This is a genomic window from Oryzisolibacter sp. LB2S (genome assembly GCF_040732315.1).
Taxonomy (GTDB): domain Bacteria; phylum Pseudomonadota; class Gammaproteobacteria; order Burkholderiales; family Burkholderiaceae_C; genus Alicycliphilus; species Alicycliphilus soli.
Genome location: NZ_CP160388.1, coordinates 3,734,394 through 3,790,744, shown reverse-complemented (window position 1 = coordinate 3,790,744; position 56,351 = coordinate 3,734,394). Strand labels below are relative to the sequence as shown.

Here is a 56,351-nt window from a genome sequence, read left to right as displayed (position 1 = left end):
GATCGACGGCAGCTTTCAGGTGGGCATCATCCCGGCGCACCGCAGCTCGCAAAGCCTGGTCTATACCGAGCTGTTTGGCGAGACCATGCTGCTGTACTGCGGCGCGGGCCATGCGCTGTTTGGCGCGGACCACGGCACGCTGGACTGGGACGCGCTGCGCCGCCACCCGTTTGCCGGCCTGGGCTACCACTCGCCCAACATGGAGCTGTCGCACGAGGCGCGTCTGACGCGCGCCGCTACGGGCTTCGACCAGGAGGCCATTGCCACCTTGGTGCTGTCGGGGCGCTTTCTGGGTTTTCTGCCCGATCACTACGCCGAGGCCTTCGAGCGCCAGGGCCGTCTTCAGTGCGTGCGGCCCGACCTGTTCCACTACCGCTGCCGGTTCGTCAGCCTGGTGCGCCGCTCGCCCGCGCCCAGCCGCGCGGCGCAGCTGTTCCAGCAATGCCTGGCGCAGGCACATTCAAGCGCCTGAGCCCGCCTGCCGATATCGACGGCATGAGCACCATCACCGCCATCGCCCAATCCGGCCTGCAGGCCGCGCAGCTGCGGCTCTCGAGCAGCGCGCACAACATCGCCAACCTCCATACCCCGGGTTTCACGGGCCAGCAGGTGCGCCAGCAGGCCCAGCCCGCTCTGGGCGGCGTACAGGCCCGGCTCGCCCCGGCGGGTCAGGCCGGTGTGGCGCTCGAGTCCGAGGCGGTGGAGCAGATGGCCGCCACCTACGCCTTCAAGGCCAACGCGGTCGTGCTGCGCGTGTCCGCCGACACCACGGGCGCGTTGCTCGATGTGCATTCCTGAGCGGTCGTGCTGCGCGCCAGCAGCCTCTCCCAGGCCTTTTCGTGGAAGAAGAAGGCCACGGCCTGCACCGTGGGCTCGAGCAGGCTCAGCGTGAGCGAGGCGATCAGGTTGCCCGTGACGGCATAGGCCACCAGCGCGGCCACGCAGATATGGATCACGTAGTAGCTGCCGGTCTTGGCCAGCGTGGGCAGGTTGCGGCGGGCGGCAATGCGAATGCGGGTCATGATGGGCTCCTGTCGATGTGCGCAAATGATAATCGTTCGCATTTATGGCTGGCAATTGCCTGTCGCTATTTCGCGCATAGGGACCGGCTTCGCGCCGGGCCCACGGGGGCGGTCGCTATGATGCGTGCGCCTTTTTTCTCCATTCCAGATCGCTAAGGGAGCACGACCATGGCCCTCATGGACTTCATCAAGAAGCAGTTCATCGACATCCTCCAGTGGACCGAGGAGGGCGATGGAACGCTCGCCTGGCGCTTTCCCATGGAGGGCATGGAAATCCAGACCGGCGCCACGCTGGTGGTGCGCGAGTCGCAGATGGCGCTGTTCGTCAACGAGGGCCAGGTGGCCGACGTGTTCGGCCCCGGCACCTACAAGCTCACCACGCAGACCCTGCCGGTGCTGACCTATCTGAAGAACTGGGACAAGCTGTTCCAGTCGCCGTTCAAGAGCGACGTGTATTTCTTCAGCACGCGCCAGCAGATCGACCAGAAATGGGGCACACCCCAGCCCATCACCATCCGCGACGCGGACTTTGGCGCCGTGCGCCTGCGCGCCTTTGGCAACTACGCCTATCGCGTGGCCGACCCCAAGCTGTTCCACACCGAGATCTCGGGCACGCGCGAGAGCTACCCCGCGGCCGACCTGGACGGCCAGCTGCGCGGCCTGGTGCTGCAGAACATCAGCAACGCCATTGCCGGCAGCGGCGTGGCGTTTCTCGACCTGGCGGCCAATCAGCTGATGTTTGCCGATGCGCTGGCCAAGGCGCTGGCGCCGGCGTTCGAGAAGCTGGGCCTCAAGCTCGAGGCCATGACGGTGCAGAACCTGTCGCTGCCCGAAGAGCTGCAAAAGGTGCTGGACCAGAAGATCGGCATGGGCATGGTCGGCAATGACATGGGCCGCTTCATGCAGTACCAGACGGCCCAGGCCATCCCCAAGATGGCCGAGGGCGCCGCCCAGGGCGGCGGCGGCATTGCCGGCGACGCCATGGGCCTGGGCGCGGGCGTGGCCCTGGGCCAGGTGCTGGCGCAGAACCTGCAGGCCGGGCTGCAGGGCGGGGCGGCGCAGGCGGCTGCGGCGGCCCCCGTGGGCGTGCGCCCCGAGGAGGTCATGGCCACGCTGGAGAAGCTCGCTGATCTGAAGGCCAAGGGCATCCTCACGCAGGAGGAGTTCGACGCCAAGAAGGCCGAGCTGCTCAAGAAGCTGGTTTAGGCCCCGTGCCGTACCCGTGGGCTCACCGTCATCCCCGCGCATGCGGGGATCCATGGCATGGGCACGCTCTGCGCCGGGGTGGCTCGTGGATCCCCGCATGCGCGGGGATGACGGCTTCTGCGTTAATTATCAATTTTGATAGCTGCCGGCGCTTGTCCAGAAAGCCTTAGAGGCCAAAATCACTCCAAACATGCCCGACAGCGCCCCCCAGCGCCACTACCGCGCGCCCTGCCCCGGCTGCGGCGCGCCCGTCGAGTTTCGAAGCGCGCAGTCCACCCACGCCATCTGCCCCTACTGCCAGAGCATGGTGGTGCGCAGCGGCGAGGTGTTGTCGCGCATCGGCAATATGGCCGAGCTGTTCGACGACCACAGCCCGCTGCAGCTCAATGCCAGCGGGCGCATACAGCTGGATGGCAAGGAGCTGCCCTTCACGCTGATCGGCCGCCTGCAGTACCAGGGCGACGCCGGCCGCTGGACCGAATGGGTGGCCTGGCTCGACGACGGCAGCATGGCCACGCTGGGCGAGGACAACGGCGCCTATGTCTTCACGCGCCCCCTGGCCGTCACCGGCGACCTGCCCGAGGCGGCGCGCTTTCGCGTGGGCAGCAGCGCCACCATCAACGGCAAGCGCTACAGCGTGGCCTACGCCGGCCAGGCCAGCCTGCTCGCGGCCCAGGGCGAGCTGCCGCGCCTGCCCGCGCTGGGCCAGCCCTTTGCCATGGTGGAGCTGCGCAGCGAAGACGGCGAGGTGCTGTCCATCGACTACGGCCGCACGCCGCCCCAGGCCGAGCGCGGGCGTGCCGTGCTGCTCGATGACCTGCGGCTGCAGGGCCTCAAGGACGAATCCACCAAGGAGGAGCGCGGCCGCCAGTTCAACTGCCCGCAGTGCGGCGCGCCCGTCACCGTGCAACTTGAGAGCACCAAAAGCTGCACCTGCCCCGCGTGCAAAAGCCTCATCGACCTCTCGGGCGGCTTGGGTGGCGAGTTGCGCGCAGCCCTGCAGGACGAGCCCGTGCAGCCCCTGATCGCCCTGGGCAGCCGCGCCCAGCTGCAGGGCGTGGCCTGGCAGGTGGTGGGCTTTCAGCACCGCATGGGTGTGGCGCCGGGCGACGACGAGCATTTCGGCTGGTCCGAATACCTGCTCTACAACCAAAAGCGCGGCTTTGCCTTTCTGGTCGATGCCGAGGACGGCTGGAGCCTGGTGCGCCCCACGACGGGCGCGCCGCAACTGGCCGCAGGCGGCCAGAGCGCGAGCTACCTCGGGCAGAAATACCAGCTCAAATACAGCTACGAGGCCGAGACCGACTACGTGCTCGGCGAGTTCTACTGGCCCGTCTCGCGCGGGCAAAAGACCTTCAACCGCGACTTCGCCGGGCCCAAGGGCCTGCTGTCGATGGAGCAGGGCCCGGGCGAGATCACCTGGTCCAGCGGCGACCGGCTGGCCAGCGACGCCGTGGCCCAGGCCTTCGGCCTCCAGGGCCGCAGGCAGCAGTTCCAGCGCGACGACGTCGGCCCCTTTGTCGCCGCCAAGGGCGCGGGCTGCGGCACGGTGATCCTCGTCATCGTGCTGCTCTTCATCGTGCTCATCATCATGAGCAACTGCTCGGGCGGCTCGGGCGGCGGCTACACGCGCAGCTCCGGCGGCTCCTGGGGCGGCTACTCCAGCGGCGGCAGCCACAAATAACTTGCACTCACCGAAAGGGCAGCACCATGAAATACGAATGGCTCCAACCCACGGCCTTCCTCGGCTCCATCGTCTACGCCGTGCTCGGCGTGGTCGTGTTCTGGCTGTGCTTTGTGCTTATCGACAAGATCACGCCCGCCGACCTGTGGCGCGAGATCGTGGAAAAGCAGAACCAGGCCCTGGCGCTGGTGGTGGCCGCGATGTGTCTGGGCATCAGCATCATCGTGGCCGCGGCCATTCATTGAACCCGACGGTGCGCGGGCCTGCACCACAATAGCGGGCCTGTTTTCTGACCCCGCTCCATGCCCACGCTCGACTGGCTCAACCGCTCCGCCGCCTTCACCACCGCGTCCCAGGTGCCCTACCGCCTGCTGGAGAGTCGCTCCACCCACGGCGACGCCACCGCCGCGCAGGACAACCTGCTGATCCAGGGCGACAACCTGGCGGCCCTCAAGGCCCTGCTGCCCTTCTACCGGGGCCGGGTCAAATGCATCTTCATCGACCCGCCGTACAACACGCAAAGCGCGTTCGAGCATTACGACGACAAGCTCGAACACAGCCAGTGGCTTTCCATGATGCTGCCGCGCCTGCAGCTGCTGCGCGAGCTGCTCAGCGACGACGGTTCGATCTGGGTGACCATCGACGACAACGAGGGGCATTACCTCAAGGTGTTGATGGATGAGGTGTTTGGGCGGGGGAATTTTGTGGATTCTGTGATTTGGCAGAAGGCTGACTCGCCGCGCAATTCGGCGAGGCAGTTTTCGTCCGATCACGACTACATGCTCATCTACAGCAAGCATCCCGACTGGATTCCGATCAAACTGGCTAGAACGCCTGAGGCCAATTCGATCTACGCCAATCCTGACAATGACGAGCGTGGCCCTTGGCTTCCTGGTGATCCTTACGCGAATAAGCCGTACTCCAAAGGGCTCTACACAATGGCAGGCCCAACTGGTCGCACCTTTCAGCCACCACCCGGGCGGTTCTGGCGCGTGTCTGAAGAGCGGCTCCGTGAGCTCGACGCAGACGGTCGAGTTTGGTGGGGGCCGACCGGCGATGCTCGGCCCAGCATCAAGCGCTACTTGGCCGAAGTCGGCGACTTGGTACCTCGTACCTTTTGGTCAAAGGACGCAGTGGGCAGCAACAGGACCTCGAAAAACGAAATGCGGGCGCTGTTTCCCGACGCGGCGTCATTTACAACACCCAAACCGGAAGCGCTGTTGAAGCGCGTTCTGGATATCGCCACCCACGCCGGCGACCTCGTCCTAGACAGCTTCCTAGGCTCGGGTACCACGGCCGCAGTGGCCCACAAGATGGGCCGGCGCTGGATCGGCATAGAGATGGGCGAGCACGCCGCCACCCACTGCCTGCCGCGCCTGGAGAAGGTTATCGCGGGCGAGCAGGGCGGCATCAGCCGGGCCGTGGGCTGGCAGGGCGGCGGCGGCTTTCGCTTCTGCACCCTGGGCGCGCCCATTTTTGACGCCACCGGCGCCATCCACCCCGACGTGCGCTTCGCCACCCTGGCGGCCTTCATCTGGCAGCAGGAAACCGGCAGCGCCTTTGAACTCGCCCAGGGCCGGCCGGGCACGCCGTGGCTGGGTACATACTCTGTTTTTGATAGCTGTTTGCGCTTGCCAGAAGCGGGCGAAGAGGCAATTTCTCTTGAATCCGTCCGCGGCCCTCACCCCCACCCTCTCCCAGAGGGAGAGGGCGAACTACCGGGCAGCGCCGCGCCGGACTTGCTCCCTCTCCCGCCTGCGGGAGAGGGCGGGGGTGAGGGGGCGGTGCTGCAGCGCCGCACCGCCTACTACCTGCTGTTCAACGGCATCCTGGGCGACAAGCGCCCGGCCGGCGGCAATGTGCTCACGCGCGCCGTGCTCGAATCGCTTTTGGAGCTGCACGCCAGCACCCCCCACCCCGACGCGCCGCTGGTGGTCTACGGCGAGGCCAACCGCCTGGGCCCGGAGACGCTGGAGCGCGCGCGCGTGACGTTCAAGCACATTCCGTATGACGTGCGGGCGAGGTAGGGCAATGACTGCACAGGAACTGCTGGAAAGCCTGAACCTGCTCGATGAAAACGAGCGCATCGAGGCCAAGCGTGCGCAAGAGCCAGGCAAGTCGCTGCTGGAGACCATCTGCGCCTTTGCCAACGAGCCCCATTTGGGCGGCGGCTGGCTGTTGCTGGGGGTGGCGCCGGATGAGCAGGCCTTGTTCCCCGGTTATGCGGTCGAGGGTGTGCCGCATCCGGACAAGCTCAGCGCAGACCTCGCCAGCCAGTGCGCTACCACGTTCAACATGCCGCTGCGGGTGGACATACGCACCGAAACCCTGGCGGGTGAGCCGGTCGTCGTGGTGTTCGTGCCCGAGGCTGCGCCGCAGGACAAACCCATTTACTTCAAGGCCACCGGTTTGCCCAGGGGGGCGTTTCGCCGCATCGGCAGCACCGACCAGCGCTGTACCGAGGACGACCTGGAAATGCTGTACCAGTCGCGCCAGCGCGAGAGCTTTGACGCGGGGCTGGTCTCTGGCGCCGGGCAGGACGATTTCGACGCTGCTGCCATTGCCGACTACCGCCAGGCCCGGGCCGAGGCCAACCCCGATGCCGAGGAACTGCGCTGGACGGACGCGGAACTCTTGCAAGCCTTGAACGCTGTGCGGCGCGATGCGACCGGCGCATGGAGGCCCACGGTGGCCGGGCTGCTCCTGTTTGGCAAGTCCACAGCCTTGCGCCGCTGTTTCCCCATGACGCGGGTCGATTACATCCGGGTGCCGGGGCGGGAATGGGTGCCGCATCCCGACCGCCGCTTCGACACGGTGGAGCTGCGTGCGCCGCTGTTCACGCTGCTGCGCCGCACCCAGGCGGCAGTGCTGGACGACCTGCCCAAGGGCTTTGGTCTGGAAGATGGGCAGTTGCAGCGCAGTGACAAGCCTGTCATTCCGCTGCGCGCGCTGCGCGAGGCGCTGGTCAATGCCCTGATGCACCGCAGCTACCGCGTGCAGACGCCGGTGCAGGTGATCCGCTACGCCAACCGGCTCGAAATCCGCAACCCTGGCTTTTCGCTCAAGTCGCCCGATCACCTGGGCGAACCGGGCTCCATGCCGCGCAACCCCCACATCGCCGCCGTCCTGCACGAAACCCGTTTTGCTGAAACCAAGGGTAGCGGCATTCGTGCCATGCGCGAGGCAATGGGCCATGCAGGGCTCGTGCCTCCCTTGTTCGAGTCCGATCGGGGGCAGGATCAGTTCAGTACCTTGTTCTTCTTTCACCACTTTCTGGGTGAGGAAGACATCCGCTGGCTGGCGCAGTTCAAGGCGCTGCACCTGGGCGACGAAGAGGCCCGCGCCCTGGTTGTGGCCCGCGAGGCCAACGCCATCGACAACGCCACCTATCGCGCGTTGAACAAGGTGGACACACTCACCGCCAGCAACGCCCTGCGGCGATTGCGCGACGCGGGCCTGCTGAGCCAGCAGGGCAGGGGCTCGGCCACGTGGTACCGGCCTACGGACAGGCTGTTGGCCGAAGCGTCTGACGGTTTGTCTGACAAGCCCGACGCGCTATCCAGTAAGCCACCCCCCTTATCCAGCATGGTGGAGGGCTTATCTAGTAAGTCTGACGGCTTATCCAGTAAGTCGGACGAGGAGCGCAATGCACTACTGGATGAAATTCCGGGCCCATTGGCGGCTCGTATCGGCAGCATAGGTCGGCGCCACCCACCGGGCCCGGTGCGCGAACTGGTGGTGGAGCTTTGCAGTCTGCGGCCATGGCGGGCCGAAGAACTGGCACTGCTGCTGAGTCGCAAGCCTGAAACGATTCGGCAGGATTACCTGCGTCCGCTGCTGGCGCAAAAGCGCATCGTCATGACCCAACCGGACAAGCGGAAGTCGCCGCAACAGGCATACCGCAGCGTGCAGGACAAGCTTTCATGACCCCCATCACCCTCAAAACCTACCAGCAGCAGGCGCTGGCTGCCCTGTCCGCCTACGCCCAGGCGGCGCGCCTGCAGGGCGCGGCGCAGGCGTTTCTCCAGCAGGCGGGGCGGCCCTACCAGGCCGGGGCCTTTGACCGCGTGCCCTGCGTGTGCCTGCGCATTCCCACGGGCGGGGGCAAGACGGTGCTGGCCGCGCACGCCGTGCCGCTGTTGGCGCGCGACTGGGCGGCGGTGGATGCGCCCGTGGCGCTGTGGCTGGTGCCCAGCGACGCCATTCGCCAGCAGACGCTTAAAAGCCTGCAAACCCCCGGCCACCCCTACCGCGCGGCGCTGGTGGAGGCCTATGGCGAGGGCCTGCAGGTCTGCACCCTGGACGATGTGGCCCAGATAGCCCCGCCCGACTGGGGGCGCCGCGCCGTGGTGGTGGTGGCCACCATCCAGAGCTTTCGCGTGGAAGACACCGGCCAGCGCAACGTGTACAGCTTCTCCGAGGCCTTCGAGCGCCACTTCAAGGCCCTGGACGAGCGCGCCCTGGCGCCGCTGCACGCGCTGCCCGACGCGCTGGTCACGCCCGAGGACGCAGAGCGCGATGCCACCGGCGTGCTGGCTGGGTTCGTGGGCCAGCCGCGCTGGAGCCTGGCCAACTGGCTGGCGCTGCACGCGCCCATCGTCATCGTGGACGAGGCGCACAGCAGCAAGACGGACAAGAGCTTTGCGGCGCTCAAGCGTCTGCAGCCGAGCTTCATCCTGGAGCTGACGGCCACGCCCCTGCCCGCGCAGACCAACGTGCTCTACCACGTGAGCGCGCAGCAGCTCGCCGCCGAGGACATGATCAAGCTGCCCATCGTGCTGGCCGAGCACCGCGAGGGCTGGCCCGCCGCCGTGCTGGCCGCCGTGCAGACGCAGCGCCAGCTGGAGGCCGAGGCGCTCAAGGACGAGGCCGCCGGCGCGGGTTACGTGCGCCCCATCGTGCTGTTCCAGGCGCAAAACGCGGGCGAGGAGATGCCGCCCGAGAAGCTGCGCGACTACCTGGTGGATGAACTCAAGCTGCCCGCCAACCAGATCGTGGTGGCCACGGGCAAGGAGCGCGGGCTGGACGACATCCACCTGGCCGCGCGCGACTGCCCGGTGCGCTACGTGGTTACCGTGCAGGCGCTGCGCGAGGGCTGGGACTGCCCCTTCGCCTACGTGCTGTGCAGCCTGCAAAAACTCAGCAGCGCCACGGCGGTGGAGCAGCTCCTGGGCCGGGTGCTGCGCATGCCCTACGCGCGGCGGCGCGGGCGCGCCAGCCTGAACCACGCCTACGCCCATGTGTGCGCGGCCGAGTTCTCGCAGGCGGCGCACGCGCTGACCGACCGCCTGATCGAGCACATGGGCTTCGAGGCGCTGGACGTGGCCAGCATGATTGCCCCGCCTAGCAGCCTGCCGCTGTGGGAGGGTTTGGAGTCAAATCAGGCGCTAGCGCCCGTCCAGCAAGCGCCAATAGCTACGATTTTCAATAGCATCGTGCCGACACCCGAACTGCTGGCGCAGCCCGGCGTGCAGTTGCGCCAGCAGGCAGATGTCACGCAGCTGGTCGTGCTGGGCCATATAGGCCCGCAAACCGAAGCCTTGCTGCTGGCCCAGGTGCGCGGCGCGAAGAAGCAGGAGCAGCTGCGCCAGCAGGTGGCGCAGCACAACGCGCTGGAGGCCGCCCAGGCCGCGCCCGCCACCCACGGCCTGCCGTTTGCGCCTCTGCCGCGACTGGCCTACCGCAGCCACGCTCAGGCCCCGCTGTGGCCGCTGGAGCGCGAGGCCGTGCTGGAGGCGGTAGAGGTCGATTGGCTCTCCCCCGCAGCCGTGCAGCTGCCCAGCCAGCAGCGGGTGCAAGAGCCTGACTTGTTCGAGATCGGCATGGACGGCCAGCGCCTGACCATGCGCCTGGCCGACGGCGCGCAAATGCCCATGGACTGGCACACGAGCAGCATCGATGCCGACACCCTGGTCGGCTGGCTGGACCAGTCGCTGTTCAAGGCCCTGGCCGACCTGACCCAGGCCCAGCGCCGCGCCTGGCTGGCGGCGGTGGTCAATCACCAGCTGCACGCCTGCGGGGTGCCGCTGGTGGCGCTGGCGCAGGGGCGCTTTCGCCTGGCGCGGGCGCTGGAGCAGCATGCGGCCGAGTTGCGCCAAACGGCAGCGCAGCGCGCCTTCCGGCAAAAGGTGCTGGGCGAGGGCGACGCCGCAGGCGCCTGGCTGGTCGAGCCCGACTGGGCCCGGCCCCATGTGTTCGAGCCCGGCCGCTACCCCGCACCGGCGGCCACGCGCTATGGCGGGCGCTACCGCTTTGCCAGGCATTACTTTCCGGTGCTGGCGGATTTGAAGGACGGCGGCGAGGAATTTGCCTGCGCCCAGCTCATCGACCGCCACCCGCGCGTGCGCCACTGGGTGCGCAACCTCGACACGGCCCCCTGCGGTTTTGCCCTGCCCACCTCGCGCGGGCGCTTTTTTGCCGACTTCGTGGCCGAGCTGGTGGACGGGCGCGTGGCGCTGCTCGAATACAAGGGCGCGCATCTGCAAAGCGACCCCTACGAGCTGGAAAAGCGCCAGGTGGGCCAGCTGTGGGCGCGCGCCAGCGGCGGGCGGGCGCTGTTTGGCTGGCTGAGCAAAGACGGCCTGGCGCAGCAGCTGGACGCGGCGCTGGCATGAGTGCCCAGGCCCACGCCAGCGCCCCCCGCCCCCTGGACCTGGCCCTGCTCGCCAGCGTCTTCGTCATCGCCGCCTGCGGCCTGCTGTACGAGCTGGCGGCGGGCGCGCTGGCGTCCTACCTGCTGGGCGACTCCATCCTGCAGTTCTCCACCATCATCGGCACCTATCTGTTCGCCATGGGCGTGGGCTCCTGGCTGTCGCGCTATCTGGAGCGCCAGCTGCCCGCGCATTTTCTGCGCATAGAACTACTGGTAGCGCTGATTGGTGGGGCGCTGCCAGCTCTGCTGTTCATAGCAAACGCGTATCTACCGGGGGCGTTTCGCTGGCTGCTCTATGGCCTGGTGCTGGCGGTGGGCACGCTGGTCGGCCTGGAGATTCCGCTGGTCATGCGCATTCTGAAGCGCAACGTGGCCATGAAGGATCTGGTGAGCCAAGTGCTCACCTTCGACTATCTGGGGGCGCTCGCGGTGTCGCTGGCGTTTCCGCTCATTCTGGTGCCGCGCCTGGGGCTGATCCGCACGGGGCTGCTGTTCGGCCTGCTCAACGCCCTGGTGGCGCTGTGGGCGCTGTACCTGTTCTGGCATGAGCTGCGCCGGCGCGGTGCGTTTGTGGCGGCCTGCGCGCTGGTGCTCACGCTGCTGCTCGCGGGCCTGTGGGGGGCGGACCGCATCACCACGCTGGCCGAGGACCGCTTCTACCAGGACCGCATCGTGCTCACCGAGAGCACGCCCTACCAGCGCATCGTCGTCACCCAGGGGCGCGCGGGCCAGCGGCTGTATTTGAACGGCAACCTGCAGTTTGCCGAGAGCGACGAGTACCGCTACCACGAGGCCCTGGTCCACCCGGCCATGGCCGCGCATGGCGCGCCCAAAAGGGTGGCGGTGCTGGGCGGCGGCGACGGCATGGCGGTGCGCGAGATCCTCAAATACCCCGCGGTGGAATCGGTCACGCTGGTGGAGCTGGACCCGGCCATGACGCGGCTGTTTGCCGAGGATGCGCGGCTGCGGCGCCTGAACGCCGACGCGCTGCACGACCCCCGGGTGCGCGTGGTGAACCAGGACGCCTTCCAGTGGCTGCAGCAGGGCGAGGAGATGTTCGACGTGATCGTGGTGGACTTCCCCGACCCGACCAACTTCGCCGTCGGCAAGCTCTACACCAACAGCTTTTACGCGCTGCTCGAGCGGCGCCTGGCCGCGAGCGGCTACGCCGTCGTCCAGACCACCTCGCCGCTGATCGCGCGGCGCAGCTTCTGGACGGTGGTCGCGACCCTCGAATCCGTGGGCCTGGCCACTACGCCCTACCACGCCCATGTACCGAGTTTTGGCGAGTGGGGCTTCGTCATCGCCGGCCGCCGGCCCTGGCGTCTGCCCGATACGCTGCCCGCCGGGCTGCGCTTTCTGGACCTGCCGTCGCTGCCGCTGCTGATGCATTTCCCGGCCGACATGGCGCGTGTGCCGGCCGAGGTCAACCGCCTGTCCAACCAGGTGCTGGTGCACAGCTATGAGCGTGAGTGGGGCCATGTCTCGGGGCATTGAGGGCGTGGCTGCGGGCCTGCGCCGGCGCCATCTGCTGGCCGCCGCCGGCGCCTTGCCCCTGGCCGCCTGCCAGGGCGCTGCGCCGGACATTCCCGGCGGTTTCACCGGCATCGCCCTCGAGCGCGGCCACCAGTTGCGCGAGCGCCTGGCGCGCGGCGGCGCGGCGCTGCGGCCGGCCGTCACGCATCGCACCGGCGTGCTCATCGCGGGCGGCGGCGTGGCCGGGCTGGCGGCGGCGCGCGCGCTGCGCCTGGCAGGCCGGGACGACTTTGCGCTGCTGGAGCTGGAGGACCGGCCCGGCGGCAACAGCCGTGGCACGCGGCTTGAGGGCCTGGCCTGCCCCATGGGCGCGCATTACCTGCCCGTGCCGGGCGACGATGCGCCCGAGGTGCAGGACCTGCTTGAAGAATTGGAGCTGCGCCGGCGCGTGGCCGGGCGCTGGCAGTACGACGAGCGCCACCTGTGCCACAGCCCGCAGGAGCGGCTGTTCATCAGCGGCCAATGGCAGGAGGGGCTGCTGCCCGTGGCGGACGTGGGCCCGGCCACGCTGGCCCAGTACCGGCGCTTTGCCAAGCGCGTGGCCGAGCTCTCGCGCGCCGCGCGCTTTGCCATGCCGGCGCTCAAAACATGGGTATCAAACAGGCCTCAGGCGCCCGTCCATCAAGCGCTGGACGCTATCACTTTTGCTAGCTGGCTGGCGCAGGAGGGGTTCGATGACGCGCATCTGCGCTGGTATCTGGACTACTGCTGCCGCGACGACTACGGCGCGGGCTGCGCGCGCGTGTCGGCCTGGGCCGGCATTCACTACTTTGCCAGCCGCCATGGCTTTCATGCGCCGGGCGATGCGGTGGATGATGCGGCGGACGAGGCCGGGCGCGAGGCCGTGCTCACCTGGGCCGAGGGCAACGGCTGGCTCACGGAGCGCCTGGCCGCGCCGCTGGGCGCGCGCCTGCACGCGGGCGTGAGCGTGCTGCGCATCGCCGAGGCTCGCCACGGCGTCGAGGTCGACGCCTACCGCCATGGCGCCGACCGCGTGGAGCGCTGGCAGGCCGCGCGCTGCGTGGTCGCGCTGCCGCTCTACATCGCCGCACGCGTGGTCCAGCCCGCGCCGGACTTTCTGCTGCAGGCCGCGCGCCGGCTGCAGTGGGCGCCCTGGCTGGTGGCCAACATCCACCTCGATGGTCCGCTGCAGGACCGCGCGGGCGCCGCACCCGCCTGGGACAACGTGCTATACCAGGACGCCAACCCCGGCGGCCTGGGCTATGTGGACGCGGGCCACCAGCGCCTGAACCTGGGCGCGCAGCTCGCCGGCCCCAGGGTGCTGACCTACTACCAGGCGCTGGGTGACTTGGCCGGCGCCCGTCGGCTGCTGCAGGAGCGCCCCTGGACGCACTGGCGCGACGCCATCCTGGCCACGCTTGCCGCCGCCCACCCCGACATCCACGCGCGCGCCACGCGCATGGAGATCACGCGCTACGGCCACGCCATGGCCATGCCGCTGCCGGGGCTGCAGGGTTTCTTGAGTCAAATCGGCATCCAGCCCTTGCAGGACAAGCGTGCACAGCTATTGAATGGCGAGCGCGTCGCGATGGCGCCCACGCCGGCCACGGCGCGCCTGGCGTTTGCCCATGCGGACTGGTCGGGCTACTCGGTTTTCGAGGAGGCGTTCACGCGCGGGATGGGGGCGGGACAGCTGGCGTACCGTTAGGGGACCGTCAAAAACGATAGGTGACGCCAACGTTCGCGCCCCAGTGTCGCTGTTCCGAGCGCGGTTGCAGGGCGGTACCGGAGGGAGTTCCGTTACGCGTCAGCGTTCGGGCGTTGCCGGCGTTGATTTGTTCGTAGCGATAGGTCAGATCGCCACGCCACGACCAGCCGGGTTGATCTGTTGCTGCTCCACCCTCGAGTGCGACGGCAAGCGCAAGCATGTGGCTGCGTCCTAAGGACAGGGTTGCAGGATCAAAGCGCGGTAGGTCGATCTTGACTCGGCCACGAGGCCCGCCGCCGAGCCAGATGGATGCGGTAAGGCGCGCATCGGGGGTTAGGGCGGTCTGGAAGCGAGCCCCGATCGCGGCCTGGAAGTACCGAAAGCGCTCCGGGTAGCCCAACACATTGCCCTGGCCCGCGATGTCGCGCGCGATTGCCGTGTATGTCAATAGCGGGCCAGTAGACCAGCCTGCATGCAGTGGCAGCCAAGCCTGCAGCGAAAGGCGCTGCGCTTGCAGGCTGCTATGGCTCTGAAACGGGGTGTGGGTATTCGTCCAACCATCGTAGTCGCGCTGCCCCCGCGCGAGCGTCCATTGCGCCAACCAGTCCATGTCGGCGCAGGTACCGCTCGTTTGCAGTCCGGCCATGCGCAAGGTACCCCGCTCGCGTACCAGGACGCGGCTCGAGGCATCCCTCTCGGTCCAGTGGCTGCGCTCGACACCCGCCACGGCCCCAAGGTTTGGCGTCGTGCAGGTGGCCGAATGGGCAAGGTCCGGCTGGAGGGCGGCGCAGGCGAGGCCGGCGAGGCTGGCAGTCGCCAGCCAGTGCCTTGCGCATCCCGCATGGGCGCGGGATGACGCCAGCAGCTTGCTCAAAGCACTTCGCTCCAGGACATGGGGGTCGCCTTCTCATAGGCGCCGTCGCCATCGGCATCGAGTTCAATCTTCACGGAAGTGGTGTCGATGGCCGTGACGCGCACCTTTGCACCGGCGGCTCCCGAGATGACAGCGGAGCCACTGGCAGGGTTGGGTTGGGCGTGTGTGCGCCGGAATGGGGTGGTGGTTGCGATGGTCACCGACTTGGAGTCCAGAGCCGAGCTCAGCAGCATGCCCTGGACGGAAGTGACGTACCCCGAAGCATCTGCATCCAGCGATGCCTCATAGTCCCTCAGCGTCTCCGTGGTGGTGCTGCCGCCGTAGGTGCTGGTGAGCGTAAAGCTGGGGGTGGCGAGTGCCACCGAGTGCGCGTTGTAGCTCTTGATGGAGATTGTCAAGTCAAGGCTGCCATCGCCGGTATGGGTGGCCTGCGCCGATTGTGCCGACAGGGCGCTGAACTCCAGGGCTGCCTTCATGGAGAAGGGGTAGGACTCCGGATTGCCCTGGACGCTCTGCACCGTCAGCTTCAGGCGTCCGTTCAGCTTTGCGTCTTCATAGGTGCAATTGTTGGCGGTCACCGTTACGGAGTCGCCGGCATCGGCCTCGTCGTTGCCGTTGCGATCATCCAGCGACAGCGTGAGCGTGCCGCCGCCAGGGCAATTTTCCGTGTCGGTTTGCACGACGCCCACGGCTTGGGCGGACGTCTGTGCAAACCAGGCGGGAACGTGACTCATTTGCTCACGCGCGAAGCGCATCAACAGCTGCGGGTCACTGACTTGCGCCCCGGTGACAAGACTGGCCGAGTCGAGCAGGAATGCATTCGATGACAGGGTCTTCTGTGCCACTGCTACATAGTTTTCTGTAGTCAGTGTCGCCGGCGCCGCACTGGGCGAAATGTTGATATCGGCACTATCGCCACCACCACCGCCACCACAAGCGGTCAGGACGACAGCAGAAGCCAACAAAGCGAGCGACGAACGCATACCCAAAACTCCCTCTCAGTTAACAATATACAAAATCATACATTGTGTAACTTATTGTTTTCTTACAAGGGCTTGATGTTGGCTTGTCCACTGGTATCGGCATGTTTGACATGTGCGACGCTGGCATGGACGCAGTTGCGCCCGGCGCGCTTGGCCGCGTAGAGCCGCATGTCGGCCTCGTGCAGCAGCCGCTGGGCGCTGACATCGCTGGCCGGCAGGGCGGTGGCCACGCCGACGCTCACCGTCAGGGATCTCTGCCCCGCGAGGGCGTTGGGCAGGCCGAGGCGTTCCACGCTGACCCGGATGCGCTCGGCCAGGGCCTGTGCCTGGGCGGCACCGGTGTCGGGAAGCAGGCAGACGAATTCCTCGCCTCCGTGGCGCGCGGCCAGGTCGGTGCAGCGCTGCAGCGTTTTCCTGAGCACCTGGGCAATGGCGCGCAGGTAGTCGTCACCCGTGGCGTGGCCGTAGTGGTCGTTCACGCTCTTGAAATGGTCCACGTCCACGAGCAACAGGCTCAGCGGCGTGCCCGAGCGCTGCTGGCGCACCAGCTCCTGTTGCAGCGTCTGGTCGAAGGCACGGCGGTTGGCCAGGCCCGTCAGCGCGTCGGACAGGCTCAGCTGCTGCAGCTCTTCGTTGGCCGCCTGCAGGGCCTGCTTCTGCCGCAGGATCTGGCGGTTGCTCGCTGCCAGCTGCAGCGCCATGCGCCGGTAGCGCACAAAGGCCAGTCCCAGTACCACGACCAGCAGCGCGGCGGCCGCACCGGCGGTGTTCAGCGCGGCGCGCTGGCTGCGCTCGGCCACGTAGCGCTCGACGAACTGGCGCTCGCCACGGGTATGGGCGGTGACGGAGGCCGAGATGTCCATGACGGCGAGGTAGCGGTCCATCAGCGCCACCAGGCGCTCATGCTGCGGCGAGGGGCTGAAGTAGAAGCGGTACTGGCGCGGATCGTCGCGCAGGGTGTGCACGACCTGCAGGTCAAAGTACTCGTGCGTGTAGCGCTTTTCCTCAAAGATGTCCTCGCTGTACACGGCCAGGTCCACCGCGCCCCGGCGCACGGCCTGGAACAGGCCGTCGCTGCTGGTCTGGTCGAACAGCGTGAGCCGCGACGGATCGACGACCGCCTGCACCCGCGGCACCAGGGCCACGCCCTTGACCATGCCCACGTAATAGGGCGCCAGGTCGTCCAGTCCGTGCACCGGAAAATGCCGCCCCTTGCGCGCGATGACGGCGTAGTAGCTGTCGTAGTAGGGCTGGGTGAACAGGCCGAGCCGGGCGCGCTCGCTCTGGTGGCTCAGCGGCAGGAACACATCGGCCTCGCCCTGCTGCACCTGACGCAGCTTGTCGGCCAGGCTCGTGTCGCGCGCGGACAGGATCTCGTAGCGCAGGCCCAGCTCCCGGGCGATGAAGCACCAGACATCGACGCCAATGCCGCTGAACGTCTGCTGTTCGGGCTCATAGCGCGCCATGGGCGGCGCATCCACGGCCAGCACGCGCAGCGGCGCCAGGGTGCGCACCTCGGCGCGCTCCTGGGCGCTCAGGCGCACGGGCTCGCGCAGCCGGATGTTGCGCGCGCCGTCGCAGGCCTGGGCAGGGGGCAGCGCGGCGCAGCACAGTGCCAGCCACAGTGCATGCCACGCCCTGCCCAGTCCATACCGTTGACGAGCCATCCGACCTCGCACGAATAGTCAAAAAACCTCTCATTTTCGCCGTGATTCGGTGCGAGCGGACGGGGAGGGGCGACCGGCACCACGGGACGCATGTGCTCCACGGGCGTCGCGCCGGGTTAAATTGCGTTCCTCACCCCAACCACCAGGATCCGCCTTGCTGCCCGCCCGGTTTCAAACCTCGCTGATTCACAGGCTGTTCCTGAGCATTTGGGGGCTGTTTCTGGTGTTGCTGCTGCTGCTGTCGCTGCTGGGCTATATGGCGCTGCGGCTGGCGACGGACAGCGTCACGCCCATGGTGCTCGAGCGCATGGTGCAGCTCAAGGCCCAGGTCAACGAGAGCCTGTTCCTGCAGGCCGAGACCAGCGTCCGGCGCCTGCGTGAGCAGCTGCTGCTGCGGCTCGAGCAGGTGGACCCCCTGCGCAGCGAGCAGCGCTTTCAGGCGCTGTTCGGCCGCAGTGAGGATGGGCTGTGGCGCGTGCGCCCCGAGCTCGTCGATACCGAGCTCGCTCCCACCCTGTACCTGCATGAGGACGCGCAGGGCCTGTCGGCGTCGGCGCGCCAGCGGGCCGTGGCCAGCTATGAGCTGCTGCGCGACCAGGGCCCGGCCATGGTGCCGCCGTTCTTCTCGGCCTACATGGACTTCGTCGAGGACGGCCTCATGGTCTATGCGCGCGGCATCGACTGGGGCGGCAATGCCGACGCCCAGGCCAGCAATGCCGACTACCCCACCATGCAGGGCGCCGATCCGCGGCGCAACCCCGAGCGCAAGGTGTTCTGGACGCCCGTGTACCTGGACGAGCAGGCGCACACCTGGATGGTGTCGGTCATCGCGCCGCTGGACTGGAAGGGGCACTGGGTGGGCACGCTGGGCCACGACGTGGCCATGGCCAGCCTGATCGACTCCGTGAAGGGCCGCAAGGCCGACCTGGGGCAGCAGCTCATTCTCGACGGCAAGGGCCACCTGATCGCGCATCCCGACTGGGGGGAGCGCATCACCGCGGCCCATGGTCAGCTGTCCATTGCCGAGCTGCGCGATCAGGTGCTCGACGAACTGCAGGAGCTGATGCAGAACTCGCCCGAGAGCAGCGGTGCGGGGCGCATTGCGGGCGGCCGGCAATGGGCCGCCTGGTCGCGCATCCGCGGCCCCGACTGGTACCAGGTGATCCTGCTGCCGCAGGAGCGCGTGGACCGCGAGCTGCGCCAGGGCCTGGCGGCCGTGGTCGGCGTGGGCTTTGTGGTGCTGGCACCGGCGCTGTGGTGGCTGCGCCGGCGCGTGCGCGTGCTGGTGGCCAAGCCCTTGCAGCGGCTGACGCAGGCCGTCGACGAGCTCGGGCGCGGGCAGGATCCGGCCCCCATCGGCCTGTCCGGCGAGCATGAGCTCGCACGCCTGGCCGCGGCCTTCGACACCATGGCCGCGGACCTGGCGCAGCAACGCAGCATGCAGGCCGCCCATGCTCGCGCGCTGGAGACGGAGGTCGACGGGCGCCGCCGCATCATGCAGCGCCTGCAGCAGGAGCGCGCGCGCCTGCTGGCATTGCTGGGCGCCATGCACCAGGGCATTCTGTTTGTCGACACCGAGCGGCAGGTCAGCTACTGCAACGCCACGTACCGCACGCTGTGGCGCCTGCCCGCGCCGCTGCAGATCGTGGGCCGTCCGCTCGACGATCTGCTGCAGGCCTCGCTGGGCCGGCTGGTGCTGGCCGAACGCCTGACCCAGTACCTGCAGCTGCAGGCCGGCCTGCCGGAGGCGGCGCCGCTGGAGCTGGTGCTCAAGGACGGGCGCACGCTGTTGCTTGCCATCCACCCCGTGCATGACAGCCAGGGCGGCCCCATGGGCTGGCTGTGGGTGTGCGAGGACGTGACCCAGCAGCGCGAGACGGCGCAGCAGCTCATCACCCTGGCCGAGCGCGACGCGCTCACGGGGCTGTTCAACCGGCGCCGCTTCGAGCAGGAGCTCGAGCGTTTCTTCCATGCATCGGCGCGTCCGTCCGGCGCGTCGGGCGAGCCGCACCAGGCCGCCGTGCTGTTCTTCGACCTCGACGACTTCAAGTACATCAACGACCGCTTCGGTCACGGAGCGGGCGACGCCGTGCTGCTGCGCGTGGCCGGCGCCGTCAAGGGCCTGGTGCGCGAGTCCGACGTGTTCAGCCGCCTGGGCGGCGACGAGTTCGCCATCTTCATGCCGCAGGCGACGCTGGACGGCGCCCAGCTGCTGGCCGAGCGCGTGGTGCAGACCGTGGCGCGCACGGCGCTGCACATCGAGGGGCAGAACCTGCGCCTGACCAGCAGCCTGGGCATCGCGCATTTCCCCACGCATGCCGACAGCGCGCAGGAGCTCGTGGCCCATGCCGACATCGCCATGTACCAGGCCAAGCACCTGGGCAAGAACCGCTTCAGCGTCTACCACCCGGACCGCGACATGGCCGAAACCATGGTCGCGCGCCTGGCCTGGAACGAGCGCATCGAGCGCGCCCTGGCCGGCGGCCTGCTGCGCCTGCACTGCCAGGGCGTGTACCACGCGCAGACGGGTGATCTCGCGCATCTGGAGGCGCTGGTGCGCATGGTCGACGAGCACGACCCCGCGCAGCTCATAGGCCCGGCGCAGTTCATCGCGCATGCCGAGAAGAGCGGCAAGATCCTCGACATCGACCGCTGGGTGCTGCGCGAGAGCATTCGCCTGCTGGCGGCGCACCCGGGCCTGTCGGCCATGGCGGTGAACATCTCCGGCCGCTCCATCGACGACCCCGAACTGCCGGGCTTCATCACGACCCAGCTGGCCGAGCAGGGCGTGGCGCCGCGGCGCCTGCTGCTGGAGCTGACCGAGACGGCGGCGGTGTCCGACATGGGCGACGCCCAGCGCTTCATCGACGCGCTGCAGCAGGCCGGCTGCACGCTGTGCCTGGACGACTTCGGCACCGGCTTCGCCTCGTTTGCCTACCTCAAGCATCTGCAGGCGCAGGTGCTCAAGATCGACGGCCTGTTCGTGCGCAACCTGCCGCGCGAACCCGACAACCAGGTCTTTGTCCGCTCCATCATTGAGGTGGCGCATGGCATGGGCAAGCAGGTTGTGGCCGAATGCGTCGAGGATGCGCAGACGCTCGCCCTGCTGCAGGGCCTTGGCGTGGACATGGTGCAGGGCTATCACCTGGACAGGCCCCAGGCGCAGCACCCCGCGCTGCACGGCCATGCTGTCGGACTATCTGGTTGATAAACATTATTGATTTGCGTAAATCAATAGTCAAAAACTACCATCAGGCATCCCTTCCCCCACTCACACAGGAGATCGCCATGACCGACCGCAACAGGCAATGCCCCGTCACCCACCTGACGACCGACTTCGGCGCCCCCGTGCCGACCAACCGTGACAGCCTGACCGCAGGCCCACGCGGCCCGCTGCTGGCGCAGGATGTGTGGCTCAACGAGAAGCTCGCCAACTTCGTGCGCGAGGTGATTCCCGAGCGGCGCATGCATGCCAAGGGCTCGGGCGCGTTCGGCACCTTCACGGTCACCAAGGACATCACACGCTACACGCGCGCCAAGATCTTTGAAAAGGTCGGCAAGAAGACCGAGATGTTCGCGCGCTTCACCACCGTGGCCGGCGAGCGCGGCGCGGCCGACGCCGAGCGCGACATCCGCGGCTTTGCCCTCAAGTTCTATACCGAGGAGGGCAACTGGGACATGGTGGGCAACAACACGCCGGTGTTTTTCATCCGCGACCCGCGCCAGTTCCCTGACCTGAACAAGGCCGTCAAGCGCGACCCGCGCACCAATATGCGCTCGGCCACGCACAACTGGGACTACTGGACGCTCTTGCCCGAGGCCCTGCACCAGATCACCATCGTCATGAGCGATCGCGGCATTCCGGCGAGCTACCGCCACATGCACGGCTTTGGCTCGCACACCTACAGCTTCTGGAATGCGGCGGGCGAGCGCTTCTGGGTCAAGTTCCACTTCAAGACGCAGCAGGGCATCAAGAACCTCACGGACGCCGAGGCCGAGGCCTTGATCGGCCGTGACCGCGAGAGCCACCAGCGCGACCTGTACGAGGCCATCGAGCGCGGCGACTTCCCCAAGTGGACCATGTATGTGCAGGTCATGCCCGAGCTCGACGCCGAGCGCGTGCCCTACCACCCGTTCGACCTGACCAAGATCTGGCCCCATGCCGACTACCCGCTCGTCGAGGTGGGCGAGTTCGAGCTCAACAAAAACCCCGAGAACTTCTTCGCCGACGTGGAGCAGTCCGCCTTTGCCCCCAGCAACCTGGTGCCCGGCATAGGCGTGAGCCCCGACCGCATGCTGCAGGCGCGCCTGACCAACTACGCCGACGCGCAGCGCTACCGCCTGGGCACCAACCACCACCAGATCCCGGTGAACGCAGCGCGCTGCCCCGTGCACAGCAACCACCGCGACGGCATGGGCCGGGTGGACGGCAACTACGGCGGCGCCCTGCACTACGAGCCCAACAGCTTTGGCCAGTGGCAGGCCCAGCCCCAGTTTGCCGAGCCGCCGCTGCGCCTTTCGGGCGATGCCCAGCACTTCCGCTTCCACGAGGACGACGCCAACTACTGGGAGCAGCCGCGCAAGCTCTTTCAGCTGATGACGGATGCGCAAAAACAGGCGCTGTTCGGCAACACCGCGCGCGCCATGGGCGACGCGCCCGAGTTCGTCAAGTTCCGCCACATCCGCAACTGCCACGCGGCCGACCCGGCCTACGCCGCCGGCGTGGCCCAGGCGCTGGGCCTGGATCTGCAAAAGGCCCTGGCCTCGCAGAAGGATGACCCCATGTTTGGCAACCCGCTGGTGGCGCTGCCCGTGTGACCATGGGGCGGGCAGGGGCGCGCGGGCCGCGGTGTATAACGGCCGCTTCCCGAGCACGACCCGTGCCGCACCGCCCCCACCGCAACATGTCCGCGCCCCAACCGCCCCAGTTCTTTCACGACCAGCACCAGGAGCTGGAGTCGCAGCTCCACGCCCATCTGCTGGATGTGGTCGGCGGCGACTTCGGCCAGGCGCTCACGCGCCTGCAGGGGTGGCGCACGGGCCTGGCGCGGCATATCGAGATCGAGAACACGCGGCTGCTGCCCCATGTGCCCGAGGGCGCGCGCTGGGCGGCGCGCGTGTACCTGCTCGAGCATGAGCGCATCACCCTGCTGTCCGAGGAATACGCGCTGCGCGTGCAGGCCGTCATTGCCCGGCCGCCGCGCGACGAGCAGGCACGCCGCCGCGCGGTGCTGATGCTGCTGGACGCGGCCCACGCGCTGCGCCATGTCATAGAGCACCACCACGAGCGTGAGGAAATGGCCCTGGCCCACGAGCTGCCGCTCGCGCTGCAAGAGGCCGCCTGGGCGCAGGCGTAAGGCGCTTGCGGCCCACGCCTCGATCAGTGGCGCAGGCGCGTGCCCTCGATGGCCCCGGTGGCGGCGTTCACGTAGAGCTTGACGCGCTGGCCCTGGGCGTTGCTGGCCTTGACCTCGTAGCGGCCATCGTCCCATTCGATCTCGCGGATGTCGCGGTAGCCCGCGGCCGCCACGCGGTCGTAGATGTCTCGCACCGTCAGCTGTGGTGCGGCCGGAGCGGAGACGGCCGCGGGCGCCTGCGGGGCGGCCGGTGCCTGGGCCTGGGCCACACCCCAGGTCAGGGCGATGGCGGTGGCGAGCAGGGCGAGAGGGCGGTGGATGCGGTGTTGCATGAGAAGACTCCTGTGGTTGACAGCCCGGCACGGCGCCGCGCTTGTGGGGCATTGTCAAAAAGCCACCATGAACCCATGCTGAAGGCCGCGTTCATCCCGCGTTCATCGCCACGCGCCTATAACGCCCACATATGAACATCGTCCTGCGCCTGTCGATTCCCCTGGCCCTGGCCCTTGGCGCCTGGGGTGTGGGTGGAGCCCTGCATGCGGGCGAGCATGAGGGCCGCGACCATGAGCTCGCGCGCCAGGCCCTGGAGCAGGGCCAGGTGCTGCCGCTGCGCCAGGTGCTCGACAAGGTGGAGCGCGAATACCAGGGCCAGGTGCTCAAGATCGAGTTCGAGCGCGAGGACGGCCGCTACATCTACGAAATCCGCCTGTTGCAAAGGGACGGCCGCATGGCCAAGCTGGAGGTGGACGCCGTCGATGGCCGCGTGCTCAAGATCAAGCGCAAGGGGGACTGATGCGGATTCTGGTGGTCGAGGACGAACCCACGCTGCGTGCGCAACTGGTGCAGGCCATCGCCGCGGCCGGCCACACGCTGGAGCAGGCGGGTGACGGCCAGCAGGCGCATTACCTCGGTGATGTGGAGGAGTTCGACGCCGTCGTGCTCGACCTGGGCCTGCCGCAGATCGACGGCCTGTCCGTGCTGCGCCGCTGGCGCGCGGCCGGGCGCAACATGCCCGTGCTCATCCTCACGGCGCGCGGCAGCTGGCAGGAGAAGGTCGCGGGCATGGACGCCGGCGCCGACGACTACCTGGCCAAGCCCTTTCACATGGAGGAGCTGCTCGCGCGCCTGCGCGCCCTGCTGCGCCGCCGTGGCGAGCATGCGAGCGCCGAATGGCATTGCGGCGCCATCACACTGGACACGCGCCAGGCGCGCGTCGCGGTCGGCGGCCAGCCGCTCGAGCTGACCAGCCACGAGTTCAAGCTGCTCGCGCTGCTCATGCAGAGAAAGGGCGAGGTGCTGTCGCGCACCGCGCTGTCCGAACACCTGTACCCGCAGGACAGCGAGCGCGACTCCAACACCATCGAGGTCTTCATCGGCCGCCTGCGCAAGAAGCTGCCGGAGGGCTGCATAGAGACCGTGCGCGGCCTGGGCTACCGCCTGGTTGAGATATAAAACAGGCTCCAGCGCTTGCGGGGCAAGTGCAAGCAGCTATTAATAATGAAGCAAACCGCCCAAGCCACCTTCCATGCCGACGGCTCGCTGCGCCTGCGCCTGCTCGCCGGCACGCTGGCCTGGGTGCTGCTGGCGCTGGCCGTCGCGTTCTGGGGGCTGCGCACGCTGTTCCAGGAGCACATCACGCAGCAGTTCGCGCGCCAGCTCGTGGCACAGCTCGACCAGCTGAGCGCGGCCGTGGACTGGGACGAGGCTAGCGCGCGCCTGCGGGTCGCCTCCCCGTCGGCCGACGCGCGGCTGGACCAGCCGCTGTCCGGCCTGTACTGGCAGATCGACCGCCTGGGCGCGGCGCCCCAGGCCGCGCTGGCGCGCTCGCGCTCGCTGTGGGACCGAACGCTTGAGCTGCCGCCCGCGCCGCAGCAGTACCCCGCCCAGGGCTGGGCCCTGCTGCACCTGACCGACGACCAGGGCCATGCGCTGCTGGCCGTCGCGCGCCCGCTGCAGCTGCCCGAGGAGGGCGCACCGCCGCTGCGCCTGGTCGTCGCCGGCGACGAGGCACTGATCGCCGAGCCGCTGCAGCGCTTCACCCACATGCTGCTGGCCGCCCTCGGCCTGCTCGCCCTGGGGCTGGTGCTGGCCGTGGCGCTGCAGCTGCGGCTGGCGCTGCGGCCGCTCGAGCGGCTGCGCCGGCAGCTGGCCGCCGTGCGCGACGGCAGCGCCCCGCAGCTGCCCGGCCCCTACCCGCGCGAGCTTCAGCCGCTGGTGCAGGAGTTCAACCATGTGCTGGCCGAGAACGCCGACATGGTGCGGCGCGCCCGCACCCAGGCCGGCAACCTCGCGCATGCCGTGCATACGCCGCTGTCCATACTCGCCAATGCCGCGGCGCAGGAGCAGGGGCCGCTGGGCGCGCTCGTGCGCGAGCAGGTCGCCAGCGCCCGCCGCCAGGTCGACTACCACCTGGCGCGCGCCCGCGCCGCCGCCGCCGTGCGCGCCACGGGCCTGGCCACGCCGGTGCTGGCGCCCGCGCGCGCGCTGCTGCGCACCATGGAGCACCTGCACGCCGCGCGCGCGCTGTCGTTCGAGCTCGCGCCGCAGGCGCAGGACCTGGCGTTTCGCGGCGAGGAGCAGGACCTGTACGAGCTGCTCGGCAACCTCGTCGACAACGCCGGCAAATGGGCGCGCACGCGCGTCGTGGTGGACGTGCAGCCCCATGCCGACCAGCTGTGCATCACGGTGGACGACGACGGCCCCGGCATACCCGAGGAAGAGCGCGAGCGCATGTTCGAGCGCGGCGTACAGCTCGACGAGCGCCGCCCCGGCGCCGGCCTGGGCCTGGACATCGTGCGCGCGCTGGTGGACAGCTACGGCGGCAGCGTGCAGGCCCGGCCATCACCGCTGGGCGGGGCGCAGCTGCGGCTGTGCCTGCCGCGGGCAGGGGATGTGTCGCCCTGAATCAGGAGCCTTACGCTGTGGCGGCTACAGAAGCCTGAGCCATTCCACCAGCGCGTCGATCTCCTGCGCATTCAACTCCAGGGCCTTGATGTGCGCCGACTTGGTTGGCACATACGGATCCTCTTGAGGGTCGCCCGTCACCACACCCATGCCGGCGTTATAGAGCCGCATCAGGCCGGGCAGGTCGGCGAACATGCCGTTGTGCATCCATGGTCCGGCATGGCTCACCCCACGCAGGCTGGGGGTGCGGAACTTGCCCAGATCGGCCTTGTCGCGCGTGGCCTCGAAGCGGCCCAGGTCCTGGTTGCGCCGGTTGTAGAAGGACAGTCCCAGGTCGTGAAACTCGTTGTCCGTCAGCAGCGGGCCGCTGTGGCAGTTCATGCAGCGCGCCTTGGTGCGAAACAGGTGCAGGCCCAGCAGCTGCTGGTCGCTGAGTCGCTGTGGATGGCCGGCGATCACCTCATCGGCCATGGTCTGTGGCGGGCGGACGGTGCGCACAAAGGTGGCAATGGCGTGCACCATCTCGTCCTCGCTCATCCGTTCATGCCCCCAGGCATCGCGGGCCAGCCTGCGGTAGCGCGGTTGAGCGTTCGCATGGCGCACCGCGGCGGCCAGGGTGTTGTTCATCTCGAAGGGGTTGGTGATCGAGCCCTTGGCCTGCTCCTCCAGCGAGGCCGCGCGCCCATCCCAGAACAGCTGTGAGGCAAACGGGGCGGCAAACAATGTCTGGGCGCGGCGCCGGCCCATGAGCCGGTCTTCGCCCACCGCCTGGGCGCGCCCGTCGGTGAAGGACTTGCCCGACTGGTGGCAGCTGGCGCAGGACACCCCGCCCTTGCGCGACAGGCCGACATCAAAGAACAGTGCCGTGCCCAGTTCCAGCCTGGCCCGCTCCTTCGCCGTTGCCGGGGGCTTCGCCTGTGGCACGGCAGACATTTCCGTCCATTGCTTGCCGGCATCGATGAGCGGCCTCGGCCATTGCGGTGGCTGGCCCTGGTAGCGCTGGCGCAGGCAGGCGGCATCCCAGCCGTCGGCCGTCCCGCATGCAAAGGCGCTGTTGTTGACGGGCTGCAGCAGGCGTCCAACGGCGCTGTCCGGCGCCCGGCTCTGGGCCAGCCTGGTCGTGGCGTTGGATTCAATGGAAGCGGTTTGCGCCATGGCGCCAGACAGGCCCAGCAGCATGGCGCAGGCCGCAACGGCACAGCGCACATGGTGGCCCAGTCTGTTGGCTGGACGGGTTTTCATCGCAGAGATTCTCGAGATGGCTGGGGGCGCTCGCCTGGCGAGGGCCCCGATGGCTGCAGAGTCAGAACTGGTAACCGGCGGTCAACCAGATTTCGCGGCCCGTCTGCCAGCGGGCGTTGTTGGCCGCGCCGGCCGTTGTCACAACCAGCGGAACACGTCTGTTGAGCACGTTGAGCATATCAAGGCTCAGGGTCACGCCCGGGGCCCAGTGCGGCTGGTAGGTCAACGCCATGTCCCAGGTCAGGTAGGAGGGCAGGCGCTGGCTGTTGTACTGCTCGACGCCCTTGATGGTGCCGGTGTAGCCGATGCCCGTTCGCGCGCCGTTCCAGTTCAGGCGATTGCCCCAGGTCACGCCAGCCTGCGCCCAACGGCCGTTGAGCGTGGCGCTGAGTCTGCGTGGCACGTAGAAGCCGCTGGCGGGCTTGTCCTTGCGCAGCATCTGTACGCCGTTGACGCTGATGATGTCGTCGGGCGCTTCTTCCTCGGACTCCCAACCCAGCGTGGTGTCGTGATTGCGCTTGACGCTTTGCCAGCTGAAGTCCACGCGCCCCGTCCATTGGGCCGCCGCGGCCTTCCAGGGCTTGAGCGTGCGCAGGCTGACGGTGGCCGTCTCGGCCTGGGCGGTCGCGCCATTGGCGTAGAAGTAACCGCTGCTGGCGCTGCCGCGCTGCGTCAGGCCGTTGCGGCTGGCGCGGCGAACATAGGACAAGCCTGCCTCCACATCGAAGCCGAGTTGCTGGCTGGCCGTGAATGCCCATTCGTCCGAGTGCGGGGTCTTGAGGCCGTCATACTGGTTGCGCTCAATGGTGCCGGGTGTGTTGACAAGCACGCCCTTCTGGATTTCATGGGTCACCAATGCACTCTTGCCCTGCTTGAGGGCGTACCCCAGCAGGTCCTGGCCAAAGTAGCGTGCCCAGCCAAGCCCGAGCAGCGTGCGGCCGTCGCCCAGTACGTCCCAGTCCAGCCGTGCACGCGGCGCGAGGTTGGTGTTGTTCAGGAAGTCGTCGCGCTCCAGGCGCGCCGAGGTCGTGAGCGCCCAGTTCCCCCATTGCATGGTGTCCGACAGAAAGAGGCCCAGGCTGTTGTAGTCCACCCCCACGGTACCGGCACGGTACAGGGTGCGCGTTGTCACCTTCTGCGAGCCATTCAATTGCAGGGTCTGGCTTGCGGCGCGGACATCCTGGGCACGCACAAAGCTGGCATCCGTGCTCAGGAGCTGTGCGCCGGCATAGATCCTGTGCTGCACATTGCCGGTCTGTACCGGATCCCAGTCCATGCGCAGCCTGGCCGTGTACTGGCGCTGCTCCAGTGATTCCGTACCAAAGCCGCCATAGGTGTAGGTCGACAGGCTTTTGTCGGCGAACAGCTGGGTCACGAACTCGTTGCCGCTCGATTCGCGGGAGGCATCGAGCTGATCGACACCCAGCGTTGCGGTCAGCTTGCCGCCGTCCAACTGCTGGTCCAGATCGAAGCCCAGGCCCATGGCCTTCTGGCGGTTGGTCCAGGAGGTATCGGCAAAGGTATTGGAGACGAGGTCTTCCTGGCGGTCCGAATACTTGAGCAGCAGGTTCGTGGATGTGCCCCCGCCCCAGCGGGTGTGCAGCTTGGCCATCAGGTTGTCCACCTGATCCGTGGAGTCACGCAGCTCCATCGAGGTGCTCTTGCCATTGGGTATGGCGGCCGATGGGTCCAGCACCTTGCTCTGGCGCTGAATCTCGGATTCACGGCGCGACAGCGACACCAGCACAGCGCTGTCCTCGCTCAGACGCAGGTCGCCGCTCATGCTGGTGAAATGCTTTTTCCAGACCGAGGAATAGCCGGGCAGGCCGTTGCGCCATTTCTCCAGATCCACATCGGGCTCTTGCTGCTGTGTGAGATTGGAGCTGTTGAAGCTGCGCTTGATGGAGAACCTGTTGCTGCCCGTGGGTGTCTTGATGCGCGCATCGACGACCCCGCCCTGGAACTGGCCGAACTCCACGGGTACGCGGCTGTCATACACGCGCACCTGGTCGAGCAGGTCGGTGTCGATGTTGTAGGCCTGGGCGAAGCCCGGCACACGCCCCACTTGCAGGCCCAGCTGGTTTTCCTGCGGGTTGATGGAGTTGGTGCCGCTGATGCCGTCGATCAGGTACTGGTTCTGGTAGGGGCTCTCGCCATGGATGGAAAACGACTCCGGCGCCAGCGAGCCACGGTTGCCGCTGTTGCTCATGCTCGGGTCCAGCCGCACCGCGGGGTTGGAGCTGATCAGCGAAGTCAGGTCGCGGTTGCCCTCGGGCGTGGCATCCATCTCCTCGCGGTCATAGACGCGGGCCTCGACGCGTTCTGCCGTGACCTGAACGGAGGGCAGCTCGCTGGTAGCGATGGCTTCAAGGTTTCCGGCCGCATGGGCCGATGACTGGGCGGCCAACAGGCCGGCCGCGGTGCAGGCCAGCATGGAGGTTCTGATGGGAAAGCCGTGTGCGGTGGAGGATGGACGTGTGTGAGCGGGGGAGGACGACATGATGAAAGCGCGGATGTGCATGCGCGCTTGAGTGTGCTAATGCGAATCAGTCGTATTTTAGTGTGACGCCTTCGTTTGGATGCGCAAGATTGAGGGGCGACATGGCGATGGGGCACTGCCAGGGACTCTGGGAGCCGTCCCCCTGTCACTGCTGCGTCACACGCGCCGGGCAAGCTCGACGCTTTGTTTCAGCCTTCTTTGACATTCATGCACAAGTCTTTTCTGCGGCAGCTTGGACTGCCCGTTGTGACCGTTCTTGCCGTGACCGCCGCCGCCTGGTCGCTGCCCGCGTCGGCGCAGACCGAACATCCGGCAGAGCTTGCCGGCCATGCCGTCATGCCCGCGCTCAGCCTGATCCAGGCGCCCGCCGATGCGCCGGCCGACGCGCGCCGCGCCGGCAAGTTCACCACCGGCCAGCGTGTGGAGACCGTGGGCAGCGTGCCGGGCCTGTCGGGCGGGCGCCCCACGGGCATTGGTCTGCCGCTCGACGGCCAGCCGCTGCAGGGCCATTCGGGCATCAAGCGCATGGCCGACGGCAGCTTCTGGATCCTGACGGACAACGGCGCCGGCGCCAAGGCCAATTCGCCCGACTTTCTGCTGCACCTGAGCCAGTACCAGGTGGACTTCAAGGACGGCAAGTTCCATCGCCAGCAGACCGTGTTCCTGCACGACCCGGACAAGAAGGTGCCGTTTCGCATCGTCCACGAGGGCACGGACAAGCGCTACCTGACGGGCGCCGACTTCGACCCCGAGAGCTTTCAGTTTGCCGGTGGCTCGCTGTGGATTGGTGACGAGTTCGGCCCCTTCCTGATCCAGGCCGACCTGAACGGCAAGGTGCTGGCCGTGTTCGAGACCCAGGTGGATGGCAAGAGCGTGCGCTCGCCCGACCACCCGGCCCTGACCACGCCCGGCGCGCCCGACGCGAAGATGGCCGCCTTCCAGGCCAAGCGCTCCAAGGGCTACGAGGGCATGGCCGCGAGCCGTGACGGCAAGTACCTGTACCCGCTGCTCGAGGGCGCGCTGTGGGACGACAAGGCCCAGGCCTACGAGAGCCTGAACGGCAAGCCCTATCTGCGCGTGCTCGAATTCGACGTGCAGGCGCAGAAGTGGACCGGCCGGCACTGGAAGTACCCGCTGGAGGCGGGCCACCACGCGATTGGCGACTTCAACATGATCGACGCAAGCACCGGTCTCATCATCGAGCGCGACAACGGCGAGGGCACGGCCGACCGCGCCTGCCCCGCGGGCGAAAAGCGCGCCGACTGCTTCCACGACCTGGCCAAGTTCAAGCGCGTCTACAAGGTGGAGCTGTCGGACGCCAACGCGGGCGGTGCGGTGCGCAAGATTGCCTACATCGACCTGATGAAGATCCAGGATCCGCGCAAACTCGCACGCAAGCCGCTTACAGATGGCGTGCTCACCTTCCCGTTCTTCACCATCGAGAACGTGGACGTGGTCGACGGCGAGCACATCGTCGTCGGCAACGACAACAACCTGCCGTTCAGCAGCAGCCGCGACCCGCAGCGCGCCGACGACAACGAACTGGTGCTGCTGCGCGTGCCGGGTCTGCTGGGCGCAAAGTAGACCCGCCGCAGGTGTGGGCGCTCAGCGCGTGAGCGGCAGCGCCACCCCCATGGCGGCAAACGCGCCGCCGCAGGCGCGGTTGAAGCGCCGGCCCAGGCGCTTGAGCCAGGGGCGGACGCGGTGCGCCAGGCGCGCGAGCAGGTATTCCACCAGACATTCGATGGCGCAGAACGTGCCCGCCATGATGGCGAACTGCAGCCACAGGTTGCGCGCCGGGTCCAGAAACTGCGGCAGAAACGCGCCGTAGAACAGCAGCGCCTTGGGGTTGGAGACGGCGGCCAGCAGGCCTTGGCGGAACATCATGGCGCGGTGCGTGGCGTGGGCTGTCTCTGCAGTCGCTTCGAGCTGCAGCGGCGGCGCGCGCCACAGCTGCACGCCCAGCCACACCAGATAGGCCCCGCCCACCCACTTGAGCACGAAGAGCGCATGGGCCGACGCCTGCAGCAGCGCGCCAATGCCCACCATGGACAGCGCGATCACGCAGACAAAACCCAGCGCCCCGCCGGCGATGGTGTAGACGGCCCGCCCGTGGCCGTGCAGCGCGCCATGGGTGAGCGCCAGCAGGCTGTTGGGCCCGGGTGTGAGCGACAGGCCCAGCGCGGCCACGAGATACAGCAGCCAGGTGTGCAATGCCATGGGTGATGTCCTTGGGATGGGTGGTGCGCCATCGTAAGACAGGTGGCCGGTGCGCTGACTTCTGGGCCGCGCCGGCTTCACGGCGGTGGCAATGCCCGCGCCTCACAGCCTCTCAGGCCACCAGGCTGCCCCCATTGACCGGCAGCACCTGGCCGTTGACCCACTCGGCCTCGGTCGAGGCCAGATAGGTCACGGCCGCGCCCACGTCCTGGGGCGAACCGGCGCGGCCCACGGAGGTGCCTTTCCTGGCGATCTTCTCCGAGCCCTCCCAGTTGTTCATGGTGCCCAGTGACAGCGCATTGGCCGTCACGCCGTGTGGGCCGACCTCGCCCGAAAGGTTGCGAATGAAGCCGATGGCCGCCGCCTTGGCCGCGCCATAGGCGCACAGGCCCATGCCCGTGGCCGTGCGCGCGGCGTCGGAATTGATGGCCACGATGCGGCCCCAGCCCTTGTCCTGCATGGCCGGCAGCAAGGCCTGGCAGGCGTGCATCAGCCCGTGCAGATTGAGCTGCAGCCAGGCGTTCCACTCCGACTCGGGTGACTGCAGAAACGGCGTATAGCCCCAGCCCTGGGCCGGGATGCCGGCGTTGTGCACAAAGATGTCGGGGCTGCCGACCTCCGCCCGGATGCGCTCGGCCATGGCAAAGATGGCCGCACGATCGGTCAGGTCCGCCGCCTGGGCCGAGGCCTTGAGGCCCCTCTCCTGCAACTGGCGCGCCGCGCTCTCGGCGCGGTCGGCGAAAAAGTCGTTCACCACCACATGCGCGCCCTGCGTCGCCAGCGCCTGCGCAACGCCAAAGCCCATGCCGCGCCCTGCGCCGCTGACCAGCGCCACCTTGCCATCCAGCCTGAACATTGCTGCCATCTCCTTTGTCTTGTTGAGGGTTCAAAGATCCGCAGTGTTGGCCGTTCTGGTGCGCGCCACATACCCCAAACGGACGGGTGTGATGGGTGGGACCGGAGCGCTTTGTGGCGCCCCGGCTGGCACAATCCCAGGCCTTTGCATCACCCACATCCAGCAGCCATGTTCACAGGCATCGTCCAGGCCACGGCGCGCATCGCCGCCATCGAGGATCGCGCAGGCCTGCGCACCTTCACGCTCGAGTTTCCGCAGGGCTTTTGCCAGGACCTGGCCATTGGCGCCAGCGTTGCCACCGACGGCGTGTGCCTGACGGTGACCGAGATCGTCTCGCCCACCCAGGCGCGCTTCGACGTCATGCTGCAAAGCCTCAACATCACCACGCTGGGCCGCTACCCGGTGGGCCAGCGCGTGAACGTGGAGCGCGCGGCCAAGGAGGGCGCGGAGATCGGCGGCCACCCGCTGTCGGGCCATGTGGACTTCACGGGCCGGCTGGCCGAGCGGCGCGAGCTCGAGAACAACCTGGTCTGGCGCGTGGCCGTGCCCGAGGCCTTTCGGCGCTATGTCTTTGCCAAGGGCTACATCGCCATCCATGGCGCGAGCCTCACAGTGGCCGAGGTCAATCGCGCCGAGGGCTGGTTCGAGGTCTGGCTCATCCCCGAGACGCGCCGCGCCACGGTGTTCGAGGAGGTGGCCGTGGGCGATCTGCTCAACATCGAGATCGAGCGCAGCACCCAGGTGGTGGTGGATACGGTGCGCGAGGCCGTGCACGAGAGCCTAGGGCGCCTCACGCCCGTGCTCGAGGGCCTGCTCAAGGAAAAGGGCCTGTCGCTCGACGACTACCTGCCGCGCCCCGAGCTGCCGCGATGACGCCGCGGCCCTTGCTGGCGGCCGATCTGCCCGGCCTGCTGGCCGTGCAGCGCGCCTGCTATGGCGACGGCTTGATTGAGAGCGCCGAGGTCTATGCGCGCCGGCTGGCCAGCCCCGCCAACTGCTCGCTGGTGCTGGTAGAGGACGGCCGCGTGCTGGCCTATCTGGCGGCCTACCACTCGGTTCTTGGCAAGGTCACGCCGCTGCACGGCGACTTCGAGGCCACGCCCGCGCCCGACACGCTCTACCTGCACGACATGGCCGTACACCCCGCGCACGCGGGCCGGGGGCTGGCGCGGGCGCTGCTGGCGGCCCTGCGGGCCGACGCCACGGGCCTGCGCCACCAGGCGCTGGTGTCGGTGCAGGACTCGCAGGCCTACTGGCAGCGCCAGGGCTACGCCGTGCACCCGCTGCACGACGGTGCGCAGCGCGCGCGCCTGGCCAGCTATGGCGCGCAGGCCGTCTACATGAGTTGTGCACTATAAAAATAGAAGCTGTTAGCGCTTGCTGGACGGGCGTTAGAGGCTGATTTGTTGTTTGTTTTCAAAGACTGACACCAGGCTTTCAACCCCGGTGGTGATAATGCGCGCCATGCCAAACCGCTGGAAACCCAACGTCACCGTGGCCGCCGTCATCGAGCGCGAGGGGCGTTTTCTGTTCATCGAGGAAAACACCGCCGACGGGCTGCGGCTGAACAATCCCGCAGGCCACCTGGACCCGGGCGAGTCGCCCATAGACGCCTGCGTGCGCGAGGTGCTGGAGGAGACGGCGTATGACTTTGCGCCCCAGGCCCTGGTGGGCGTGTACCTGAACCGCTTCCGGCGCACGCGCACGGGCGACGACATCACCTATCTGCGCTTTACCTTCACCGGCACCGTGGGCGCGCACCACGCCTGGCGCCAGCTCGACGACGGCATCGTGCGCGCCGTGTGGCTCACGCCCGAGGAACTGCGCAACAGCAGCACGCGCCACCGCAGCCCGCTGGTGCTGCAGTCCATAGAGGACTACCTGGCCGGGCGGCGCGCGCCGCTGGAGCTGATCCACACCGACGCCAGCGTGCTGCAGGCGCCGCTGTAAGGGGCTGTATACCGCCCGGCCGGCGGGGGCTTGAGGGTGACCAAGCCAGCGCCCGCCCAGGCCAAAAATACAATCGACGCATGCAAGCGTCCTCCAAACACCGCGTCGTCGTGGGCCTGTCCGGCGGCGTGGACTCCGCCGTCACCGCCCATCTTCTCAAGCAACAGGGCCACGAGGTGGTCGGCATCTTCATGAAGAACTGGGAGGATGACGACGACAGCGAATACTGCTCGAGCCGCCAGGACTTTCTGGACGCGGCCAGCGTGGCCGACGTGCTCGGCATAGAGATCGAGCATGTGAACTTCGCCGTCGAGTACAAGGACCGCGTGTTCGCCGAGTTCCTGCGCGAATACCAGGCCGGGCGCACGCCCAACCCGGATGTGCTGTGTAACGCCGAGATCAAGTTCAAGGCCTTTCTCGACCATGCCATGCGCCTGGGCGCAGAAAAAATCGCCACCGGCCACTACGCGCGCGTGCGCCAGAACGCGGCCACGGGCCTGTTCGAACTGCTCAAGGGGCTGGACCCGTCCAAGGACCAGAGCTACTTTTTGCACCGCCTGAACCAGGCGCAGCTGTCCCGCACGCTGTTCCCCGTGGGTGAGCTGCACAAGACCGAGGTGCGCCGCATCGCGGCCGAGATTGGCCTGCCCAACGCGAAGAAGAAGGATTCGACCGGCATCTGCTTCATTGGCGAGCGGCCGTTCCGAGAGTTTCTGAACCGCTACATCAGCCACGCACCCGGCCCCATCCTGGACGATCGCGGGCGCAGGCTCGGGCGCCATGTGGGCCTGTCCTTCTACACCCTGGGCCAGCGCCAGGGGCTGGGCATCGGCGGCGTGAAGGAAAAGGGTGCGGCCCGGGGCGCGGGCGACCATGCGCCCTGGTTCGTGGCGCGCAAGGACCTGGAGCGCAACGCCCTCATCGTGGTGCAGGGCCATGACCACCCCTGGCTGCAGTCGCACCGCCTCACGGCGCAGGACGCGAGCTGGGTCGCCGGCCACCCGCCCGCGGCCGGCGCCTGCGCCGCCAAGACGCGCTACCGCCAGCAGGATGCGGCCTGCACCGTGCTGGACGCCGGGGCCGAGGCCTTCGGCCTGCAGTTCCCCGAGGCGCAATGGGCCGTGACGCCGGGGCAGAGCGCCGTGCTCTATGACGGCGAGGTGTGTCTGGGCGGTGGCGTGATTGCGACGGTGGACGGCTGACCCCGGGTCCGAACCCCCTGGGAGTTTCCCTAATAGGGCGGTCGCCACCCGCCCATCTTGCTATGACGTGAAATTGATTCAACGTCACACTTCGGATTTTTCACGCTCCCGCGTGGGCGTGTTTCCTACAGTCGGCCCCCGCACCGCGGAGGACCATTGTCGGCACCGCCGCCGCGTGTGACTTCATTTTCTTTCATACCAAGACAAACACAAGGGAGCACAGACATATGGTCTGGCAACAAATCTACGACCCGCTGGGCAACATGGTCCTGTCCACGGCGCTGGCCGCCATTCCGGTGGTGGTCATGCTGGCCGCGCTGGGTTTCTTTCACATCAAGGCGCATATCGCCGCCGGCATGGGCCTGATCGCGGCGCTGATCGTGGCCGTCTTCGTCTACGGCATGCCGGCCGACATGGCCGGGCGCGCGGCGCTGCTGGGCGGCTTCACGGGCCTGCTGCCGATCGGCTGGATCGTGCTCAACATCATCTTCCTGCACCAGCTGACCGAGCAGAACGGCAGCTTTGCCGTGCTGCAGGACTCGCTCTCGGGCATCACCGAGGACCGGCGCATCCAGCTCTTGCTCATCGCCTTCTGCTTCGGCGCCTTCTTCGAGGGCGCGGCGGGCTTTGGCACGCCCGTGGCGGTGACGGCGGCCATCCTCATCGGCCTGGGCTTCTCGCCGCTCGCGGCCTCGGGCCTGTCGCTGATCGCCAATACCGCGCCCGTGGCCTTTGGCGCCCTGGGCACGCCGGTGATCACGCTGGCCAAGGTGCATGGCTACGACCTCATGGAGGTCACGGCCATGATCGGGCGCCAGCTGCCGTTCTTCTCGCTGCTCGTGCCGTTCTGGCTCATCTGGGCGTTCGCCGGGCGCAAGGGCATGATGGAGATCTGGCCCGCCATCCTGGTGACGGGCGTGTCGTTTGCCATTCCGCAGTTCCTCGTGTCCAACTACATCGGGCCCGAGCTGGTGGACATCATTGCCGCCATCGTCTCCATGATCTGCCTGGTGGCGTTTCTGCGCGTGTGGAAGCCCAGGACGGTGTGGACCTCGGCCTCGCTGCGCCACCACGACGTGAGCGCGCACGAGGCCAAGCCGGCCAAGCCCGTCACGCGCCACAGCACCCAGGCCCTGGTGGCGGCCTGGACGCCCTGGGTCATCCTGTCGGTGTTCGTCTTCATCTGGGGTCTGCCCTCGGTCAAGGGCTGGCTCAACGGCATCTTTGCGCCCACCTTCCCGATGGAAGGCCTGCACCAGATGATCGAGAAGGTGCCGCCCGTCGTGCCCACGCCGCACAAGGAGGCCGCCGTCTACACGCTCAACCTGCTGTCGGCCACGGGCACCGGCATCCTGCTCGCGGCCATCGTGAGCGCCTTCGTCATGAAGTACAACCCCGTGGCCATCGTGCGCACTTTCTTCAAGACGCTGTGGCTGGTGAAGTACTCGCTTCTCACCATCGTGCTCATGCTCGCGCTGGGCACGCTCACGCGCTACTCGGGCACCGACACCACGCTGGGCCTGGCCTTCGCCAACACCGGCGTGCTCTACCCCTTCTTCGGCACGCTCATGGGCTGGCTGGGCGTGGCGCTCACGGGCTCGGATACGGCCTCCAACGTGCTGTTCGGCGGCATGCAGAAGGTGGCGGCCGAGCAGCTGCACCTCTCGCCCAACCTCATGGGCGCGGCCAACAGCTCGGGCGGCGTGATGGGCAAGATGATCGACGCCCAGTCCATCGTCGTGGCCTCCACCGCCACGCGCTGGTTCAATCACGAGGGCGACATCCTGCGCTACGTGTTCTTCCACTCCATCGCCCTGGCCTGCCTGGTGGGCCTGTACGTGACCATGCAGGCCTATGTCTGGCCGTTCACGCTCACGGTGGTGCATTGACCTGAGTGTTTTTGGCCTTCAGCGCTTGTCCATCAAGCGCTAGCAGCTATCACACAAATAGCAAACGGGCGCCCTGGGGCGCCCGTTGTCGTTGAAGCTTTGCGGAATCAGAACGGAATGTCGTCGTCCATGTCGTCAAAGCCCGATGCGGCGCGCGGCGGCTGGGCCACCGGGGCCGGAGCCGGGCGGGCAACAGGGGCGGGCGCGGGGCGCTGGGCGGGCGCTGCGCGGCGCGGGGCCTCGTAGCCGCCGCCATCGCCATAGCCGCCATCGTCATAGCCACCACCGGCGCCACCCTGGCCACCGCCCATGCCCTGGCGGCTGCCCAGCATCTGCATGGTGTCGGCGCGGATTTCGGTGGTGTAGCGTTCCTGGCCACTCTGGTCGGTCCACTTGCGCGTGCGCAGGCTGCCCTCCACGTACACCTGCGAGCCCTTGCGCAGGTACTGGCCCACGATCTCGGCCAGGCGGCCGTTGAAGACCACGCTGTGCCATTCGGTGGCTTCCTTGTTTTCGCCGGTGTTCTTGTCGCGCCAGCGGTCGGTGGTGGCGATGCGCACGTTGGCCACCTGGTCTCCGCTGGGGAAGGTGCGCATTTCGGGGTCGCGGCCGAGGTTGCCGACGAGAATGACTTTGTTGACGGATGCCATGCAATTTCCTTGTGCGTCAGCCCGGACGGCAGGGGAGGGTTTCCGGGCCAGATAGGTCGATTTACGCGGCCCCTGCGAGGCCGCAGGTGCGCAGCATAGCGATCTTGCGCGGCGCTGGCGCGCCGGGGGCAAAAAAATCAGTGCCCGCCGCGCGCGACGGGCTTGAGCGGCCAGGTCAGCACCAGCCACAGCAGGGCCAGCACGGCCGTGGCCGCAAACAGCCCGCCCGCGCCGGCCCATTTGGCCAGCGCCCCGCCCAGGGCGCCGCCGGCGAACAGGCCCAGCGACTGCAGCGTGTTGTAGGCGCCCAGGGCCGCGCCGCGCAGGCTGGCCGGCGCCATGCGCGAGACCAGGCTGGGCTGCGTGGCCTCGAGCATGTTGAAGCCGCAGAAGAACACGAACAGCAGCGCGCCCAGCAGCAGCACGCCGGGCGCCGCGCCGGCGGCCACCAGGCCGCCCAGGGCCGCCTGCACCAGCGCGATCAGGGCGATGGAGAGCAGCAGCGCCGCGCGCAGCCGGCCGCGCCGCTCCATGGCGAACAGGCCGCCCATGGCAATGACGGACAGCACCAGGGCCGGCAGGTAGACATGCCAGTGCAGATCCTTGGCCAGGCCCGCCTGCACCAGCATGGCGGGCACGGCCACCCACATGGCCATCTGAATGGTGTGCAGCGCGAACACGCCCAGGTTCAGGCGCAGCAGGTCGGCGTTGCGCCAGACATCGGCGGTGCGGCCGCGCGGCGCGTCGGCGTGGTGGCGCGTCTCGGGCGGCACCACCCACAGGATCAGCGCCACGCCCGCGAGCGCCAGCGCACAGGTCAGCAGGAACAGCCCCGACAGGCCGATGTACCCCGTCAGCCACGGCGCGAGCACCAGGGCGATGGCGAACATCAGGCCGATGCTGATGCCCACCAGCGCCATGGCCTTGGTGCGCACGCTGTCGCGCGTCTGGTCCGCCAGCAGCGCCGTGACGGCCGCCGACACCGCGCCCGCGCCCTGCAGCGCGCGCCCGACCAGCAGGCCCATGACCGAATCCGCCAGCGCCGCCACCAGGCTGCCCAGCGCAAACACCAGCAGGCCCAGGGCGATGACGCGCTTGCGACCGAAGCGGTCCGAGGCCATGCCCAGCGGCAGCTGGAAGAACGCCTGGGTCAGGCCATACATGCCCATGGCCAGGCCGACGAGCGCCGGGTCGTCGCCGCCGGCGTACTTGCGCGCCTCCAGCATGAACACCGGCAGCACCAGGAACAGCCCCAGCATGCGCATGGCAAAAATGGCCGCCAGGCCGAGGCTGGAGCGGCGCTCGTCCGCCGTCATGCGCGAGGCCGGAGCCGCGGCGGCGGGGGGGGATGTGGGCGTGGTGGTGTCCGACACGGGGGCAATCGGTTCTGGGGCAAAGATCGCATTGTGGCGCAGCGGCGGTTTCCCTGGCCCAGGCAGGCCCTCCGGCGGTAGCGGCGTCCCGGTGATTTCCATATGCGCTGTCCTATCATGGTGGGTTTTCTTCACCCTCCCCCGCGATGGCCGATACCGCCCCCCCTACCGCCGAAACACCCGCGCCGGACGCGGGCCGCCCGCTGGCCCAGGTGCTGCGCGGCGCCGGGCAGATCAGCATCCGCGGCGCGCGCACGCACAACCTCAAGAACATCGACCTGGACATACCGCGCAACCAGCTCGTGGTGATCACGGGGCTGTCGGGCTCGGGCAAGTCCAGCCTGGCCTTCGACACGCTGTACGCCGAGGGCCAGCGCCGCTATGTGGAGAGCCTGTCGAGCTATGCGCGGCAGTTCCTGGGCCGCCTGGACAAGCCCGACGTGGACCTGATCGAGGGCCTGTCGCCGGCCATTTCCATCGAGCAGAAGGCCACCAGCCACAACCCGCGCTCCACCGTGGGCACGGTGACCGAGATCCACGACTACCTGCGCCTCTTGTACGCGCGCGCCGGCACGCCGCATTGCCCCGAGCATGGCCTGCCGCTCGCGGCCCAGACCGTGAGCCAGATGGTGGACGCCGTGCTGGCCCTGCCCGAGGACACGCGCCTGATGCTGCTGGCCCCCGTGGCGCGCGCGAAGAAGGGCGAGTTCGTCGAGCTGTTCGAGCACATGCAGGCCCAGGGCTATGTGCGCTTTCGCGTCGATGGCCGCATCGTCGAGGCCGAGGACCTGCCCGAGCTCAAAAAGACCGAGAAGCACGACATCGATGTGGTGGTGGACCGCCTCAAGGTGCGCGCCGACGCCCAGCAGCGCCTGGCCGAGAGCGTCGAGGCCGTGCTGCGCATCGGCGGGGTCGAGGGCGCGGGCCGCGTGCTGGCGCTGGAGATGGACAGCGGGCGCGAGCATCTCTTTTCCGCCAAGTTCGCCTGTCCGGTGTGCAGCTACTCGCTGCCCGAGCTCGAGCCTCGGCTGTTCTCCTTCAACTCGCCCACGGGCGCCTGCCCGACCTGCGACGGCCTGGGCCAGCAGGAGCTGTTCGACGCGGCGCGCGTCGTGGGCTTCCCCAGCTTGAGCCTGGCCAGCGGCGCCATCAAGGGCTGGGACCGGCGCAACGGCTACTACTTCGCCATGCTCGAGAGCCTGGCGCGGCATTACGGCTTCGACGTCGAGACGCCCTTCGAGCAGCTGCCCGAGCGCGTGCGCCAGGCCGTGCTCTACGGCTCGGGCGAGGAGGAGATCGCCTTTGAGTACCTGCTCGACAGCGGGCCGAAGAAGGGCCAGCCCATCGTCAAGCACCACCCCTTCGAGGGCATATTGCCCAACATGGAGCGGCGCTGGCGCGAGACCGACTCCGCCGTGGTGCGCGAGGACCTCTCGCGCTACCGCCAGAGCCAGCCCTGCGCCGACTGCGCGGGCGCGCGCCTCAGGCCCGAGGCGCGCCATGTGCTGGTGGGCGAGGGCGACGCGGCCCGGCCCATCCAGGGCGTGAGCGCCATGACGCTGCAGGATGCCCAGGCCTGGTTCGGCGCACTGCGGCTCACGGGCGCCAAGGCCGAGATCGCCGACAAGATCGTGCGCGAGATCGCGGCGCGCTTAGGCTTTTTGAACGACGTGGGCCTGTCCTACCTGAGCCTGGCGCGCAGCGCCGAGACCCTGAGCGGCGGTGAGGCCCAGCGCATCCGCCTGGCGAGCCAGATCGGCAGCGGCCTCACGGGCGTGATGTACGTGCTCGACGAGCCCAGCATAGGCCTGCACCAGCGGGACAACGACCGCCTGATCGCCACGCTGACCAGGCTGCGCGACCTGGGCAACAGCGTCATCGTGGTCGAGCACGACGAGGACATGATCCGCGCCGCCGACCATTGCGTGGACATGGGCCCGGGCGCGGGCGTGCACGGCGGGCGCGTCATGGCCCAGGGCAGCTGCGCCGAGCTCTGCGCCAACCCGCAGTCGCTCACCGGCCAGTTTCTGAGTGGCGCGCGCAGCCTGGCCGTGCCCGCGCGGCGCACGCCCTGGCAGCCGGTGCTCGAGCAGGCCGCGCCGCCCGAGGACGGCAAGGCGCGCAAGTCGCGCTTTCCGCAGACCGCGGCCAGCCTGCGCAAGCAGGAGCGCCTGGCCGAGCACCGCGCCACGCAGGGGCGGCTGCAGGCGCTGCGCGTGCTCGGCGCCACGGGCAACAACCTGCAGGGCGTGAGCGTGGAATTTCCCGTGGGCCTGCTGACCTGCGTGACCGGCGTCTCCGGCTCGGGCAAGAGCACCCTGGTCAACGACACGCTGCACCGCGCCGCCGCGCGCCTGATCCACCGCGCCCACGAGGAACCCGCGCCGCACGAGGGCATCGAGGGCCTGGAGTATTTCGACAAGGTCATCAACGTGGACCAGTCGCCCATAGGCCGCACGCCGCGCAGCAACCCGGCCACCTACACCGGGCTGTTCACGCCGATCCGCGAGCTCATGGCCGAGACCAATACCGCCAAGGAGCGCGGCTACGGCCCCGGGCGCTTCTCGTTCAACGTCTCGCAGGCCGCGGGCGGCGGGCGCTGCGAGGCCTGCCAGGGCGACGGCGTGGTCAAGGTGGAGATGCACTTTCTGCCCGACGTCTACGTGCCCTGCGACGTCTGCCACGGCCAGCGCTACAACCGCGAGACGCTGCAGGTGCAGTGGAAGGGCAAGAACATCGCCGACATCCTGGAGCTCACCGTGGAGGACGCGCATGCCTTCTTCAAGGACGTTCCCGCGATCGCGCGCAAGCTGCAGACGCTGCTGGACGTGGGCCTGTCCTACATCCGCCTGGGCCAGAGCGCGACCACGCTCTCGGGCGGGGAGGCCCAGCGCGTGAAACTGGCGCAGGAACTCAGCCGCCGCGACACCGGCCGCACGCTCTACATCCTGGACGAGCCCACGACCGGCCTGCACTTTGCCGACATCGAGCTCTTGCTCAAGGTGCTGCTGCAGCTGCGCGACGCGGGCAACACCATCGTCGTCATCGAGCACAACCTCGACGTGATCAAGACCGCTGACTGGCTCATCGACATGGGCCCCGAGGGCGGCGCCGGCGGTGGCCAGGTCGTCGCCGTGGGCACGCCCGAGGAGGTGGCGGCGAACGAGGCCAGCCATACCGGGCGCTATCTGCGGCGGTATCTGTGACCTGCCCACGGCCTGCCGCCTCGGGCGGGGGCGGGAGCGAGAAGGGACATGGCCGTTCCGGGATAATCGCCGCACGGCACCTCACTGCGCGGTCGCGCCATTGCGCAATGACGGTGCCGAGATTCAAAGGTGCCTGCACAGGACCAGAGCGTCATCGACGCGCGGGTTGGCAGGTGAAACGGGAAGCAGGTGCGCGCCGCGATTCATGGGCGCAAGGCCTGCGCTGCCCCCGCAACGGTAGGTGAAGTCACGGGTTCTCTTGCTGATCGGTTCCATGGACCGGCCAGCGGCCACTGCGCCACAGACGGCGTGGGAAGGCGACGAACCGAGGCCGCGCATGGCACATGGCCCAGCGCAGGCGCTTCACAAGCCCGGAGACCGGCCTTGGGATCGCTTCGGACGCCGCGGGAGGGCGCAGTCCGGGTTGACGATCGGCTGATTGCCCAGGTGCTCAAACGCATGGCGAACGGCCCATCCATCCCAGGGAATGCGACGGAACGCGGCGGGTTTGTTGACCGTTTGTTGAGCATTGGGCCAGGGGCCTCGCGGGTGTGCGGGCCATGGTCCCGAGAAACCGCATGCATTTCCCCGTCCCCGAGCCGCCACCGCGCGTACGCGCCTGCGGCCTCCTTCTTGCCGTCTCCTTGCGCATATCGAACCCGGGCCGAATCCGCCGTGCGGCGCATTGGCGCGCGCCAGGGCGCGCGCAGTCATGCCGGCCCTGATGTTTTCCCCTTCGAGAGATTGATCCATGCACACCACCAAGATCCCCGCCACCATCGTTACCGGCTTTCTCGGCAGCGGCAAGACCACGCTGATGCGCCACATCCTCGAGCAGGCCCGGGGCCTGCGTGTGGCCGTCATCGTCAACGAGTTCGGCGAGCTCGGCATCGACGGCGACATCCTCAGGACCTGCGCCATCGGCTGCAGGGAGGAGGGCGGCGCCGACGCCCCCGAAGGCCGCATCTACGAGCTGGCCAACGGCTGCATGTGCTGCACCGTGCAGGAGGAGTTCTTCCCCGTGATGAAGGCCTTGGCCGAGCGCCGCCAGGACATCGACGTGCTGCTGATAGAGACCAGCGGCCTGGCCCTGCCCAAGCCCCTGGTGCAGGCCTTCCAGTGGCCCGAGATCGCCAGCGTGTTCACCGTGGACTCGGTCGTCACCGTGGTCGACACGCCCGCGGCCGCGGCCGGCCAGTTTGCCCACGACCCCCACGCCGTCGATGCGCAGCGCCGGGCCGACCCCAACCTCGACCACGAGGCCAGCCTGCACGAGCTGTTCGAGGACCAGCTCTCGGCCGCCGACCTGGTGGTGCTGTCCAAGGCCGATCTGGTCACGCCGCAGCAGCTGGCGCAGGTGCGCGCCCTGGTGGCCGAGGAGGTGCCCGCCGAGGTCAAGATGGTCGAGGCCGTGCAGGGCCAGGTGCCGCTCTCGGTGCTGCTGGGCCAGCAGCGCGCGGCCGAGGCCTCGATCAACGAGCGGCACAGCCACCACGACCACGAGGAGGACCACGAGCACGACGCGTTCGACTCGCTGTTCATCGACCTGGGCGCCGTGGACCGCGATCGGCTCATGCAGGCCCTGCACGCCATCGTGCAGGCGCATGCGGTGCTGCGCGTCAAGGGCTTTGCCGCGCTGCAGGGCAAGCGGATGCGCCTGCTGGTGCAGGGTGTGGGCCGGCGCTTCGACGCCTACTTCGACCGCGCCTGGCAGGACGGCGAGGCGCAGGCCACAAGGCTGGTGTTCATCGGCAAGGGCCTGGATGCCGCCGTGCTGCGCCAGGCGCTGCTGTCGGCAGAAGTTTAGGCAAAATCGGCCTCCAGCCCTTTGTGGGAAAGCGCGAACAGCTATTGTTTTTGAGTCATGCACCTGCTCAGTACCCGCCCCGGCGGCTTTGTCGAAGACGACAGCGTCGTCACCCGTCTGGACCAGACGCCCGCCGAGATGGTGGTGCTCAGCTCGGCCGACACCACCCTGTCGCTGCTCGCCGATGCCTACCGGCTGTGGCAGCAGGCCGAGGCGCCCGAGCCCGTGCCCACGCTGCGGCTGGCGAATCTGCTGCACCTGCGCCAGAGCGCATCGCTGGACCTGTACATCGACGAGGTGCTGCAGCACGCCAGGCTGGTCATCGTCGATCACCTGGGGGCCGAGTCGGCCTGGCCCTATGGCATCGACCAGCTGCGCAAACTGGCGCTGGCCCGCGGCCAGCAGCTGGCCATGTTCTCGGGCGACAGCCAGGAAGACCTGGACCTGCTGGCCAAGGGCACGCTCGCGCCCGAGCGCAGCCGCATGCTGTGGCAATACCTGCGCGCCGGCGGCCTGGCCAATGCGCGTGAGTTCCTGCGCATGGGCGCGGCCTGGGGGCTGGGCCGCGCGGTGCAGGGTGCGCCCGTGCGCGTGCTGCCGCCCGTGGCCGTGCATGTGCCCCTGGCCTGGGCCGGCGACATGCCGGGCCATCTGCCCGGAATCGACGACCTGCGCGCGCAGTGGCTGCCGGGGGCGCCCGTGGTCATGCTGGTGTTCTATCGCTCGCACCTGCTCGCGGCCAACACCGACGCCTTCGACGCCATGGCCGAGGCCCTGCGCGCGCGGGGCCTGAACCCGCTGCCGCTGGCGCTCGAATCGCTCAAGGATGGGCTGTGCCTGCAGACACTGCGCGCGCTGTGCGCGGCCCACGACGTGCAGCTCATCCTCAACACCACCGCGTTTGCCGCGCTGGGCGAGCATGCGCGCGCGGGCAGCGATGGCGACATCGACAGCCTGGCGGGCGACATCCCCGTGCTGCAGGTCATCGCCAGCGGCGCCAACCGCGACGACTGGCTGGCCGACACCCAGGGCCTGCGCCCGCGCGACATCGCCATGCAGGTCGTGCTGCCCGAGATGGACGGCCGCATCATGACGCGCGCCATCAGCTTCAAGGGCCTGGCGCACCGCTGCGCGCTGACGCAGACCGACATCGTGGCCTACCAGCCCGAGCCCGACCGCGTGCAATGGGTGGCCGAGCTCGCGCGGCGCTGGTGCCTGCTGCGCAGCAAGCCCGCGGCCGAGAAGCGCGCGGCGCTGGTGCTGGCCAACTACCCCGGCAGCGAGGCGCGCCTGGGCAGCGGCGTGGGGCTGGACACGCCCGCCTCCGTGCTGGCGCTGCTCGCCCAGCTCGAACGCGATGGCTGGCACCTGGGCGATGCGGCCGCGCGCCCGGCCGACGGCCAGGCCCTGATGGAGCGGCTGCAGCAGGGCATAGCCAACGACCCCGCCCAATGGCCGCTGCGCGCCGCCAGCCAGGGCTATGCGCTCGCGGCCTATCGCCAGCGCCTGGCGCAACTGCCCGAGGGCATGGCCGATGCCGTCACCGCCCGCTGGGGCGCGCCCGAGCAGGACCCCATGCTGCGCGAAGGCTGGTTCATGGTGGCCGGGCTGCAGCTGGGCCATGTCTTCATCGGCATACAGCCCGCGCGCGCGCTCGACGGCCGCAACGACTACGCCCAATACCACGACGCCGAGCTTGTGCCGCCGCACCACTATCTGGCCTTCTACTTCTGGCTGCGCGACGTGTTCGGCGTCGATGCCATGGTGCATGTGGGCAAGCACGGCAATCTGGAATGGCTGCCTGGCAAGAGCCTGGCGCTGTCGCAGCACTGCTGGCCCGACGCCATCCTCGGGCCGCTGCCCCATGTCTACCCCTTCATCGTCAACGACCCCGGCGAGGGCGCGCAGGCCAAGCGCCGCAGCCAGGCCGTCATCATCGACCACCTGATGCCGCCGCTGGCCCGCGCCGACAACCACGGCCCCATGCAGGAGCTCGAGCGCCTGGTCGACGAGTATTACGACGCGCTGCTGGTGGACCAGCGCCGCGCGGGCCTGCTGCGGCGCCAGATCCTCGACATGGCGCGTAGCCAGGACCTGCTGCGCGAGCTCGGCGTGGACGGCGCGCGCGCGCCGGACGAGCAGATCCTCGAGCGCATCGACGCCTATCTGTGCGAGCTCAAGGAAACCCAGATCCGCGACGGCCTGCATGTCTTCGGCCATTCGCCCGAGGGCGCGCAGCGCGACTCCACGCTGCTGGCGCTGGCGCGCTACCCGGCCGCGGGCGAGCAGGGCCTGCTCCACGCGCTGGCGGCCGACCTGCTGCCCGGCTGCGACTGGAACCCGCTGGACATGGACGCCGCCGAGCCCTGGACCGGCCCGCGCCCGCAGGTGCTGGCCCGGCTCGATGCCGGCGCCTGGCGCCATGGCGGCGACACGCGCGAGCGGCTGGAGCTGCTGGCGCTGCGCGTGCTGCAGCGCCCCGAGATGGCCGGCGACTGGCCTCGGACGCAGCATGTGTTGCGGCGCATAAGTGTGCAGATCGCCCCCGCGCTCGACGCCTGCGGCCGCGAGGAGCTGCGCCAGTTCTCGCGCGCGCTGCAGGGCCGCTTCGTGCCGCCCGGGCCCAGCGGCTCGCCCTCGCGCGGGCGCTGCGACACCCTGCCCACGGGGCGCAACTTCTACACCGTCGACACCCGCGCCATCCCCACGCAGACCGCCTGGGCGCTGGGTCAGCAGGCCGCGCAAAGGCTGCTCGAGCGCTATCTGCAGGAGCACGGCGAGTATCCGGCCGCCATCGGCATCTCCGTCTGGGGCACGGCCACCATGCGCACGGGCGGCGACGACATCGCCCAGGCCTTTGCGCTGATCGGCGTGCGCCCCAGGTGGGCGCCGGGCAGCCAGCGCGTGGTGGACTTCGAGGTCATCCCGCGCGTGGGCCTGCACCGTCCGCGGGTCGATGTGACGCTGCGCATCAGCGGCTTCTTTCGCGACGCATTCCCCGGCGTGGTGCAGATGTTCGACGCCGCCGTGCGCGCCGTGGCCGCGCAGGAAGAGGATGCCGAGGACAACCCCATCCGCGCGCGCGTGCTGCGTGACACCGCGCAATGGCGGCAGCAGGGCATGGACGAGGCCGAGGCGCAGGAGCAGGCGCTGTGGCGCGTGTTCGGCGCGCCCGCGGGCAGCTACGGCGCGAGCATGCACGAGCTGCTGCGCTCGGGCCAGTGGAGCGATGCCGGCGACTTCGCGCGCCACTATCTGCAATGGGGCGCGTTTGCCTACGGCCAGCAGGCCGACGGCGTGCCGGCGCGCCAGGCGCTGGAGCGGCGCCTGCAGGCATTGGACGTGGTGCTGCAGAACCAGGACAGCCGCGAGCACGACCTGCTCGACTCCAGCGAGTACTACCAGCACCAGGGCGGCATGGTGGCCGCCGTGCGCCACCTGGGCACACTTATCGGGAAGGCCGAGCCCGCCGTCTACCACGGCGACCATGGCAACCCGCAGTCGGCGAAGATCCGTTCGCTGGCCGAGGAGATCGGCCGCGTGGTGCGCGCGCGCGTGACCAACCCCAAGTGGATTGCGGGCGCCATGCGCCACGGCTACAAGGGCGCGTTCGAGATGGCGGCCACGGTGGACTATCTGTTCGGCTTCGACGCCACCACGCAGCTCGTGTCCGACACGCATTACGCGCTCGTGACCGAGGCCTATGTGCAGGACGAGGCCGTGCGCAGCTTCCTGCGCCAGCACAATCCGCAGGCGCTCGCCGACATCGTGGGCCGCCTGCTCGAAGCCATCGAGCGCGGCATGTGGGCGCAGCCCGGTGAGCTGCACGAGGCGCTGCTGGCCCAGATGCTGGCGCAGGAGGAATTCATGGAAGGACGGGTGCAGCGATGACACCGACATTCCCGCTATCGGCGATCCAGGGCCAGCCGCAGCTCGTGCAGGCGCTGCTGCTGGCCGCCACCGAGCCGGCGCTCGGCGGCGTGCTCATCCAGGGCCCGCGCGGCACGGCCAAGTCCACGGCGGCGCGCGCGCTGGCCGATGTGCTGGCGCCGGCGCCGTTCGTCACGCTGCCGCTGGGCGCGTCGCTCGAGCATGTGGTGGGCAGCCTGGACCTGTCGAAGGCGCTGGCCGGCGGCGAAGTGGCGTTTGCGCCCGGCATGCTGGCCAAGGCCCATGGCGGCGTGCTCTATGTCGACGAGATCAACCTGCTGCCCGACGCCATCGTCGATGTGCTGCTCGACGTGGCCGCCTCGGGCGTCAACCATGTGGAGCGCGACGGCATCTCGCACCGCCACGCGGCGCGCTTCGTGCTGATCGGCACCATGAACCCGGAGGAGGGCGTGCTGCGCCCGCAGCTGCTCGACCGCCTGGGCCTGTGCGTGCAGCTGGCCAACGCGCAGGATCCGCAGCTGCGCAGCGCCATCGTCAAGGCGCGGCTGCGCTATGAGCTCGACCCCGCGGGCTTTCTGCAGGCCCATGCGGCCGAGCAGGCGCGCCTGGCCGAGCGCCTGAGCCAGGCACGGGCACGCTGCGCCGACGCGCTCGCACTGCCCTGGAGCGACGCCGTGCACGATGCCGTGGCGCGCCAGTGCATCGCGGCGCATGTGGACGGCCTGCGCGCCGACCTGGTGATGCTGCGCGCCGCGCGCGCGCTCGCCGCCTGGGAGGGCAGCGCGGCCATCACCCCCGACCATGTGGCCCGCGTGGCGCCGCTGGTGTTGCTGCACCGCGCGGCGCAGGGCCTGCAGGAGCAGCGGGAGCCGCAGGGGCAGGGGCGGGAACAGCCCGACCATGCCACGCCCACTGCGCCCCAGGTAGCGCCTGTGTCCCCGTCATCCCACGATGGCGCGAAGGACGCGGGGCCGGGCAGCGCGGGCGCTGCCGCTGCCGCGCCGGAGCCCGGTGGCGACGGCCTGGAGCAGCCACCGGCCGGCTGGGGGCAGCCCCGGCACATGGCCGCCGCGCCGGTCTCTGCGCGAGAGGCCGACGCCCTGGCCCTTGTGGCGCTGGAGGCCCTGGCCGCAAAAAAAGCCCGCGCCCCCGGCCAGCCGCGCTAGCGCCCACGGCATACCGCCCCGGCCGGGGGCAGGCGGCGGCGCCCATGGGTGGCGCCGCACTCGCCAGCCATGCGCAGCCCGTGGGCCAGCGCCTGCCGGGCGCCGTGCTCGATTGGCCTGCCACGCTGCGCGCGGGGCGCCTGCGCCCGCTGGCACTCGAGCATCTGCGCTGGCGCCAGGGCCGGGGCCAGGCCCAGGCGCTGCATGTGTTTGTGCTCGACTGCTCGGCCTCCATGCTGGCCAGCGGCGCCTTTGCCCAGGCCAAGGGCCTGCTGCTGCAATGGCTGCGCTGGGCCTATCTGCAGCGCACGCCCGTGGCCCTGCTGTGCTTTGGCGCCGGCCAGGTGCAATGGCGCCTGCCGCCGCGGCGCGCGCCGCGCTGCAATGCCGCGCTGATCGAGCCCCTGCATGGCGGCGGCGGCACGCCGCTGGCGCAGGCCGTGCACGAGGCCTGGGCGCTGCTCGCCCGGCGCCCCGAGGAGCGCAGGATCCTGTGGCTGCTGAGCGACTTTCGCAGCACCGACGTGCTGGCCCTGGCCCGCCGGACGCCGCCGCAGGGCCTGTCCCATGTGCTGGTCGATGGTGAGCAGCCGGCCCATGCCGGGCAGCGCGCCTTCGGCGGCGCGCTGCGCCTGGCGCGCGCCTGGGACGCCTGCGCACATGTCACGCTGCGGCAGGCCGGTCCATATGCGTGGTCTGCCACAGCGGATCGTCATCCACGCACAGCAGCCTGAAACCCATGCGCTGCCAGAAGGTGATGGCCCCGGGCAGGAAAGGATGGGTGTGCAGGTACAGCGTGTGCACGCCCTACTGCGCCGCCCAGGCCTGGAGCTGGTGAAACAGAGCCTGGGCCAGACCCTGGCGGCGCAGCTCGGGCACGACGAACAGACGCACCACCTCGACCACGCCGCGCGCGTCGTAGTGCAAATGGGCAAAGCGATGGTCATAGGGGCGGCAGGCAATGCTGCCGACCACGCGGCCATCGGCGTCGCGGGCCGCCAGCATGCAGCCGGGTGCGCTGCCGTAGTTCTGCGCGAACCGCTCGAGGTCGGGCGGCATGGCTTCCTGGTCCATGCGGGTGCCGAACATGGCGGCGCGCGCCCGCAGCAAGAAGCCGAGCAGTTCGGCATCGAGCATGTCGACGCCCTCGATGGAGAAGCGGGAAAAATCCCCGCTAGCGCAATTGTGGAGTTGGTGCATCAGGGTTTTGACGGATATGGTCGTTCTCGGTTACATTGCCGGCGCTTTGGCTCCGCAAGGAAGGCGGGTGGCATTCGGCCATCGGCCCAGGGAATCCAGGAAATGGAACTGCCCCCGCAACTGTAGGCAATGAGCAGGCTTCGGCAAACCACTGGAAGGCGTTTCCGGGAAGGTGAGGCGCTGCGATGAATTGCCAGTCAGGAGACCTGCCCGAGCGCTTCTTCATTCATTGCCGGCGGGGTGCCCGGGAGGTGAACGGCTTCCCCTGCCTTGCGTGAATAGCACATCGGCGTGGGAGCCCGCCGCTCTCTTGTCAGCACAGCACCGGCGCTTTCCGGAAAGAGACTGTGATGATGCTCCGACACCTTGCCGCAACGGCCGCCCTGGCGCTGACCATGGCGGCCCAGGCCACCGAATACCCGCTGACCGTGCACAACTGCGGCCATGCGCAGACCTTCAGGCAGGCGCCGGCCTCGGCGGTCACGATCGGCCAGGCGGGCACCGAGATGCTGTACGCGCTGGGCCTGGGCGACAAGGTAGTGGGCACGGCGCTGTGGTTCAACGCCGTGCAACCCCGGTTCAAGGCCATCAATGACAAGGTGCCGCGCCTGGCGGACAACGACCCCAGCTTCGAGGCCGTGATCGGCAAGCGTCCGCAGCTGCTGGTGTCGCAGTTCGAGTGGATGGTGGGCAAGGAGGGCGTGGTCGGCACGCGCGAGCAGTTCCACGACCTGGGCATTGCCACCTATGCCATGCCCTCGGACTGCGAGGGCAAGAACAACCTGAGCGGCGCGGACGGCACACGCACCGCCGTCTACGACGTGCAGTCGTTGTACAAGAGCGTGCGCCAGCTCGCGCAGATCTTCGACGTGCAGGACCGCGGCGAGGCCCTGGTCAAGGACCTGGTGGAGCGCCAGGCCCAGGCGGTCGCCAAGGTCCGGGCCACGGGCCTCAAGGACGTGAGCGCGGCGCTGTGGTTCTCCAGCGCCGATCTGGCCATCGACCCCTACATGGCCGGCGCCAAGGGCGTGGCGGGCACCATGATGCGCACCCTGGGCCTGCGCAACGTCGTGACCTCGGCCGAGGAATGGCCCACCGTAGGCTGGGAGACGCTGGCCAAGGCCAACCCCTCGGTGCTGATCATCGCGCGCATGGACCGTCGCCGCTTCCCCGCGGACGACTATCAGAAGAAGCTGCAGTTCCTGCAGTCCGACCCGGTGACCCGCCACATGGACGCGGTCAAGCACAACCGCATCGTCATCGTCGATGCCGACGCGCTGCAGGGCTCGATCCGCATGGTCGATGGCATGGAGCAGATCGCCGACGCGGTGCTCAAGCTTCAGGGCGGCGCCCGGTGAGCTGCGGCCCCGCACCCGGCAGCAACAGGCCGCTGCGGCTCGCGTGGCGCATAGGTGTGCGCACGGCGCTCGCCGTGGCGCTGCTGCTGGTGGCCGTGGTGCTGGGCATTGCCATCGGCGAGACGCCGATACCGGTGCGCATGGTCTACGAGGTGCTGGCCAACAAGCTCGCGGGTGCGGGCCATGACATCGACCCGATCAACCAGGGCATTGTCTGGAACTACCGCCTGCCACGCGCGCTGGTGGCGGCCAGCTGTGGGGCGGGCCTGGCGCTGTCGGGCGTGGTGCTGCAGTCGCTGTTGCGCAATGCGCTGGCCGAGCCCTATCTGCTGGGCATCTCGGCCGGCGCATCGACGGGCGCGGTGCTGGTCAGCGTCGCCGGCCTGGGCGCGGGTGCGCTGTCCATGACCACGGGTGCCTTCGTGGGGGCGCTGTGCGCGTTCGCGCTCGTGGCCCTGCTCGCGCATGCCGCGGGCGGCGGCGGGCTGCGCAACAGCGGGCAGATCGTGCTGGCGGGGATTGCGGGGTCGCAGCTGTTCAATGCCCTGACCTCGCTGATCATCACCAAGTCGGGCAGCGCCGAGCAGGCGCGCGGCATCATGTTCTGGCTGCTGGGCAACCTCAGTGGCGTGCGCTGGCCCGACACGGCCCTGGCGGCGGGCGTGGCCTGCGCGGCGCTGATCGTCTGCCTGTGGCACACGCGTGCGCTCGATGCCTTCATCTTCGGCACCGAGTCGGCCCTGGCCATGGGCGTGCCCGTGCGGCGCGTGCAGCTCGTCATGCTGCTGACGGCCGCACTGGCCACGGCCGTGATGGTGTCCATCGTCGGCGCCATCGGTTTTGTCGGCCTGGTCATTCCCCATGCGGCGCGTTTTCTGGTGGGGGTGCGCCACCAGCGGCTGCTGCCCGTCAGTGCGCTCATCGGTGCGGTGTTCCTGATTGCGGCGGATGTGGTCTCGCGCACCCTCATTGCGGGCCAGGTGCTGCCCATAGGCGTGATTACCGCGCTGGTGGGCGCGCCGGTGTTTGCCGCCATCTTGCTGCGCGCGGGCCGGGGGAGGCCGTCATGAAGCCAGCGACCCCCGTGCTGCAGGCGCTGGGCCTGTGCTGGCAGGCGCAGAAGAGGCGCATTCTGCACGACGTGCATCTGCAGGTGTGCGCGGGCGAGACCCTGGGTCTCATCGGGCCCAATGGCTCGGGCAAGTCCACCCTGCTGCGCCTGCTCGCCGGCGTGATGGCGCCGCAGCAGGGTCAGGTGCTGCTCGACGGCCAGTGCATGCGCCGCCTGCCCCGGCGGGCGATAGCGCAGCGTCTGGCCTTCGTGTCGCAGATGGCAGAGACGCAGGAGGCCATCACCGTGCACGATGCCGTGGAGCTCGGGCGCACGCCCTGGCTGTCCACGCTCGCGCCGCTGTCCGACCATGACCGCCGGATCGTTCACGACGCGCTCGAGGCCGTGGGCATGCACGAGCGCCACGCCAGCGCCTGGCACGAACTCTCGGGCGGCGAGCGCCAGCGCGTGCACATCGCGCGCGCGCTGGCGCAGCAGCCCGGCGTGCTGCTGCTCGACGAGCCGAGCAACCACCTGGACATCCACCAGCAGCTGTCGCTGATGCAGCTCATCGCCGATCTGCCCATCACCAAGGTGATGGCCGTGCACGACCTCAATCAGGCGCTGGCCTGCGACCGCCTGGCCGTCATGCAGCAGGGGCGCCTGGTGTGCACCGGAGCGCCCGCCGAGGTGCTGACACCGGCGCTGGTGCGCGAGGTCTTTCGGGTGGAGATGCGCATGCTCGCCGATCCGCACGACGGCAGCCGCGTGTTGCGCTTCGCCTCTCTTTCTTCCTCATCCACCTCCTGAACCCATCATGAACCACCGCATACCGCTGATGGCCCTGTTGCTGGGCGCCGCCCTGGGCGTCTCGTCCGTGCAGGCCGAAACCATTGAGATCAAGATGCGCAACCGCGGCGAGGGCGGCGCCATGGTCTACGAGCCGGACTTCGTCAGGCTCGCGCCCGGCGACAGGCTGAAGTTTCTGGCCACGAACCGCACGCACAACGCCGCCTCCATGCCCGAGATCCTGCCGCCCGCGGCCAAACCATTCATGGGCAGGATCGACGAGGAAATCGAGGTGACGTTCGACGAGCCAGGCCTCTACGGCATCAAATGCCTGCCGCACTACGCCATGGGCATGGTCATGCTGGTGCAGGTGGGCGATGCCCCGCTGTCGGCACTGCAGCTGCCCGACAGCGTGCCTGCCAAGGCGCGTGAGCGCCTGCAGGACATCGTCACGCGCCAGACGCGCTAGAGGATGCGCACAGGCATTTCCGCCAGCAGCCTCAGCTGATTGACGTTGAGCTCGCCCTGGGCCGCGTTGGCGCGGTGCACGCTCCAGCGCAGCTGCAGCGCCAGTCCCTTGGCCTGGCCGGACTGCACGGTGTAGCGCACGATCAGGTCACGCTCCCAGTGTTTGCCGCCCGCGCTGCCGGTGCCCAGGTAGCCGTTGTAGACGCTGCCTGCGCGGCGGTAGTCGATGCCGCTGCCGCGCGTGTAGGCCAGGCCGGCGCTCAGGCCGGGGGTGACGAGCTGGCCCAGGTCCACGTCGTACTTGAGCTGCCACGAGGCTTCGTGTGGCGCGTTGAAGTCCGACAGCTGCATGGCGTTTTCGAGCCAGATCGAGCCGCGGTTGACATAGTCGAACGGCGTGTCGCCATCGACCTTCTGGTAGCCCAGGCCCAGCTTGTGGGGGCCGAAGGCATAGCTGCTCATCAGGCTCCAGGTGGTGTTGTCCACTGCGCCGGCCAGCGCCTTGCCCGTGTCGGTGTTGCGGTAGAGGTTCAGGCTCAGGCTCAGGGACTGCTTGTTGGCCAGGGCCATCTTGTAGAAGCTGCCCAGGTACCAGGTGTTCCACGCATCCTCATACTGGCCCCAGTAGCCGGTGAGGCCCAGGCCGTTGATGGGCGTGCTCCATGTGCCGCCGGCAAAGGCGAAGGCCGAGGCATTGATGCCCGAGTAGTTGGCCAGCAGATCGCCGCCGTTCTTGCGTGCGTTGCGATCTGTCCAGCGCGTGAAGCGCCCGGCCTGCAGCGACAGCGTGGGAATGTCCGTGCTGGTGATCTGCCAGCCCCGGTTGGTTTCGGGCAGCAGGCGCGTGTCGGACGAATGGAAGATGGGGTTCTTGGTGCGCATCTCGCCGACCTTGAGTTCGGTGGAGGACATGCGCAGCTTCAGCGCGGCGCCCGCACGGCCAAAGCTGTCCTTGAGCTGCGCGCCGTCCTTGGCGATGTAGCGCGGGGTGCGGCGCACGCTGTCGGCGTCCGAGCCCAGGTTCACGCCGCCAACGGCATGCGCGTCCAGCCCCAGGCCGACCACGCCACGCGTGTAGCCGGACTGGTAGTTGAGCATCAGGCCGTAGGCGGCCTCCGTGGCCTCGTCGGAGCGCGTGCCGGCCACGGTGCGCGTGGTGTCACCGCGTCGGTAGTCGAGCCGTTCGTAGACCAGGCGGTTGTGCAGCGTGAGGCCCGAGCCTTCGATGAACCCCTTGGCGTCGTCCTGTGCGCCCGCATGGGCGCCAAGCGATGCGGCGGCGCAGGCGGCCAGGGCGGCCGCGGTGCGCAGGCTGCGGGCGTGGTGGTGGCGGGCCATTTATTGCGCCTCCTGCATGTGCTTGACCAGCGTGTCGGCGCGGTCGGTGTTGCTCATCATGCGGCCGCGCAGATTGTTCACCGCCTTGACGGCGGCGGGCACCTGGGTGGTCACGGCCTCGCCTTCGCCCACCTGGATGGCGCCGATCATGGCCATCATCATGTGCGGCGGGCAGACGTAGAAATACATGCCGGGCTGATCCAGGGTGACGGTGTATTCCTCGTCCTCCTTGCTGGTGAACCGGTTGGTGCCGGCGGGTGCGGTCATGAGCTTGACGTAGTGGCTCTTGTGCACGGGCTTGAAGGTGACGCTGTCACCCGGCGCGACCTTGAGGTACATGGGCTTGAAGACCATCGTGGCGCTGCCGTCCTGGTCGAGCATTTCCACCACGTGGTTGGCGGCCCATGCGGGCAGGGTCATGGCCGCGCAGGCGAGCGCGGCGATCCAGTTGCGTGCATTCATGTTGCTTGTTGCAGGAGTGAGGAATCGGGGTGGACGCCGGGAAGCCGGCGGGCCGGCTCGCCCGCAAACGCGCCGCGCAGCGGCGTGACGCGCGGCAGGCCGTCGTTGCCGGTGACGACGTCGGTGCGGATGCCGTAGATGCGCTCGAGAAAGCCTGCGCTCATCACATCCAGCGGCGC

General features: G+C 68.7%; 46 protein-coding genes and 2 riboswitches (2 of these 48 cut by a window edge). Of the genes, 31 read left to right on the top strand and 15 right to left on the bottom strand.

The window, feature by feature from the left end; translation table 11 throughout:
• Together ABUE11_RS17780 and ABUE11_RS17775 are read left to right on the top strand one after the other, a co-directional pair.
• Positions 1–472 carry the 3' portion of a LysR family transcriptional regulator gene (locus ABUE11_RS17780; protein WP_367066800.1) on the top strand. It extends 470 nt beyond the left edge of the window, so only the last 472 of its 942 coding nucleotides appear in the window; its start codon lies beyond the left edge, outside the window; the stop codon is at positions 470–472.
• A 23-nt stretch (positions 473–495) separates the two neighbouring features.
• The gene (locus ABUE11_RS17775) at positions 496–798 is read left to right on the top strand and encodes a flagellar basal body protein (RefSeq protein ID WP_367066799.1); all 303 of its coding nucleotides are present in this window, start codon (positions 496–498) and stop codon (positions 796–798) included.
• Here ABUE11_RS17775 and ABUE11_RS17770 read toward each other — a convergent pair.
• Positions 720–1,022, bottom strand: a complete 303-nt coding sequence (locus ABUE11_RS17770; protein ID WP_367066797.1) for a DUF2061 domain-containing protein — start codon at positions 1,020–1,022, stop codon at positions 720–722. The genes ABUE11_RS17775 and ABUE11_RS17770 overlap by 79 nt on opposite strands.
• Positions 1,023–1,190: 168 nt before the next feature.
• Here ABUE11_RS17770 and ABUE11_RS17765 point away from each other — a divergent pair, with 168 nt between their 5' ends.
• The 8 genes from ABUE11_RS17765 (at position 1,191) to ABUE11_RS17730 (ending at position 13,769) form a co-directional block, all read left to right on the top strand.
• Positions 1,191–2,228 carry an SPFH domain-containing protein gene (locus ABUE11_RS17765; RefSeq protein ID WP_367066795.1) on the top strand — a complete coding sequence of 346 codons (1,038 nt, stop codon included), beginning with the start codon at positions 1,191–1,193 and terminating at the stop codon, positions 2,226–2,228.
• Positions 2,229–2,418: 190 nt separating this feature from the next.
• Positions 2,419–3,912, top strand: coding sequence for a DUF4178 domain-containing protein (locus ABUE11_RS17760; RefSeq protein WP_367066793.1), 1,494 nt, complete (start codon positions 2,419–2,421; stop codon positions 3,910–3,912).
• A 26-nt stretch (positions 3,913–3,938) separates the two neighbouring features.
• Complete coding sequence (locus tag ABUE11_RS17755) at positions 3,939–4,157, top strand: DUF350 domain-containing protein (RefSeq protein WP_367066792.1); 219 nt, start codon at positions 3,939–3,941, stop codon at positions 4,155–4,157.
• 57 nt (positions 4,158–4,214) lie between these two features.
• The gene (locus ABUE11_RS17750) at positions 4,215–5,939 is read left to right on the top strand and encodes a site-specific DNA-methyltransferase (protein ID WP_367066790.1); all 1,725 of its coding nucleotides are present in this window, start codon (positions 4,215–4,217) and stop codon (positions 5,937–5,939) included.
• Positions 5,940–5,943: 4 nt separating this feature from the next.
• Positions 5,944–7,839 carry an ATP-binding protein gene (locus ABUE11_RS17745; RefSeq protein ID WP_367066789.1) on the top strand — a complete coding sequence of 632 codons (1,896 nt, stop codon included), beginning with the start codon at positions 5,944–5,946 and terminating at the stop codon, positions 7,837–7,839.
• Positions 7,836–10,526: a DEAD/DEAH box helicase family protein gene (locus ABUE11_RS17740; protein WP_367066788.1), complete on the top strand. Its 2,691-nt coding sequence runs from the start codon at positions 7,836–7,838 to the stop codon at positions 10,524–10,526. The genes ABUE11_RS17745 and ABUE11_RS17740 overlap by 4 nt, the downstream gene beginning before the upstream one ends.
• Positions 10,523–12,061, top strand: a complete 1,539-nt coding sequence (locus ABUE11_RS17735; RefSeq protein ID WP_367066787.1) for a polyamine aminopropyltransferase — start codon at positions 10,523–10,525, stop codon at positions 12,059–12,061. The genes ABUE11_RS17740 and ABUE11_RS17735 overlap by 4 nt, the downstream gene beginning before the upstream one ends.
• Entirely contained in the window at positions 12,045–13,769 is a 1,725-nt protein-coding gene (locus tag ABUE11_RS17730; protein WP_367066786.1) for an FAD-dependent oxidoreductase, read from the top strand. Before ABUE11_RS17735 ends, ABUE11_RS17730 begins: the two co-directional genes overlap by 17 nt.
• Before the next feature lie 7 nt (positions 13,770–13,776).
• Here the strand turns inward: ABUE11_RS17730 and ABUE11_RS17725 are convergent, their stop codons facing one another.
• The 3 genes from ABUE11_RS17725 to ABUE11_RS17715 all read right to left on the bottom strand — a co-directional run bounded on the left by ABUE11_RS17725 (position 13,777) and on the right by ABUE11_RS17715 (position 17,293).
• Positions 13,777–14,643 (bottom strand): hypothetical protein, encoded by an 867-nt coding sequence (locus ABUE11_RS17725; RefSeq protein ID WP_367066785.1) that lies wholly within the window; start codon positions 14,641–14,643, stop codon positions 13,777–13,779.
• Positions 14,640–15,626 (bottom strand): hypothetical protein, encoded by a 987-nt coding sequence (locus ABUE11_RS17720; protein ID WP_367066784.1) that lies wholly within the window; start codon positions 15,624–15,626, stop codon positions 14,640–14,642. Before ABUE11_RS17720 ends, ABUE11_RS17725 begins: the two co-directional genes overlap by 4 nt.
• Positions 15,627–15,688: 62 nt before the next feature.
• Positions 15,689–17,293 carry a GGDEF domain-containing protein gene (locus ABUE11_RS17715; RefSeq protein WP_367066782.1) on the bottom strand — a complete coding sequence of 535 codons (1,605 nt, stop codon included), beginning with the start codon at positions 17,291–17,293 and terminating at the stop codon, positions 15,689–15,691.
• 154 nt (positions 17,294–17,447) lie between these two features.
• On the opposite strand from ABUE11_RS17715, the gene ABUE11_RS17710 reads away from it, so the two are divergent.
• The 3 genes from ABUE11_RS17710 (at position 17,448) to ABUE11_RS17700 (ending at position 22,650) form a co-directional block, all read left to right on the top strand.
• Positions 17,448–20,501 (top strand): EAL domain-containing protein, encoded by a 3,054-nt coding sequence (locus tag ABUE11_RS17710; RefSeq protein WP_367066781.1) that lies wholly within the window; start codon positions 17,448–17,450, stop codon positions 20,499–20,501.
• Between the two features lie 80 nt (positions 20,502–20,581).
• A complete protein-coding gene (locus ABUE11_RS17705; protein ID WP_367066780.1) occupies positions 20,582–22,111 on the top strand; it encodes a catalase in 1,530 nt (509 codons plus the stop codon).
• An 86-nt stretch (positions 22,112–22,197) separates the two neighbouring features.
• Positions 22,198–22,650 (top strand): hypothetical protein, encoded by a 453-nt coding sequence (locus ABUE11_RS17700; protein WP_367066779.1) that lies wholly within the window; start codon positions 22,198–22,200, stop codon positions 22,648–22,650.
• A gap of 23 nt (positions 22,651–22,673) precedes the next feature.
• Here the strand turns inward: ABUE11_RS17700 and ABUE11_RS17695 are convergent, their stop codons facing one another.
• Entirely contained in the window at positions 22,674–22,982 is a 309-nt protein-coding gene (locus ABUE11_RS17695) for a PepSY domain-containing protein (RefSeq protein WP_367066778.1), read from the bottom strand.
• Positions 22,983–23,113: 131 nt separating this feature from the next.
• Here ABUE11_RS17695 and ABUE11_RS17690 point away from each other — a divergent pair, with 131 nt between their 5' ends.
• Genes ABUE11_RS17690 through ABUE11_RS17680 form a run of 3 tightly spaced genes read left to right on the top strand, consistent with a single transcriptional unit; the run spans position 23,114 to position 25,554 of the window.
• Positions 23,114–23,443 carry a PepSY domain-containing protein gene (locus tag ABUE11_RS17690; protein WP_367066776.1) on the top strand — a complete coding sequence of 110 codons (330 nt, stop codon included), beginning with the start codon at positions 23,114–23,116 and terminating at the stop codon, positions 23,441–23,443.
• Entirely contained in the window at positions 23,443–24,102 is a 660-nt protein-coding gene (locus tag ABUE11_RS17685) for a response regulator transcription factor (protein ID WP_367066774.1), read from the top strand. Before ABUE11_RS17690 ends, ABUE11_RS17685 begins: the two co-directional genes overlap by 1 nt.
• 45 nt (positions 24,103–24,147) lie before the next feature.
• Positions 24,148–25,554 carry a sensor histidine kinase gene (locus ABUE11_RS17680; protein WP_367066772.1) on the top strand — a complete coding sequence of 469 codons (1,407 nt, stop codon included), beginning with the start codon at positions 24,148–24,150 and terminating at the stop codon, positions 25,552–25,554.
• 24 nt (positions 25,555–25,578) lie between these two features.
• Here ABUE11_RS17680 and ABUE11_RS17675 read toward each other — a convergent pair whose 3' ends face one another.
• Both ABUE11_RS17675 and ABUE11_RS17670 read right to left on the bottom strand, forming a co-directional pair.
• On the bottom strand, positions 25,579–26,796 hold the full coding sequence (locus ABUE11_RS17675) for a cytochrome c peroxidase (RefSeq protein WP_367066770.1): 1,218 nt from the start codon (positions 26,794–26,796) through the stop codon (positions 25,579–25,581).
• Positions 26,797–26,857: 61 nt separating this feature from the next.
• Positions 26,858–29,230, bottom strand: a complete 2,373-nt coding sequence (locus tag ABUE11_RS17670; protein ID WP_367066769.1) for a TonB-dependent receptor plug domain-containing protein — start codon at positions 29,228–29,230, stop codon at positions 26,858–26,860.
• 273 nt (positions 29,231–29,503) lie between these two features.
• On the opposite strand from ABUE11_RS17670, the gene ABUE11_RS17665 reads away from it, so the two are divergent.
• Positions 29,504–30,880 carry an esterase-like activity of phytase family protein gene (locus ABUE11_RS17665; RefSeq protein WP_367066768.1) on the top strand — a complete coding sequence of 459 codons (1,377 nt, stop codon included), beginning with the start codon at positions 29,504–29,506 and terminating at the stop codon, positions 30,878–30,880.
• A gap of 21 nt (positions 30,881–30,901) precedes the next feature.
• Here the strand turns inward: ABUE11_RS17665 and ABUE11_RS17660 are convergent, their stop codons facing one another.
• Both ABUE11_RS17660 and ABUE11_RS17655 read right to left on the bottom strand, forming a co-directional pair.
• The gene (locus ABUE11_RS17660) at positions 30,902–31,516 is read right to left on the bottom strand and encodes a LysE family transporter (protein ID WP_367066766.1); all 615 of its coding nucleotides are present in this window, start codon (positions 31,514–31,516) and stop codon (positions 30,902–30,904) included.
• A gap of 112 nt (positions 31,517–31,628) precedes the next feature.
• On the bottom strand, positions 31,629–32,372 hold the full coding sequence (locus ABUE11_RS17655; RefSeq protein WP_367066764.1) for an SDR family oxidoreductase: 744 nt from the start codon (positions 32,370–32,372) through the stop codon (positions 31,629–31,631).
• Between the two features lie 168 nt (positions 32,373–32,540).
• Between ABUE11_RS17655 and ABUE11_RS17650 the strand changes: the two genes are divergently transcribed.
• The 5 genes from ABUE11_RS17650 (at position 32,541) to ABUE11_RS17630 (ending at position 37,413) form a co-directional block, all read left to right on the top strand.
• A complete protein-coding gene (locus tag ABUE11_RS17650; RefSeq protein ID WP_367066762.1) occupies positions 32,541–33,245 on the top strand; it encodes a riboflavin synthase subunit alpha in 705 nt (234 codons plus the stop codon).
• On the top strand, positions 33,242–33,730 hold the full coding sequence (locus tag ABUE11_RS17645; RefSeq protein ID WP_367066760.1) for a GNAT family N-acetyltransferase: 489 nt from the start codon (positions 33,242–33,244) through the stop codon (positions 33,728–33,730). The genes ABUE11_RS17650 and ABUE11_RS17645 overlap by 4 nt, the downstream gene beginning before the upstream one ends.
• 106 nt (positions 33,731–33,836) lie before the next feature.
• The gene (locus ABUE11_RS17640; protein WP_367066758.1) at positions 33,837–34,322 is read left to right on the top strand and encodes an NUDIX hydrolase; all 486 of its coding nucleotides are present in this window, start codon (positions 33,837–33,839) and stop codon (positions 34,320–34,322) included.
• Positions 34,323–34,402: 80 nt separating this feature from the next.
• Positions 34,403–35,524 carry a tRNA 2-thiouridine(34) synthase MnmA gene (mnmA, locus tag ABUE11_RS17635; RefSeq protein WP_367066756.1) on the top strand — a complete coding sequence of 374 codons (1,122 nt, stop codon included), beginning with the start codon at positions 34,403–34,405 and terminating at the stop codon, positions 35,522–35,524.
• A 227-nt stretch (positions 35,525–35,751) separates the two neighbouring features.
• A complete protein-coding gene (locus ABUE11_RS17630; protein ID WP_367066754.1) occupies positions 35,752–37,413 on the top strand; it encodes an L-lactate permease in 1,662 nt (553 codons plus the stop codon).
• A 107-nt stretch (positions 37,414–37,520) separates the two neighbouring features.
• On the opposite strand, the gene ssb is transcribed toward ABUE11_RS17630, so the two are convergent.
• A complete protein-coding gene (gene ssb / locus ABUE11_RS17625; RefSeq protein WP_367066752.1) occupies positions 37,521–38,063 on the bottom strand; it encodes a single-stranded DNA-binding protein in 543 nt (180 codons plus the stop codon).
• Between the two features lie 137 nt (positions 38,064–38,200).
• Positions 38,201–39,379 carry an MFS transporter gene (locus tag ABUE11_RS17620; RefSeq protein ID WP_367068858.1) on the bottom strand — a complete coding sequence of 393 codons (1,179 nt, stop codon included), beginning with the start codon at positions 39,377–39,379 and terminating at the stop codon, positions 38,201–38,203.
• Positions 39,380–39,582: 203 nt separating this feature from the next.
• On the opposite strand from ABUE11_RS17620, the gene uvrA reads away from it, so the two are divergent.
• From uvrA to ABUE11_RS17595, 5 genes are all read left to right on the top strand, one after another.
• The gene (uvrA, locus tag ABUE11_RS17615) at positions 39,583–42,642 is read left to right on the top strand and encodes an excinuclease ABC subunit UvrA (protein ID WP_367066750.1); all 3,060 of its coding nucleotides are present in this window, start codon (positions 39,583–39,585) and stop codon (positions 42,640–42,642) included.
• Positions 42,643–42,752: 110 nt separating this feature from the next.
• Positions 42,753–43,044, top strand: a riboswitch (cobalamin riboswitch).
• Positions 43,045–43,393: 349 nt separating this feature from the next.
• Positions 43,394–44,449, top strand: coding sequence for a cobalamin biosynthesis protein CobW (gene cobW, locus ABUE11_RS17610; protein ID WP_367066748.1), 1,056 nt, complete (start codon positions 43,394–43,396; stop codon positions 44,447–44,449).
• Positions 44,450–44,506: 57 nt separating this feature from the next.
• The gene (gene cobN, locus ABUE11_RS17605; RefSeq protein WP_367066747.1) at positions 44,507–48,340 is read left to right on the top strand and encodes a cobaltochelatase subunit CobN; all 3,834 of its coding nucleotides are present in this window, start codon (positions 44,507–44,509) and stop codon (positions 48,338–48,340) included.
• A complete protein-coding gene (locus ABUE11_RS17600) occupies positions 48,337–49,506 on the top strand; it encodes an ATP-binding protein (protein WP_367066745.1) in 1,170 nt (389 codons plus the stop codon). The genes cobN and ABUE11_RS17600 overlap by 4 nt, the downstream gene beginning before the upstream one ends.
• Positions 49,507–49,550: 44 nt before the next feature.
• Positions 49,551–50,240, top strand: coding sequence for a VWA domain-containing protein (locus ABUE11_RS17595; protein ID WP_367066744.1), 690 nt, complete (start codon positions 49,551–49,553; stop codon positions 50,238–50,240).
• Positions 50,241–50,313: 73 nt separating this feature from the next.
• Here ABUE11_RS17595 and ABUE11_RS17590 read toward each other — a convergent pair whose 3' ends face one another.
• Positions 50,314–50,643: a GNAT family N-acetyltransferase gene (locus ABUE11_RS17590; RefSeq protein ID WP_367066743.1), complete on the bottom strand. Its 330-nt coding sequence runs from the start codon at positions 50,641–50,643 to the stop codon at positions 50,314–50,316.
• Between the two features lie 111 nt (positions 50,644–50,754).
• A riboswitch (cobalamin riboswitch) is annotated at positions 50,755–50,935 on the top strand.
• A gap of 121 nt (positions 50,936–51,056) precedes the next feature.
• Here ABUE11_RS17590 and ABUE11_RS17585 point away from each other — a divergent pair.
• The 4 genes from ABUE11_RS17585 to ABUE11_RS17570 are packed head-to-tail and all read left to right on the top strand — an operon-like array spanning position 51,057 to position 54,373.
• Complete coding sequence (locus tag ABUE11_RS17585) at positions 51,057–52,064, top strand: ABC transporter substrate-binding protein (protein ID WP_367066742.1); 1,008 nt, start codon at positions 51,057–51,059, stop codon at positions 52,062–52,064.
• Positions 52,061–53,134, top strand: a complete 1,074-nt coding sequence (locus ABUE11_RS17580; RefSeq protein WP_367066741.1) for an iron ABC transporter permease — start codon at positions 52,061–52,063, stop codon at positions 53,132–53,134. The genes ABUE11_RS17585 and ABUE11_RS17580 overlap by 4 nt, the downstream gene beginning before the upstream one ends.
• Positions 53,131–53,925: an ABC transporter ATP-binding protein gene (locus tag ABUE11_RS17575; protein ID WP_367066739.1), complete on the top strand. Its 795-nt coding sequence runs from the start codon at positions 53,131–53,133 to the stop codon at positions 53,923–53,925. Before ABUE11_RS17580 ends, ABUE11_RS17575 begins: the two co-directional genes overlap by 4 nt.
• A gap of 7 nt (positions 53,926–53,932) precedes the next feature.
• Positions 53,933–54,373, top strand: a complete 441-nt coding sequence (locus tag ABUE11_RS17570) for a pseudoazurin (protein WP_367066738.1) — start codon at positions 53,933–53,935, stop codon at positions 54,371–54,373.
• Here the strand turns inward: ABUE11_RS17570 and ABUE11_RS17565 are convergent.
• The 3 genes in view from ABUE11_RS17565 to ABUE11_RS17555 are tightly spaced (each overlapping or abutting the next) and all read right to left on the bottom strand, a layout consistent with a single transcriptional unit that may run on beyond the window.
• Positions 54,370–55,710, bottom strand: coding sequence for an OprD family outer membrane porin (locus ABUE11_RS17565; protein ID WP_367066736.1), 1,341 nt, complete (start codon positions 55,708–55,710; stop codon positions 54,370–54,372). The genes ABUE11_RS17570 and ABUE11_RS17565 overlap by 4 nt on opposite strands.
• Entirely contained in the window at positions 55,711–56,172 is a 462-nt protein-coding gene (locus tag ABUE11_RS17560; RefSeq protein WP_367066735.1) for a plastocyanin/azurin family copper-binding protein, read from the bottom strand. It abuts the gene before it with no gap.
• Positions 56,169–56,351: the 3' portion of an ABC transporter ATP-binding protein gene (locus tag ABUE11_RS17555; protein ID WP_367066733.1), read on the bottom strand. 654 nt of this gene lie beyond the right edge of the window; only the last 183 of its 837 coding nucleotides appear in the window; its start codon lies off the right edge, out of view; its stop codon occupies positions 56,169–56,171. Before ABUE11_RS17555 ends, ABUE11_RS17560 begins: the two co-directional genes overlap by 4 nt.

What these genes read in the sequence shown, in the direction of transcription:
- ABUE11_RS17720 (WP_367066784.1), bottom strand. Translation starts at nt 15,626, where the DNA reads ATGCGTTCGTCGCTCGCTTTGTTGGCTTCTGCTGTCGTCCTGACCGCT.
- ABUE11_RS17775 (WP_367066799.1), top strand. Translation starts at nt 496, where the DNA reads ATGAGCACCATCACCGCCATCGCCCAATCCGGCCTGCAGGCCGCGCAG.
- ABUE11_RS17700 (WP_367066779.1), top strand. Translation starts at nt 22,198, where the DNA reads ATGTCCGCGCCCCAACCGCCCCAGTTCTTTCACGACCAGCACCAGGAG.
- ABUE11_RS17680 (WP_367066772.1), top strand. Translation starts at nt 24,148, where the DNA reads ATGAAGCAAACCGCCCAAGCCACCTTCCATGCCGACGGCTCGCTGCGC.
- ABUE11_RS17590 (WP_367066743.1), bottom strand. Translation starts at nt 50,643, where the DNA reads ATGCTCGATGCCGAACTGCTCGGCTTCTTGCTGCGGGCGCGCGCCGCC.
- ABUE11_RS17755 (WP_367066792.1), top strand. Translation starts at nt 3,939, where the DNA reads ATGAAATACGAATGGCTCCAACCCACGGCCTTCCTCGGCTCCATCGTC.
- ABUE11_RS17660 (WP_367066766.1), bottom strand. Translation starts at nt 31,516, where the DNA reads ATGGCATTGCACACCTGGCTGCTGTATCTCGTGGCCGCGCTGGGCCTG.
- ABUE11_RS17770 (WP_367066797.1), bottom strand. Translation starts at nt 1,022, where the DNA reads ATGACCCGCATTCGCATTGCCGCCCGCCGCAACCTGCCCACGCTGGCC.
- ABUE11_RS17645 (WP_367066760.1), top strand. Translation starts at nt 33,242, where the DNA reads ATGACGCCGCGGCCCTTGCTGGCGGCCGATCTGCCCGGCCTGCTGGCC.
- ABUE11_RS17630 (WP_367066754.1), top strand. Translation starts at nt 35,752, where the DNA reads ATGGTCTGGCAACAAATCTACGACCCGCTGGGCAACATGGTCCTGTCC.
- ABUE11_RS17675 (WP_367066770.1), bottom strand. Translation starts at nt 26,796, where the DNA reads ATGAAAACCCGTCCAGCCAACAGACTGGGCCACCATGTGCGCTGTGCC.
- ABUE11_RS17730 (WP_367066786.1), top strand. Translation starts at nt 12,045, where the DNA reads ATGTCTCGGGGCATTGAGGGCGTGGCTGCGGGCCTGCGCCGGCGCCAT.
- cobW (WP_367066748.1), top strand. Translation starts at nt 43,394, where the DNA reads ATGCACACCACCAAGATCCCCGCCACCATCGTTACCGGCTTTCTCGGC.
- ABUE11_RS17685 (WP_367066774.1), top strand. Translation starts at nt 23,443, where the DNA reads ATGCGGATTCTGGTGGTCGAGGACGAACCCACGCTGCGTGCGCAACTG.
- ABUE11_RS17595 (WP_367066744.1), top strand. Translation starts at nt 49,551, where the DNA reads ATGGGTGGCGCCGCACTCGCCAGCCATGCGCAGCCCGTGGGCCAGCGC.
- ABUE11_RS17760 (WP_367066793.1), top strand. Translation starts at nt 2,419, where the DNA reads ATGCCCGACAGCGCCCCCCAGCGCCACTACCGCGCGCCCTGCCCCGGC.
- uvrA (WP_367066750.1), top strand. Translation starts at nt 39,583, where the DNA reads ATGGCCGATACCGCCCCCCCTACCGCCGAAACACCCGCGCCGGACGCG.
- ABUE11_RS17650 (WP_367066762.1), top strand. Translation starts at nt 32,541, where the DNA reads ATGTTCACAGGCATCGTCCAGGCCACGGCGCGCATCGCCGCCATCGAG.
- cobN (WP_367066747.1), top strand. Translation starts at nt 44,507, where the DNA reads ATGCACCTGCTCAGTACCCGCCCCGGCGGCTTTGTCGAAGACGACAGC.
- ABUE11_RS17750 (WP_367066790.1), top strand. Translation starts at nt 4,215, where the DNA reads ATGCCCACGCTCGACTGGCTCAACCGCTCCGCCGCCTTCACCACCGCG.
- ABUE11_RS17705 (WP_367066780.1), top strand. Translation starts at nt 20,582, where the DNA reads ATGACCGACCGCAACAGGCAATGCCCCGTCACCCACCTGACGACCGAC.
- ssb (WP_367066752.1), bottom strand. Translation starts at nt 38,063, where the DNA reads ATGGCATCCGTCAACAAAGTCATTCTCGTCGGCAACCTCGGCCGCGAC.
- ABUE11_RS17670 (WP_367066769.1), bottom strand. Translation starts at nt 29,230, where the DNA reads ATGCTGGCCTGCACCGCGGCCGGCCTGTTGGCCGCCCAGTCATCGGCC.
- ABUE11_RS17600 (WP_367066745.1), top strand. Translation starts at nt 48,337, where the DNA reads ATGACACCGACATTCCCGCTATCGGCGATCCAGGGCCAGCCGCAGCTC.
- ABUE11_RS17575 (WP_367066739.1), top strand. Translation starts at nt 53,131, where the DNA reads ATGAAGCCAGCGACCCCCGTGCTGCAGGCGCTGGGCCTGTGCTGGCAG.
- ABUE11_RS17570 (WP_367066738.1), top strand. Translation starts at nt 53,933, where the DNA reads ATGAACCACCGCATACCGCTGATGGCCCTGTTGCTGGGCGCCGCCCTG.
- ABUE11_RS17585 (WP_367066742.1), top strand. Translation starts at nt 51,057, where the DNA reads ATGATGCTCCGACACCTTGCCGCAACGGCCGCCCTGGCGCTGACCATG.
- ABUE11_RS17740 (WP_367066788.1), top strand. Translation starts at nt 7,836, where the DNA reads ATGACCCCCATCACCCTCAAAACCTACCAGCAGCAGGCGCTGGCTGCC.
- ABUE11_RS17620 (WP_367068858.1), bottom strand. Translation starts at nt 39,379, where the DNA reads ATGACGGCGGACGAGCGCCGCTCCAGCCTCGGCCTGGCGGCCATTTTT.
- ABUE11_RS17690 (WP_367066776.1), top strand. Translation starts at nt 23,114, where the DNA reads ATGAACATCGTCCTGCGCCTGTCGATTCCCCTGGCCCTGGCCCTTGGC.
- ABUE11_RS17665 (WP_367066768.1), top strand. Translation starts at nt 29,504, where the DNA reads ATGCACAAGTCTTTTCTGCGGCAGCTTGGACTGCCCGTTGTGACCGTT.
- ABUE11_RS17565 (WP_367066736.1), bottom strand. Translation starts at nt 55,710, where the DNA reads ATGGCCCGCCACCACCACGCCCGCAGCCTGCGCACCGCGGCCGCCCTG.
- ABUE11_RS17560 (WP_367066735.1), bottom strand. Translation starts at nt 56,172, where the DNA reads ATGAATGCACGCAACTGGATCGCCGCGCTCGCCTGCGCGGCCATGACC.
- ABUE11_RS17735 (WP_367066787.1), top strand. Translation starts at nt 10,523, where the DNA reads ATGAGTGCCCAGGCCCACGCCAGCGCCCCCCGCCCCCTGGACCTGGCC.
- mnmA (WP_367066756.1), top strand. Translation starts at nt 34,403, where the DNA reads ATGCAAGCGTCCTCCAAACACCGCGTCGTCGTGGGCCTGTCCGGCGGC.
- ABUE11_RS17695 (WP_367066778.1), bottom strand. Translation starts at nt 22,982, where the DNA reads ATGCAACACCGCATCCACCGCCCTCTCGCCCTGCTCGCCACCGCCATC.
- ABUE11_RS17765 (WP_367066795.1), top strand. Translation starts at nt 1,191, where the DNA reads ATGGCCCTCATGGACTTCATCAAGAAGCAGTTCATCGACATCCTCCAG.
- ABUE11_RS17715 (WP_367066782.1), bottom strand. Translation starts at nt 17,293, where the DNA reads ATGGCTCGTCAACGGTATGGACTGGGCAGGGCGTGGCATGCACTGTGG.
- ABUE11_RS17640 (WP_367066758.1), top strand. Translation starts at nt 33,837, where the DNA reads ATGCCAAACCGCTGGAAACCCAACGTCACCGTGGCCGCCGTCATCGAG.
- ABUE11_RS17745 (WP_367066789.1), top strand. Translation starts at nt 5,944, where the DNA reads ATGACTGCACAGGAACTGCTGGAAAGCCTGAACCTGCTCGATGAAAAC.
- ABUE11_RS17655 (WP_367066764.1), bottom strand. Translation starts at nt 32,372, where the DNA reads ATGTTCAGGCTGGATGGCAAGGTGGCGCTGGTCAGCGGCGCAGGGCGC.